Genomic DNA, 57,514 nt, shown 5'->3' with positions numbered 1-57,514 from the left:
TGTCTGCCGCTTTGAAGGCTTGCCCCGCGCACTGATTCATCGTCGCCTGATCGTTGGCGTTGGCGCAATCAACCGTGGCATGGGCGTAAGGGAAAAACAAAAACGGCGCAAAGGCCAGAAGCAGGCGCACTGACATAAGATTCTCGTAGTATCCAGTGGAAAGAGTGTATCGATTGTTATGTACGTAGCCGGGAGGCCTCAAGCAAGCGATCCGCAGTGGCGGTGATTTCCTCGCCTTCATGCAACTGCTCCAGCCAGTGCTCGGGAATTGCCCGAGCGCCGTAGTAAGTACCGGCCAACTGACCCACGATAGCAGCTGTGGTATCCGCATCATCACCGAGATTGGCTGCTTTCAGTATCGCGTCCGCGTACGTTTGCGTGTGATGGAAGCACCACAAAGCGGCTTCCAATGATTGCACGCTATAGCCGCTGCCCTTGATTTCGTTTTCTTTTTTGCCGAGATACTCACCCCGCGCGATCGCAACCACCTTGGGTTGGGAATACTCTGCAAGTAGCGATTGGCGCAGTTGCGTTTTGTCGGCTCCCTCAAGCGCTCGTGCAATCAGATCAGCCAGCAATTGGCAGCACTCGATTGCCTCCGGCGCCGCATGGGTTGTGCGCGAACTGTCGGCAGCGTGGATCTGGATCTGTCCAGCGTCGGGAAAATAAAACAGCACGACTGGTGCCAACCGCATCAGCGACCCGTTACCAGCTGTCAACGGATCAGTCGACCCTGCGAAAGGCTCGCCGGTTCGCTGATACTGTTCCAGCGCCTGGCTGACGGTCATGCCGATGTCGAAACATTCACCGGTGGAGCTCAGGTATCCCCATTTCCACCAATTGAGATAGCGGCCCATCTGATCAGCCGCGTCGAAACCGTTTTTGCGCAGCAGGCTCTCGGCCAGGCAGAGTGCCATTGAGGTGTCATCGGTCCATTGCCCGGGCTTGAGCTGGAACGGCCCGCCGCCGACCATATCTCTCAGCGGCTGGAATGATCCTCGCGGCTGGAACTCAACTGTTGTGCCGACCGCATCGCCGCAAGCCAGGCCGAGGAGGGCGCCGCGATACCGATCGGCAAGAGAGGGCTGCATGATTCGTCCTTGTTTCTGCGGATTCGTTGGAAAGATAACAGGTCAAGCGGCGCCGATCACAGAGCGGAAACTACCGCAGGATGTGTCCGCTCGAACCGATGCCAGCAGCGCCTGGATACAACTTCGCATTGGACATGTGGTCATACAAGCCTAGTGTTCAGAACAGGAGGTGACGTATGAAACCAGTACCTAACAGTTTCGAACGCAAGATCACGCTCAAGGCGTCGCGTTCCCATGTCTGGCGCGCATTGGTCGATGCCGAAGCGTTTGGCCAGTGGTTTGGCGTGGCACTTGAGGGCCGGCGCTTCATTGCCGGTGAGTGGACGCAGGGCCAGGTCACGTACCCCGGTTATGAACACGTATTGTGGAATGTGCTGATCGAGCGGGTCGAGCCGCAGCAGTTGTTTTCTTTCCGCTGGCACCCGTATGCGGTCAACCCGAAGATCGACTACTCACAAGAGCCGACCACGCTGGTCAAATTCGAATTGCAGGACTTCGAGGACGGCACTCTACTCAAGGTCTCGGAGTCCGGCTTCGCGCACATCCCTGATATCCGTCAGAAAGAGGCGTATTACATGGACAGTCGCGGCTGGGAGGAGCAGTTGAGCAGGCTTGAACAGTTTCTCGCCGAAAGCGCCAGAGCTCGTGAAAGCGGCGGTGCCTGACAGGTCTAAGGGTTTTCGGAAGTGTTTGTATGGCGAATGTCTTACACGCGTTGGTAGCTTTTACGACTATTGCTGATTGGATCCACTGGGTAATCTACACACATCAACTGAGACACAGGGAGTGTTTCAGGATCATGGACGATCGACCATCGCAAGGATCGCTGCCGACAGGGAGTCGATAATGGTCTTGGGAAAAACCCGCTTCGGCGGGTTTTTTTTCGCCTGAATGCAGGAGCCGCCGAAGGCTGCGATTTCTTGATCCTGCTTTTAGAAGCCAAGTCAAAAAGATCACAGCCTGGGCGAATGTCACCCCGTCACGAAGCAATCAACTGCCGCAACACATAATGCAAAATCCCCCCGGATTTGAAGTACTCGACCTCATTCAGCGTATCAATCCGGCACAAGACTTCGATTCTTTCCTGACGCCCATCCTCGCGAGTGATAACCAGCGGCAGGTTCATCCGCGGCCTTAGCTCGACGCCGGTCAATCCCAGAATCTCGAACGTCTCTTTGCCGGTCAGATTGAGACTCTTGCGGTTCTGATCAAGCTTGAACTGCAACGGCAGCACACCCATGCCGACCAGATTCGAGCGGTGAATGCGTTCGAAGCTCTCCGCAATCACCGCTTTGACGCCCAGCAGATTGGTGCCTTTCGCCGCCCAGTCACGGCTCGACCCGGTGCCGTACTCCTGACCGGCAATCACCACCAACGGCGTCCCCGAAGCCTGATATTTCATCGCTGCGTCATAGATCGCCATTTTTTCCCCGGTGGGAATGTAAATGGTGTTCCCGCCTTCCTCGCCACCCAGCATCTCGTTGCGAATGCGGATGTTGGCAAACGTGCCGCGCATCATCACTTCATGATTGCCGCGACGGGAACCGTAGGAGTTGAAGTCGCGCGGTTCGACGCCTTTTTCCTGCAGATAACGCCCGGCCGGGCTGTCGATCTTGATGTTGCCGGCGGGGGAGATGTGGTCGGTGGTCACTGAGTCGCCGAGCAAAGCCAAGACTCGCGCACCTTTGACGTCTTTGACTTCCGGCAGAGGGCCGGAAATGTCGTCGAAGAAAGGTGGATGCTGAATGTAGGTCGAATCGTCCTGCCACACGTAAGTCGCCGCTTGCGGCACCTCGATGGCCTGCCATTGCTCATCACCGGCAAACACTTCGGCGTATTCCTTGTGGAACATCGCCGTGTTGACCTGATTCACCGCCTCGGCGATTTCCCGGCTGCTCGGCCAGATATCGCGCAGATACACCGGATTGCCCTGCTGATCCTCGCCCAGCGGTTCGCTGCTGATATCGGTGCGCACACTGCCGGCCAATGCGTAGGCGACAACCAGTGGTGGAGAAGCCAGCCAGTTGGTTTTCACCAGCGGGTGTACGCGACCTTCGAAGTTGCGGTTGCCGGACAGGACTGATGCGACGGTCAGATCGGCTTTCTGAATGGCTTTCTCGATCGGCTCCGGCAGTGGCCCGGAGTTGCCGATGCAGGTGGTGCAACCGTAGCCGACCAACGAAAACCCGAGCTGGTCGAGGTACTGTGTCAGTCCGGCAGCCTTGTAATAATCGGTGACGACTTTCGAACCCGGCGCCAATGAACTCTTCACCCAAGGTTTGCGCGTCAGGCCTTTCTCTACAGCTTTCTTCGCCAGCAACCCGGCCGCCATCATCACGCTCGGGTTGGAAGTGTTGGTGCAGGAAGTGATCGCGGCGATGACCACGGCACCGTTTTTCAGGCGATAGGTCTTGCCCTCGTATTCGTAGTCCGCTTCGCCGACCAGATCGGCGTTGCCCACCGCCACGCCGCCACCGCCCTCGCTTTCCAGGCGTCCTTCTTCCTTGCTGGTCGGTTTGAATTGCAGGTCGATGAAATCACTGAAGGCCTGTGCGACGTTCGGCAGCGAGACGCGATCCTGCGGCCGTTTCGGCCCGGCCAGACTGGCTTCGACGCTGCCCATGTCCAGCGCCAGGCTGTCGGTGAACACCGGCTCCTGACCAGGCAGACGCCACAGGCCTTGAGCCTTGGTGTAGGCCTCGACCAGCTTCACCACTTCCGGCGGCCGGCCGGACAAGCGCAGGTATTCCAGCGTGACATCGTCGACCGGGAAGAAGCCGCATGTCGCACCGTATTCCGGGGCCATATTGGCGATGGTCGCGCGGTCGGCCAGTGGCAGGTCGGCGAGACCGTCGCCATAGAATTCGACGAATTTGCCGACCACGCCTTTCTTGCGCAGCATCTGCGTCACGGTCAGCACCAGATCGGTCGCGGTGATGCCTTCCTTGAGCTTGCCGGTGAGTTTGAAGCCGATCACTTCCGGGATCAGCATTGACACCGGTTGCCCGAGCATCGCCGCTTCCGCTTCGATCCCGCCAACGCCCCAGCCGAGTACGCCGAGGCCGTTGATCATGGTGGTGTGGGAGTCGGTGCCGACCAGCGTATCGGGGAACGCGTAGGTGCGGCCATTCTCGTCTTTGGTCCAGACGGTGCGGCCGAGGTACTCAAGGTTGACCTGGTGGCAGATGCCGGTACCCGGCGGGACCACGCTGAAGTTATCGAACGCACTCTGGCCCCAGCGCAGGAAGGCATAGCGCTCGCCGTTGCGTTGCATTTCGATGTCGACGTTCTGTTCAAACGCACTGGCGCTGCCAAACTTGTCGACCATCACCGAGTGGTCGATCACCAGATCCACCGGCGACAACGGATTGATCCGCTGCGGATCACCGCCGGCCTTGGCCATCGCCGCACGCATGGCGGCGAGGTCGACCACGGCGGGCACACCGGTAAAATCCTGCATCAATACCCGGGCGGGACGGTATTGGATTTCCCGATCAGAGCGGCGCTCCTTGAGCCAGGCGGCGATGGCCTTGAGGTCAGCGCCGGTGACGGTTTTTTCGTCTTCCCAGCGCAGCAGATTTTCCAGCAGGACCTTCAACGACATCGGCAGCTTGTCGAGGTCGCCCAGGCTTTTGGCGGCTTCCGGCAGGCTGAAATAGTGGTAGGTCGTGGCGTCGATTTGTAGGGTTTTCAGTGACTTCAGACTATCGAGGGACGGCATTACGATCACTCCTTTGAGTCCGCACGGCTACGGACTGAGGGGACGGGCAGAGCATTAAACCTAGCCCTGTTTTGAGTAGCTGGCTAATAACTGGACTCTATCGGCGCAACCATGGTTCCGACTTCAGCTATCATGCGCCGGTTTTCGTGACAGGCATTGCGGCAACGCAAGGCTTGAGCATCGCGCAACGGTCGAATGATCGACCGTTGCCCAGGAGTAAGAATGAACACCCTATTCATGCATTGCCGGCCCGGCTTCGAAGGCGAAGTCTGTTCGGAGATTTCCGATCTCGCCGCTTGTCTCAATGTCGCCGGTTACGCCAAAGCCAAAACCGCCACGGCCTGCGCCGAGTTTGTCTGCACTGAAGCCGACGGCGCCGAACGCCTGATGCGCGGTCAGCGTTTCGCCGAATTGATCTTCCCGCGGCAGTGGGCGCGGGGCTTTTTCATTGATCTGCCGGAAAACGACCGGATCAGTGTGATTCTCGCGCACATGGCCGATTTTCCGGTGTTTGGCAGTCTGTGGCTGGAAGTGGTCGATACCAATGACGGCAAGGAACTGTCGAATTTCTGCAAAAAATTCGAAGGCCCGCTGCGCAAGGCGCTGACCGCCGCTGGCAAACTGGTGGAAGACGCCAGCAAGCCGCGTTTGTTGCTGACTTTCAAAAGTGGTCGCGAAGTGTTTCTCGGCATGGCCGATGCCGGCAATTCGGCGATGTGGCCGATGGGTATTCCGCGCCTGAAGTTTCCTCGCGAGGCGCCGAGCCGTTCGACCTTGAAGCTGGAGGAGGCGTGGCACCACTTCATTCCGCGCGACCAGTGGGAAGATCGCCTGCACAGCGACATGACCGGCGTTGACCTCGGCGCCGCGCCGGGCGGCTGGACCTGGCAACTGGTCAACCGTGGCATGCTGGTCACCGCCATCGACAACGGCCCGATGGCTGAAAGCCTGATGGAAACCGGGCTGGTCCAGCATCTGATGGCGGACGGTTTTACCTTCAAGCCGAAGCAGCCGGTGGACTGGATGGTTTGCGACATTGTCGAGAAACCGGCGCGTAACGCGGCGATGCTGGAAGAGTGGATCGGCGAAGGACATTGCCGCGAAGCAGTGGTCAACCTGAAGCTGCCGATGAAGCAGCGTTATGCCGAAGTGAAACGTCTGCTCGAGCGCATTGCCGACGGTTTCAAGGCACGTGGGATCAAGGTTGATATCGGCTGCAAGCAGTTGTATCACGACCGCGAGGAAGTGACTTGCCATCTGCGCCGGCACGACACCAGAAAACCCAAATCGCGCTGACACAACACTGAACCTGTGGGAGCGAGCCTGCTCGCGAAAGCGGTGGGGCAGCCAGCGATGTGTTGACTGACGGATTGCCTTCGCGAGCAGGCTCGCTCCCACATGGGTTGGACGATATCCCAAGCAGTGCGCGACAATGCCGGCCAGTTTCTGGAGTGAACCATGAGTGAAATGATCGATACCCCGGTCGACGGCACCCTCGACGCCACCGGCCTCAATTGCCCGGAGCCGGTGATGATGTTGCACCAGCACATTCGCGATCTGGTACCCGGCGGCCTGCTCAAGGTGATCGCCACCGATCCCTCGACCAAGCGCGATATCCCCAAGTTCTGCGTGTTTCTTGACCATGAACTGGTCAGCCAGCATGAAGAGGCCGGCACCTATCTGTACTGGATTCGCAAGAAGTCCTGACTCAGGGCAAAAAAAGACCTGCAAATGCAGGTCTTTTTTTATGGGTGATCAACCCATCGAACGACTGATTCGAATCCGCTTGCGCGCACTGCGTGTCAGACGAATCGACAGCATCAACGCTGCGCAGCTCAAGCCTACGATCAAACCCTGCCACAAACCGCTCGGACCGCGTGGCTCGCCGAGCCAATCGGTCAGGCCCAGCGCATAACCGACCGGCAGACCGATGCCCCAGTAGGCGAAGAGAGTCAGGATCATCGTCACCCGAGTGTCCTGATAGCCACGCAGTGCACCGGCCGCAGTCACCTGGATTGCATCTGAAAACTGGAACAGCGCCGAATAGACAATCAGCATCGCCGCAATATGAATCACCGTTGGATCAGCGGTATAGATCGCCGCAATCGGCTCGCGCAGCGCCAGCATCAGGCTCGCCGACAGGCAGGCGTAGGCCAGCGCCGTGCCCATGCCGACTCCGGCGGCAAAGCGCGCTTCACGCGGTTCTTCGCGCCCAAGCGCCTGACCGACACGCACGGTGACCGCCATGCCCAGCGAATAGGGAATCATGAATACCAGCGAGCTGACGTTCAGCGCGATCTGATGCCCGGCCACCACCGTTGCGCCGAGGCTGCCGATCAGCAGGGCGATCACGGCAAAAATGCTCGACTCGGCAAACACCGCGATGCCGATCGGTAAACCAATCGACAGCAGACGTTTGATCACCGCCCACTGCGGCCAGTCGAAGCGGCTGAACAGTTCGCTTGAGCGATAGGCCGGTGCCCAGCGTTCGTAGCCGGCCAGGCCCAGCGCCATCACCCACATCACGATCGCCGTGGCCCAGCCGCAGCCGACGCCGCCCATGGCCGGCACGCCGAAGTGGCCATAAATGAAGATGTAGTTCAGCGGGATGTTCAGCGCCAGACCACAGAGGCCCAGCACCATGGCCGGGCGGGTGCGGCCGATGCCATCGCTGGTGCAGCGCAGCACGTGATAGAAGGCCACCGCCGGCAAGCCGCTGGCGATGCCGTGCAGATATTGCATGCACGGGCCGATCAACTCGGGATCGACTTTCATCAGATGCAGCACCGGCTCGGCGGCGATCAGCATCGAGGTGGCGATCAATCCGACTACCAATGCCAGCCATAACGCCTGACGCACGATCGGGCCAATTTCGCTGTGCTTGCCGGCGCCGAAACGCTGCGCGACCTTTGGCGTGGTGGCCAGCAGGGTGCCGGTCATCAACAGAAATACCGGAACCCAGATCGAGTTGCCCAGCGCCACCGCCGCCAGATCCTTGGGCCCGACGCGCCCGGCCATCACCGCATCGACGAAGCCCATGGCCGTGGTCGCCAGTTGCGCGATGATGATCGGCAGGGCGAGGGCGAGCAGGTTTTTCAACTCCAGGCGAATCCGCGCAGGGCGGCTCAGCGAGACGGCGACAGGTTGGTCAGTTACAGGGTTCACAGGCAAAGCGTCCAGAAAGTATTGATGCGCAGAGCGGCGCATTCTACGCCGCTGACGCCTCGGTCAGGAAAAATCCTCTGTTGCGCATTTGTAAGCGCAAACCCTGCTGGCTGATCGACGCGTCAGCACCTAAACTGCCGATCCGCCCAAGGAGCCCGCCATGCTGATTGTTGCCGACGAAAATATCCCGCTGCTCGATGCTTTTTTTGCCGGTTTCGGCGACATCCGCCGAGTGCCGGGCCGCTCCATTGACCGCGCGACGGTCGAGCACGCCGATGTGTTGCTGGTGCGTTCGGTGACCAACGTCAATCGCGCGCTGCTCGAAGGCAGCAAGGTGCGCTTTGTCGGCACCTGCACCATCGGCACCGATCATCTGGATCTTGATTACTTCACCGAGGCCGGGATCTGCTGGTCGAGCGCGCCGGGTTGCAATGCCCGTGGCGTGGTCGATTACGTACTGGGCAGTCTGATGACGCTGGCCGAAATCGAAGGGGCTGATCCGACGCAACGTAGTTACGGCGTCGTCGGCGCCGGTGAAGTGGGGGGGCGCTTGATCAAGGTCCTCAAGGGCCTGGGCTGGAATGTGAAGGTTTGCGATCCGCCGCGTCAGGCTGCCGAGGGCGGCGAATATGTCAGCCTCGAGCAGATCATCGAGCAGTGCGACGTGATCAGTCTGCATACGCCATTGACCCGCAATGGCGACGACGCGACGTGGCACCTGTTCGATCAGCAGCGTTTGCAGCAACTCAAGCCGGGAACATGGCTGATCAACGCGGCGCGTGGCCCTGTGGTGGATAACGTTGCGCTACGTCAGGTGCTGCTGGAGCGCGAGGACCTGCAAGCGGTGCTCGACGTCTGGGAGAAGGAGCCGGAAGTTGATCCTGCGCTGGCCGAGCTCTGCGTATTGGCCACGCCCCATATTGCCGGTTACAGCCTCGATGGCAAGCAACGCGGGACCGCGCAGATTTATCAGGCCTACTGCGCTTTCAGCGGCCAACCTGCAGCTATCCAGCTCAGCGATCTGCTGCCAGCAACCTGGTTGTCGGAAGTTTCCCTGCACGGTGACAGCGATCCGGCGTGGGCGCTGGCGATGTTGTGCCGGGGCGTGTATGACCCGCGCCGCGATGATGCGGATTTCCGTCGTAGCCTGGTGGGAAATGTCGCTGAGCAGCGCGCGGCGTTTGACGCGTTGCGCAAGCAATATCCGGTGCGACGCGAGATCGAAGGGCTGAAGGTGCGAATTGAAGGAGATGCGCCGGGGTTGCGGCAGATTGTTGAGGCGCTGGGGGCGGTGGCTGTCTGAATCAGCGCTGGCCTTTTCGCGAGCAGGCTCGCTCCCACAGGGGATCTACAGTGCAGCAAAGTTAAAGGTGGGAGCGAGCCTGCTCGCGAAAGCCACACCACCAATCCCGAATTGCAGATATAAAAAACCCGGCCAATCAGGGCCGGGTCTGGAAGACGGTGGCTACATCACTCTTGTTCGGCAGGCTTGACCAATCGCTTCTCCAGTTCGCGGCAAGCGTCCTGGATCATGTCTTCAGTGATCGGTACTTCGCGGCCCTGCTCATCGATAATCGAGCAACCCAGAGACTGGTCGGGTTTGGTGCGGATCACTTCAATCTTGTCTTCGCTGCTGTGTTGCAAGGACATGGCCTGTCTCCTCATCAGGTTGTGTGCCTAAGTTAAAACCGCCACGTGACCAGGCTGTGACAACTCCCTGCGGTCTGTCGGCGGGCGGCATCTCTACTCAAACAGAAATGACCGCTCGTCTCAACCGCAACCTTAGACCAATCGTTTCTAGCATCCGGACATCCCTGGCATATTTAACCTGACTCATTGTGATTTACAGAGTTCCACCCCATCTGAGTCTGTAGGCTGGCCCGATCCATCTGCGCAGACGTGAACTCCATGATCTCCATGCTTTCTTCCCGACACCGGCGCGCCCTGCGCCTGACCAGTCATTTTCTCCTGCCGTACCGCTGGCATGCCTTCGGCGCTTTACTCGCGTTGATCGTCACCGCCGGCATTACCCTGTCGATGGGGCAGGGCATCAAGTTGTTGGTAGACCAGGGTTTCATGACCCGTTCGCCGCATCTGCTCAATCAGTCGATCGGGATTTTCATGTTGCTGGTGCTCGGGCTGGCGCTGGGCACCTTTGCCCGTTTCTATCTGGTGTCGTGGATAGGCGAGCGCGTGGTCGCCGACATTCGTCGCCAAGTGTTCAATCACTTGGTGTATCTGCATCCGGGCTTTTACGAGGACAACCGCAGCTCGGAAATCCAGTCGCGCCTGACCGCTGATACCACGCTGCTGCAATCGGTGATCGGCTCGTCGCTCTCGCTGTTCCTGCGCAATCTGCTGATGGTCATCGGTGGTGTGGTGCTGCTGTTCATCACCAATCCGAAGTTGACCAGCATTGTCGTGATTGCGCTGCCGCTGGTAATCGCGCCGATCCTGATTTTCGGCCGCCGCGTGCGCAATCTCTCGCGCCAGAGCCAGGATCGCATCGCCGACATTGGCAGCTATGTGTCGGAAACCCTCGGCCAGATCAAAACCGTGCAGGCCTACAACCACCAGGTCCAGGACGAGCAGCGTTTCGCCTCGACCGTCGAGCAGGCGTTCGAAACCGCGCGCAAACGGATTTTTCAGCGGGCGTGGTTGATTACCTTGGTGATCGTGCTGGTGCTTGGCGCGGTGGCTGTGATGTTGTGGGTCGGCGGCATGGACGTAATGGCCGGGCGTATCTCGGCCGGTGAGCTGGCGGCATTCGTTTTCTACAGCCTGATTGTCGGCAGCGCGTTCGGCACGCTGAGCGAAGTGATCGGCGAACTGCAACGCGCTGCTGGCGCAGCAGAACGCATCGCAGAATTGCTGCGTTCGGAAAACATCATTCAGCCACCGTTGACCGGACTGGTCACTCTGCCAGCGCGAGTCAAAGGTGAACTTGAGCTGCGCGACGTGCGCTTTTCCTACCCCTCGCGTCCGGAAAGCTACGCCGTCGATGGCTTGAATCTGACGGTGAGGGCGGGCGAAACCTTGGCATTAGTGGGTCCGTCGGGTGCGGGCAAGTCTACGGTTTACGACTTGTTGCTGCGCTTCTACGATCCACGCGAGGGGCAGATTTTCCTCGATGGCGTGCCGCTGACCAGCCTTGACCCGCTGGATCTGCGCCGCTGTTTCGCCCTGGTCTCGCAAACCCCCGCGTTGTTTTTCGGCAGTGTGGAGGAGAACATTCGCTATGGCTGCCCGACCGCCACGCTTGCGCAAGTCAAGGAAGCTGCGCGCATTGCTCACGCCCATGACTTCATCGAACAGATGCCTGATGGTTACCAGACTCATCTCGGCGACGGCGGCCTCGGGTTGTCAGGCGGTCAGCGCCAGCGTCTGGCCATCGCCCGCGCCTTGCTGGTGGACGCACCGATCCTGCTCCTGGACGAAGCCACCAGCGCCCTCGACGCACAGAGCGAGCATCTGATCCAGCAAGCTCTGCCAACGCTGATGGAAAACCGCACCACGCTGGTGATTGCCCACAGGCTGGCCACGGTAAAGAACGCTGACCGGATTGCGGTGATGGATCAAGGCAAGCTGGTAGCGGTGGGGACACATCAGGAGTTGATCGCCAGCAACCCCCTGTACGCGCGGCTGGCGGCGTTGCAGTTTAATGATGGCCAGCCTGATTAACCGACCCAGTAACCGACCCAGTAATCCGCCATAAAAAATGCCCGTATCTCACGATACGGGCATTTTTCATTATCCGGCGGTCGCTACCTGCTCATTGATCATCAAAATACCGCTCATGCCAATCCACCAGCGGTTGCGGCGAGTTGAGCTTTTGCCCGTAGATCACCGAGTAGGACAACACGTTCTGCACGTATTGACGGGTTTCGTCGAAAGGGATGCTTTCCACCCAGACGTCGAAACTCAGGTGATCAGCGCCGCGCAGCCACTGACGCACGCGGCCTGGCCCGGCGTTGTAAGCGGCGGAGGCGAGTACGCGGTTGCCGTTGAACTGGCTGTGCACCTGGCTGAGGTAAGCGGCGCCGAGCTGAATGTTCTTGTCTGGATTGAGCACCTGCTGCGGCGAAGCCAAGGGGATGCTGAATTTGCGTGCGGTTTCCTTGGCGGTGGCTGGCATCAGTTGCATCAGACCGCTGGCGCCGACGCCGGAGCGCGCGTCGTCCATGAAGGCGCTTTCCTGCCGGGTGATGGCGAACACCCAGCTCGAATGCAGGCCGCGAACCTTGGCTTCACGCACGAGGGTATCGCGGTGCGCCATCGGGAAGCGGATGTCCAGGTCGTCCCAGTACTGCGCCTGACTGATGGTGCGAATCGCCGGGAAGTACCATTTCAGGTCGTAGGCCAGTTTGGCCTGTGCGACCATTTCATCGCGATTGAAATGTCGGCTGACGTGATACCACTCGCGACGCCCGTCGACGATCTGCCCACGTGCATGAAACTCCAGCGCGCGACGTACGCCGGGGGTGTTACGGACTTTGTTGATCAACGCCTGGCTGAGCACCAGCGGCTTGTTGTTCAGCGAGTAAGGCGATTGTGAACGGTCTGCGGCGAGGAAGCCGTAGAAGTCTCGTTCCCGCGCCAGATTCTTGTACAGGGTCAGCGCTTGCGGGTTTTGTGGCTCGGCCAGTTCCAGGCTGCGCGCCTGCCAATAGCGCCAACGGTTGGTGGTGGCCAGGTCTTGCGGCAGACGCTTGGTCAATTCGTAGGCATCGTTCCAGCGTGCCAGACGCAGCAGCAGGCGCAGGCGCCATTCCGAGACGGTGTTGTCGCGCAGCTCCGGATCGTATTTGGTCATCACGTCCAGCGCGCGGCTGTCGAAGCGGCGCGCAAGGGTCAGGCCGATCTCGCGAGCAATCGCGACCTTCTCATCGCGAGAGAAATGCATGCTGCTGGCGTAACCGTCGAGCAAAGCCATGGCTTTGTCCGGATCCTGCCTGGCGAGGCGGCGCAAGCCGAGGCTGACGACGTCTGACATCGGCTCGTCGGCCGGGCTGAAGCGCGACGGCTGGTTGAGCAGTTCGGGTTTCTGCGCCACGTCGACCAGCAAGCGACCGCGCGGGGCGAGGGTGGTCAGGCCGTTGATCAGACTGTTGGCCAGCGGATAGTTGCGGGCCTGCGCGGCAAGTTTGGTGCGCTCCCAACGTTTCTGCTCGGTAAGCTGGCCGTCGGCAGCCCAGATGCCGAACAGCGCGTCACAGGCGGCCGGTTGCGATTTGCCGGTCAGCCAGAGTTTTTCCGCACTGGCATACCCTTCGGCTTTCTTGTCGTGGCTGATCTGGTACTGCGCGTTGAGGCAGTCCAGTTCGGTGAAATTCAGCTTCGGATCGTAATACTTGACGAAGGTCGCCCAGTCGCCACGGTCGGCGAGCCAGCGTAACCAGCGCAGCTTCATCCAATTGGCCTGCGGCAAATCACCGTGTTCGGCGAGGAATTTCTCGATTTCTGCGTTGCTCGCCGTCTTCAGACGCGCGGTCAATTCGTCGTAAGCCAGGTACGGTTCCAGCGGATAATCGGCCAGCGCCTGGCTGTAACGGAAATACGGGCCGGTATCACCCTTGGCCAAGGCGCGCTTGGCTTCATCGTAATACTGGCGTTGGGTGGACAAGTCCACCGCCTGGACGGATTGAGCGGCAGCGGCGGTAAGAAACAAGCAGGACAAAACACTGAAAAGGCGACTGCGCATGAGACATCCGGGCAGAGAAATCATGACAAGTGCCGATCGAAATCCGCACTGAATTGACTGTAGCTTAGCCTTTTGCCAGCAAGCGGCGAAAGCTTTGCGAGCCTCGCTGCACAAGTTCGCAACAAATGTTGTGCAGAGTGCTTCGACAGACAAATTGCCGGCCTGCTGAAGCCTCAAGTCAGGTAGAATGCGCGCCCGGTTTTTGGAGAAGCTCATGACCCTGCTCAAATTCAGCGATGTGTCCCTTGCGTTCGGCGCTATGCCGTTGTTGGACAAGGTGTCCTGGCAGATCGCCCGTGGTGAGCGGGTGTGCATCATCGGCCGCAATGGCACTGGCAAGTCCAGCATGATGAAACTGGTCAAGGGCGACCAGAAGCCCGATGACGGCTCGGTGTGGCGTGCCCCCGGTCTGAAAATCGGCGAATTGCCGCAAGAATTGCCGGTTGCCGACGATCGGACGGTATTCGACGTGGTGGCTGAAGGCCTCGATGGTGTTGGCGCCTTGCTCGCCGAATACCATCACCTGAGCCAGAACATCGTCACCGACGCCGATCTGGACAAGCTGATGCACGTTCAGCACGACCTCGAAGCCCGTGACGGCTGGCGCCTGCAGACGCTGGTCGACAGCACCCTCAGCCGCCTGCAACTGCCGGCCGACAAGACCCTCGCCGAGTTGTCCGGCGGCTGGCGTCGTCGCGTGCTGCTGGCGCAGGCGCTGGTATCCGAACCGGACCTGCTGCTGCTCGACGAACCGACCAACCACCTGGACATCGGTGCGATTGCCTGGCTCGAAGAGGCGCTGAAAGATTTCCAGGGCGCCGTGCTGTTCATCACGCACGACCGTTCCTTTTTGCAAAACCTCGCCACGCGCATCCTCGAACTGGATCGCGGTGGGCTGATCGACTGGAACGGCGACTACGCCAGTTTCCTCGTGCACAAAGAAGCCGCGCTGGCCGCTGAAGAAACCGCCAACGCGCTGTTCGACAAGCGTCTGGCTCAGGAAGAAGTGTGGATCCGTCAGGGCATCAAGGCCCGCCGCACTCGTAACGAAGGTCGTGTGCGCGCTCTGAAAGCCCTGCGCGTTGAGCGCAGTGAGCGTCGCGAGCGTACCGGCAAGGCCAACATCCAGCTGGAAACCGCCGACAAATCCGGCAAGCAGGTGATGGTCCTCGAGAACGTGAGCTTCGCGCATCCGGGCGGGCCGTTCCTGATCAAGGATTTCTCCATGGTCCTGCAGCGCGGCGACCGTATCGGTCTGCTCGGCGCCAACGGTACTGGCAAGACCACCCTGTTGAAACTGATGCTCAGCGGTCTGCAACCGACCAGCGGCAAAGTGGAAGAGGGCACGCGCATCGACGTGGCGTACTTCGACCAGTTGCGCCATCAGCTGGATCTGGAAAAAACCGTGATCGACAACGTCGCCGAAGGTCGCGACTTCATCGACATCGACGGGCAGAGCCGCCATGTGCTGAGCTATCTCGGCGACTTCCTGTTCAGCCCGCAGCGTGCACGCACGCCGGTCAAGGCGTTGTCCGGTGGCGAGCGTGCGCGTCTGTTGCTGGCGAAGCTGTTCAGCAAACCGGCCAACCTGCTGGTGCTCGACGAACCGACCAACGACCTCGATGTGGAAACCCTCGAGCTGCTCGAAGAAGTGCTGCTGACTTTCAACGGCACCGTGCTGATGGTCAGCCACGACCGGGCATTCCTCGATAACGTGGTGACCAGCACCCTGGTCTTCGAAGGCGAAGGCAAGGTTCGTGAATATGTCGGTGGCTATCAGGACTGGATCCGTCAGGGCGGCTCGCCGCGTCTGCTGGGTGTGACTGAAAGCAAGTCGGGCAAGGCTGACCTGAATTCGGCGGTGGTTACCGCTGAGCCGGCTCCGGTGGCTGCGCCTGCGGCGGCTGCTCCGGTTGCCAAGAAGAAACTGAGCTACAAGCTGCAGCGCGAGCTGGAAGCCTTGCCGGGCGACATCGACGCCAAGGAGCAGCAGATCGCCGCGGTTGAAGCGGAAATGGCTGAAGCCGGTTTCTACCAGCGTCCGCCGGCGGAAACGGCCAAAGTGATTGCTTCGCTGGAGCAATTGCAGGCCGAGCTGGATGCGTTGGTGGAGCGTTGGGCCGAGCTGGATGCCTGATTGCTCCTGATGTGAAAAAGCCCGGCGCTCAGTGATGAGCGCCGGGCTTTTCATATGTAGCGCGATCTACAGGCGGGAGCAGGTCACCTGTGGGAGCGAGCCTGCTCGCGAAAGCGGTGTGTCAGGCAGCACTCATATTGAATGTGCCGACGTATTCGCGAGCAGGCTCGCTCCCACAAAGAGCAAGACAGATCAACGTTTGACCAGGTGCACCGCCAGTACATCGCAAGGTGCGCCGTGCAGCACGTCATTCGCGGTCGAGCCGAGCAGCAGTGCCAGGCCATGACGGCCATGACTGCCGACTACGATCAGATCGCACGCTTGTTCCTTGGCGAAATGATGGATTTCCTGGCGTGGCTGGCCGTAGGTCAGATGGCAATTGGCGCCTTCGAGCTCGGGGTATTTCGATTTGAGTTTTTCAAGACGCTCCTTGGCCTGATCGAACTGCTGTTGTTGCAGTTGTGACAGGTCCATTGGCACGTCGCCACCGAAGGCCATGGCCATAGGTTCAACGATATGCACCAGCGACAACTTGGCAGCGTTGCTCACCGACAGCTCGCGGGCGCGGTGGATCACAGGGTCGCACTCTTCGGTCAGATCTACGGCGACCAGTATGTGGTGGTAGGGCATGAGGTGCTCCTCCTGAGGGTTCGATATTGGTAAGTATGGCTGGTTTCAAGCGCATTGGTTCGCAAGTGACACAATGGGCTCATCAAAAATCGGGAGTACAGATATGACGGTCTGGCTGGTGGTGTCAATCCTGCTGGTAGTTTTAAGTCCACTCGCATGGTTGCGCCCATCGCGAACGCAGAGCGGGCGCATGGCCCTGCGCATGGAGGCTCGACGCATCGGCCTGGCCATGCAGCTGGCGCCGCAGGAGTGGCCGCACTGGCTGCTGCCGGAGCCGCCGAATCCCTGCGCCCAGTACCATCGGCCGCGGCGTGGCAGTCAACCGGCGTGCTGGACGTACTGGCAGAAAACCCCGGGCGTGTGGGTCAATCAATGGCAAGAAGTCTGCGATGACCGGACCCTGCTCGATTATTTCGAAAAATTGCCGGGCAATGTTTTCAAGATCGAAGCGGACAAGCAGATGATCGCCTTGTATTGGGGCGAGAAGGGCGAGGCGACGGTTCTGCAGGATATCGACGCGACCTTGAAAGCGCTGGCGTGATGCGCGGACTTTTCTCACTGCAACGGTGTGAAACGTCCGGCAGACGCGCAATAAAAAGCCCGACATGATTCGTCGGGCGGGTTGGCCAGGCAGGCCGGTAATCCTTTTCTACAGGGGGCGCTCTGATCGCCTCGGCAAATTCCCCGCAGTCCGCCCAGCGTAGCCTTCTGGACAGGGCTCGGCGGAAATTAGGGCGACTTTTCTAACTATTGATTCTATGAATGGCTGAACATCGGGGCGGGTGTTGCTGCTCATCATGGTGCAGAAATGACCGCAAAGTCGCATTTCAGCCCGAATTTAGGGCGATTGACAATTGTCTGAAATTCCGTGAAGGTGACGTACCCGAATCAAACGGGCGTATGAATTGAGCGTTTGTCTTACAGACTGCTCCTACAGAATCCCGACTATCGCGTTGGCGGGTGTGCCAGGCGGACGGTGTCAGTATCGACGAGCAAAGCGTCCTTCTGAGCCTTAAACCTGCGTCCGACGTGTACTGTTCAGCTTCCATATCGTGGAGATCAGTTGATGATTTACGAAGGTAAAGCCATCACGGTTAAAGCTCTTGAAAGTGGCATCGTCGAATTGAAATTCGACCTCAAGGGTGAGTCCGTCAACAAGTTCAACCGTCTAACCCTGAACGAACTGCGTCAGGCCGTAGACACCATCAAGGCAGATGCTTCGATCAAGGGCGTGATCGTCAGCAGCGGCAAGGACGTATTCATCGTCGGCGCCGACATCACCGAATTTGTCGACAACTTCAAGCTGCCGGATGCCGAGCTGGTTGCAGGCAATCTCGAAGCCAACAAGATCTTCAGCGATTTCGAAGACCTCAACGTGCCAACCGTCGCGGCCATCAACGGCATCGCCCTCGGTGGCGGTCTGGAAATGTGCCTGGCGGCCGATTATCGCGTCATGTCCACCAAGGCCAAGATCGGTCTGCCGGAAGTCAAACTGGGCATCTACCCGGGCTTCGGCGGTACCGTACGTCTGCCACGCCTGATCGGTGTCGACAACGCCATCGAGTGGATTGCTGCCGGCAAGGAAAACCGCCCTGAAGACGCCCTGAAAGTCAGCGCCGTCGACGCCGTAGTCGCCCCTGAAAAATTGCAGGAAGCTGCCCTCGAGCTGATCAAGCGCGCCATCTCCGGCGAGTTCGATTACAAGGCCAAGCGTCAGCCGAAACTTGAAAAACTCAAGTTGAATGCCATTGAGCAAATGATGGCTTTCGAAACCGCCAAAGGTTTCGTGGCTGGCCAGGCCGGCCCGAATTACCCGGCGCCGGTTGAAGCGATCAAGACCATCCAGAAAGCCGCGAACTTCGGTCGCGACAAGGCACTGGAAGTGGAGGCTGCAGGCTTCGTCAAACTGGCCAAGACCTCTGCTGCGCAGAGCCTGATCGGCCTGTTCCTGAACGATCAGGAACTGAAGAAAAAGGCCAAGGCCTACGACGAAATCGCCAAGGACGTGAAGCAGGCTGCCGTACTCGGCGCCGGCATCATGGGTGGCGGTATCGCTTATCAGTCGGCCTCCAAAGGCACGCCGATCCTGATGAAGGACATCAACGAGCACGGTATCGAGCAGGGTCTGGCCGAAGCCGCCAAGCTGCTGGTCGGCCGCGTCGACAAGGGTCGCATGACCGCTGCGAAGATGGCTGAAGTGCTCAACGGCATTCGTCCGACGCTGTCGTACGGCGACTTCGGTCACGTCGATCTGGTCGTCGAAGCTGTGGTCGAGAATCCGAAGGTCAAGCAAGCGGTGCTGGCTGAAGTCGAAGACAAGGTCAAAGAGGACACCATCCTCGCGTCGAACACCTCGACCATTTCCATCAGCCTGCTGGCCAAGGCCCTCAAACGTCCGGAAAACTTCGTCGGCATGCACTTCTTCAATCCGGTGCACATGATGCCGCTGGTGGAAGTGATCCGTGGCGAGAAGTCCAGTGAACTGGCCATCGCCACTACCGTTGCCTACGCGAAGAAAATGGGCAAGAACCCGATCGTCGTCAACGACTGCCCGGGCTTTTTGGTCAACCGCGTGCTGTTCCCGTACTTCGGCGGTTTCGCCAAGCTGGTCAGCGCCGGTGTCGACTTCGTGCGTATCGACAAGGTCATGGAAAAATTCGGCTGGCCGATGGGCCCTGCGTACCTGATGGACGTGGTCGGCATTGACACCGGTCACCACGGTCGCGACGTCATGGCTGAAGGTTTCCCGGATCGCATGAAGGATGACCTTCGTTCGGCCATCGACGTGCTGTACGAAGCCAAACGCCTGGGCCAGAAGAACGGCAAGGGCTTCTACGCCTACGAGGCTGACAAGAAAGGCAAGCAGAAGAAAGTCGCCGATCCGTCGGTACTCGAAGTGCTCAAGCCGATCGTTTACGAGCAGCGCGAAGTCACTGACGAAGACATCATCAACTGGATGATGATCCCGCTGTGCCTGGAAACCGTGCGCTGCCTGGAAGACGGCATCGTTGAAACCGCCGCCGAAGCCGACATGGGTCTGGTCTACGGTATCGGTTTCCCTCCATTCCGTGGCGGTGCGCTGCGCTACATCGATTCGATCGGTGTTGCCGAGTTCGTTGCCCTGGCTGACCAGTACGCTGATTTGGGCGCGCTGTACCACCCGACCGCGAAGCTGCGCGAAATGGCCAAGAACGGCCAGAGCTTCTTCGGTTAAGCGCCCCCAACTAGAGTGAGAGTGAACTTATGAGCTTGAATCCTAGAGACGTCGTGATTGTCGACTTCGGTCGTACTCCGATGGGCCGCTCCAAGGGCGGCATGCACCGCAACACCCGCGCTGAAGACATGTCGGCGCACCTGATCAGCAAACTGCTGGAACGCAACAGCAAGGTCGACCCGGCGGAAGTCGAGGACGTGATCTGGGGCTGCGTCAACCAGACCCTGGAGCAGGGCTGGAACATCGCGCGCATGGCGTCGCTGATGACCCAGATTCCGCACACTTCGGCCGGCCAGACCGTCAGCCGTCTGTGCGGTTCGTCGATGAGCGCGCTGCACACTGCTGCGCAAGCGATCATGACCGGCAACGGTGACGTGTTCGTGGTCGGCGGCGTCGAGCACATGGGCCATGTGAGCATGATGCACGGTGTCGATCCGAACCCGCACATGTCGCTGTATGCGGCAAAAGCCTCGGGCATGATGGGCCTGACCGCGGAAATGCTCGGCAAGATGCACGGCATCACCCGTGAGCAGCAGGATGCCTTTGGCGTGCGTTCCCATCAGTTGGCCCACAAGGCAACCGTGGAAGGCAAGTTCAAGGACGAAATCATCCCGATGCAGGGTTACGACGAGAACGGTTTCCTGAAACTGTACGACTACGACGAAACCATTCGTCCGGAAACCACCCTGGAAAGTCTGGCGGCGCTCAAGCCGGCATTCAATCCGAAGGGCGGCACCGTGACTGCCGGTACTTCGTCGCAGATCACTGACGGTGCTTCGTGCATGATCGTGATGTCGGCGCAGCGTGCACAGGACCTCGGCATCCAGCCAATGGCGGTAATCCGTTCGATGGCAGTGGCGGGTGTGGACCCGGCAATCATGGGCTATGGTCCAGTGCCGGCAACACAAAAGGCCCTGAAGCGCGCAGGCCTTGGCATCAACGATATCGACTTCTTCGAGCTCAACGAAGCTTTCGCCGCACAGGCTCTGCCAGTGCTGAAAGATCTGAAAGTGCTCGACAAGATGAACGAGAAGGTTAACCTGCACGGCGGCGCGATCGCCCTGGGTCACCCGTTCGGTTGCTCCGGTGCACGTATTTCCGGCACCCTGTTGAACGTGATGAAGCAGAATAGCGGCACCTTCGGGGTGGCCACTATGTGCATTGGTCTCGGCCAAGGCATCTCCACCGTCTTCGAACGCGTTTAAGCGTCTCGTCGATGGAAGCCGGGGCCCAGTGCCCCGGTTTTTGTTTTTGGGTTTTTTATTTATTTTTGAAAAGATTTCAGTGAGGGCCGAAGCATGCCGATACAACCTGGGCTCTACCAACATTACAAAGGTCCGCAATACCGTGTATTCAGTGTTGCGCGGCATTCCGAAACCGAAGAAGAAGTGGTCTTTTACCAAGCCCTGTATGGCGATTACGGCTTTTGGGTGCGCCCGCTGAGCATGTTCGTCGAGTCGGTCGAGGTTGACGGCGAGCAGGTGCCGCGCTTTGCTTTGGTGCAAGCCGAACCGAGCCTTTTTGACAAGCCATGAGGCGACTGCGCAGACAACCCTGCGCTTGACCTCACCTTGTATCAACTATATATAGCGGTGCCGCGTCAGGCGCCAACCGCCTTTCACTTCTAGAATTCAGGAATTTTCTGATCCATGGGCAAATCGCTGGTCATTGTGGAATCCCCGGCTAAGGCCAAGACCATCAACAAGTATCTGGGTAACCAATACGTGGTGAAGTCGAGTATCGGCCATATCCGAGACCTGCCCACCAGCGGTTCGGCTAGCGCCAGCAAAGAGCCAGCCGCCAAGCGTGGCAAGGCTGCTGCGGGTGAAGGTCCGGTGCTCTCGCCGAAAGAGAAAGCGCGCAAGCAGCTGGTCTCGCGCATGGGCGTCGATCCCGAACACGGCTGGAAAGCCCAGTACGAGATCCTCCCGGGCAAAGAAAAGGTCATCGAAGAGCTGCGCCGGCTCGCCAAGGATGCTGACACCATCTATCTCGCAACCGACTTGGATCGCGAGGGGGAAGCCATTGCCTGGCACCTGCGCGAAGCCATCGGTGGTGATGACAGCCGTTACAAGCGCGTGGTGTTCAACGAAATCACCAAGAAGGCGATCCAGGAAGCCTTCTCCGAGCCGGGCGAGCTGGACATTGATCGTGTCAACGCCCAGCAGGCGCGTCGCTTCCTTGACCGCGTCGTCGGCTACATGGTCTCGCCGCTGCTGTGGGCCAAGATCGCCCGTGGTCTGTCCGCCGGTCGCGTGCAATCGGTTGCGGTGAAGCTGGTAGTCGAGCGTGAGCGTGAAATCCGTGCTTTCAATCCCGAAGAATACTGGGAAGTGCACGCTGATCTCGGCACCACCAAAGGCTCGACCGTGCGTTTCGAAGTGGCTCGCGAAAAAGGCGAAGCCTTCAAGCCGCTGAACGAAGCCCAGGCCATGGCTGCGCTGGAGAAGCTCAAGTCCTCCAGCTACAGCATCGTCAAGCGCGAAGACAAACCGACCAGCAGCAAGCCGTCGGCGCCGTTCATCACGTCGACCTTGCAGCAGGCCGCAAGCAACCGCCTCGGTTTCGGCGTGAAGAAAACCATGATGATGGCCCAGCGTCTGTACGAAGCCGGCTACATCACTTACATGCGTACCGACTCGACCAATCTCTCGGCCGACGCCGTGGCGATGGCGCGCACTTACATCGAGGACGAATTCGGCAAGAAATACCTGCCGGAAACGCCGAACGTTTACAGCAGCAAGGAAGGCGCGCAAGAGGCTCACGAAGCGATTCGTCCGTCCGACGCCAATACCACGCCGAGCAAGCTGGCGGGTATGGAGCGCGATGCCGAGCGTCTGTACGAGCTGATCTGGCGCCAGTTCCTAGCCTGCCAGATGCTGCCGGCGCAATACCTGTCGACCACCGTCAGCGTCGGCGCTGGCGACTTCGAGCTGCGTGCCAAGGGCCGTATCCTCAAGTTCGACGGTTACACCCGGGTGATGCCGCAGATTGCCAAGCCTGGCGATGACGACGTGCTGCCTGACATGGCGCAGGGCGATGTGATGAAGCTGATCAAGCTCGATCCGTCGCAGCATTTCACCAAGCCACCGGCGCGTTATTCCGAAGCCAGTCTGGTCAAGGAGATGGAAAAACGCGGCATCGGTCGTCCTTCGACTTACGCTGCGATCATTTCGACCATTCAGGATCGCGGTTATGTGACCCTGCACAACCGTCGTTTCTACTCGGAAAAGATGGGCGACATCGTCACCGAACGTCTGTCCGAGAGCTTCTCCAATCTCATGGACTACGGCTTCACCGCCGGCATGGAAGAGAACCTCGATGACGTGGCGCAGGGCGAGCGCGACTGGAAAAACGTGCTGGACGAGTTCTACGGCGACTTCAAGAAGAAACTCGAAGTAGCGGAAAACCCGGACAGCGGCATGCGCGCCAACCAGCCGGTCATGACTGACATTCCGTGCACCACGTGCGGTCGTCCGATGCAAATTCGTACCGCATCGACTGGCGTGTTCCTCGGCTGCTCGGGCTACAGCCTGCCGCCGAAAGAGCGCTGCAAGGCCACCGTCAATTTGGTGCCGGGCGATGAAATCGCAGCGGACGACGAGGGCGAATCGGAATCGCTGGTCCTGCGTGGCAAGCATCGCTGCCCGATCTGCAGTACGGCGATGGACGCCTACCTGCTGGACGAAAAGCGCAAGTTGCACATCTGCGGCAATAACCCGGATTGCGCCGGTTACGAAATCGAAGAGGGCAGCTATCGCATCAAGGGCTATGAAGGTCCGAGTCTGGAATGCGATAAGTGCGGCAGCGAGATGCAGCTCAAGACCGGCCGTTTCGGCAAGTTCTTCGGATGCACGAACCCTGAGTGCAAGAACACCCGCAAGCTGCTGAAGAGCGGTGACGCGGCGCCGCCGAAGATGGATCCGGTGAAGATGCCTGAGCTGAAATGCGAAAAGGTCAACGACACCTACATCTTGCGCGACGGTGCGTCCGGTCTGTTCCTGGCCGCCAGTCAGTTCCCGAAAAACCGCGAGACCCGCGCTCCGCTGGTGATCGAGATTCTGCCGCACAAGGACGAGATCGATCCGAAGTACCACTTCCTGTGCGAGGCTCCGCAAAAGGATCCTGACGGTCTGCCAGCGGTCATCCGCTACAGCCGCAAGACCAAGGAGCAATACGTACAGACCGAAGTCGACGGCAAGCCGACAGGCTGGAAGGCGTATTACGACGGTGGCAAGTGGACTGTTGAAGACAAGCGCAGCGCAAAGGCCAAGGCTGAGTAAGCGTTAGTCTGAACAGCGAAAAGGCCGCATGAAACCTTCGGGGTTTCATGCGGCCTTTTTGTTTTTTGCTTGCGCTGGCATTGATTGATCCATGACACTGCCGGGTCTGTGTGAAGCAATTATTTCGTTGTGGAGGCTGCCGTCATGGCCCACGAACTCTATACCCGCACCAACCAGAAGATCTATTTCGCCGGCCTGTCACTCGAAGCTCTGGCTCGTGCTGAAGAGGGGCGGGCGATGAATTCTCTGGCGCTGATCCAGGCCGGGCGTGAGTCGGCGTTGTTCCACCTCTACGGCGCACTGCTGGGCTTGTGTCACGAGATCGCCGGCTTTTATCGTCTGCCGCAGGCCAATTCGCCGAGGGCGGAGGAGTTGCTGAGGCGCGACGTGCTGGAATCGATAGCGATCCCGGAGTTGGCGGAAATGGTCGAGTTGGCCGGTAATCCGGAAACCTGGCTGGCGAAACTGCTGGCGGCGCACGCAGCACTGTTTCAGCCACCGAGGGCGCCACGCAAGCCGAAAGGCGACGTGACGCAGCCGCTGATCCAAGCGATTAATCTTGATGAAGAAGAGGCGCCAGAAGAGCTCAGTCGAGATGAGCTGGAGAGCTGGCGGCAGAACCTCAAAGGTCTGGCCCTGCGTTTCCGTGAAGGTTTGAATGAGTGCTGAGGTAGTTTGGCGCAGTGGCAATCTGAAACATGCTGCTGGTCAAGATCCTGAGCGAAGCTCGAATGATGTCTATATAATCGCTGCCTTTCGTGGAGAACAGACTTATATGCCAACGTCCTTTCTAGAAATTGTCGAGTTACCAGACGGCCGAATCGAACTGCGCAGGGCCGAGGACGAAGGTTCTCTGGTGACGCTGGATTTCTCCGAGGATGCCAAGGCGTTCCTGCAAGGCCAGCACGTTGAAATTGCCAAAGCGATGTTGAGCGTCGGCGTGCAGATGGCAGGTCGTATGGTTGAAGGCGAGTTTGATAAGGAAGAGGGGCCGCGGGTTCTTCATTGATCCACGCTTTGGCCTTTTCTCGGTCGCTTGCGCTTCAGATCGGCTTCTCTGTCCCTGGAGAAGCCCTGCGCTTCACACAGCGCGCATTACTCAACAATCAACCCAAACGAATGTTCAGGCTCTGAGCTTCGCCCGTACGCGCGGCGCTGATCAGTTGTTGTCGCGAATTGGCATTCAACGGGTTTAGCCAGGTCACCACGGTGTGGCTGCGACCCAGCCGCAACGCTTCGCACGCCAGTTGCTGAGCGCTTTGAGTGCCGCGCGGTTGCAACAGTAGAATGCGTTCGCGGTTCAGGCCGGCATCGCGCAGCCAGGTTTGCGTCAGGCTGGCGGGTGGGGCGATCAGCGTCAGCCAGCGCGCATCCTGATCCTCGCTCAATTCACGCAGGATCGGCGCTAGCAGGTTCAGGCAGTTCCCGGCCGCACCACGCAGTGATAGCTCACTGAAGGCGTCAGGTTTGGCATTCCAGTCACGCTCGACCACGTCTTTGAGGATCGGCGCAATCGGTTGCGCCAGAAACGCTTCAAATAAAGGCAGTTGTGTTTGCTGAGGTGTGTGTGGGAACTGCATGGAGCCTCCTTTAGCGGCGAATGACGCCGACACTCAAGCCTTCGATCACCAGTTCCTGATCTTTCAGGTCGACTTCGATAGGGGCGAACTCGGGGTTTTCAGCGATCAGCCAGACTTTGCTGCCTTCACGCTTGAAGCGTTTGACCGTCACTTCGTCGCCGATACGGGCAACCACAACCTGACCGTTACGCGCTTCGCGGGTGGTATGCACTGCCAGCAGGTCACCATCGAAAATACCGATGTCCTTCATGCTCATGCCGTGCACACGCAACAGGTAATCGGCGCGAGGATGGAAGAAGGTCGGATTGATATTGCAGGATTCTTCGATGTGCTGTTCAGCGAGGATCGGCGCGCCGGCAGCCACTCGGCCGATGATTGGCAGGGTGGAGTCGTCGGCCTTGGCTTCGAAGCCGGGAATACGGATGCCGCGGGAAGCACCCGGGGTCATCTCGATCGCGCCTTTGCGGGCCAGGGCCTTGAGATGTTCTTCCGCCGCGTTGGGCGATTTGAAACCCAATTCCTGAGCAATTTCCGCACGGGTGGGCGGATAGCCGTTGTCTTCGAGGCAACGTTTGATGAAGGCCAGAATCTCGGCTTGGCGTGGCGTCAGCTTTAGCATAATGATCGCTCTGTCTTTTTATACAGTGACTGGGATTATATACAGTGAAGCGGTCTTGGCAATGGGCGTTTTTTGCCGCCCGCCGAGCGGTCGCGAAGGGCGCTTATTAATGCTGGTGCCTTGTGTGGTTAAATAGCTGACCGACCATTCCCAAAACGAACCGGCAGGCTTGACAAGGCACAGGCTGAAACGTATGTTTCAAACAAGTGTTTGTCAGGCGGAGTAGCCATGGCCCAGTCGGAAACCGTTGAACGCATTCTTGATGCTGCCGAGCAGTTGTTCGCGGAGAAAGGATTCGCTGAAACCTCATTGCGTTTGATCACCAGCAAGGCTGGCGTCAATCTGGCTGCGGTGAATTATCACTTCGGCTCGAAAAAGGCGCTGATTCAAGCTGTGTTCTCGCGCTTCCTCGGTCCGTTCTGCGTGAGCCTCGATAAAGAGCTGGAGCGCCGTCAGGCCAAGCCTGAGAACAAGCCGACCCTCGAAGAATTGCTGGAAATCCTCGTCGAGCAAGCGCTCGTCGTGCAGCCTCGCAGCGGTAACGATCTGTCGATCTTCATGCGTTTGCTCGGCCTCGCGTTCAGCCAGAGTCAGGGCCACTTGCGGCGTTATCTGGAAGACATGTACGGCAAGGTCTTCCGCCGCTACATGCTGCTGGTCAATGAAGCGGCGCCACGCATTCCACCGATCGAGCTGTTCTGGCGCGTGCACTTCATGCTTGGCGCCGCAGCGTTCAGCATGTCCGGGATCAAGGCCTTGCGCGCGATCGCCGAGACCGATTTCGGCGTCAATACCTCCATCGAACAAGTGATGCGCCTGATGGTGCCGTTCCTCGCTGCCGGCATGCGCGCCGAAACCGGCGTCACTGATACAGCCATGGCCAGCGCGCAATTGCGTCCGCGCAGCAAATCCATGCCGGTCGCCGCCAAGGTTTGACCGCGCACGGGTGGGCGCGGCAGTTGGTATCCGCTAAGCTAGCCGGCCATGCCGACTCTCGTACTGAACCCGATCTGCATGAATTCTGTTGACCGTCCGGGCAATGCCCGCGGTAGCGAATGCAAGCAGATCGGGTTTTTTGTTTTCAAGGAATCTCTATGACTGCTGGCCTGCAAGGCTCGTTGATGGTGGACGTCGCCGGTACCTGGCTGACGGCTGAAGATCGCCAATTGTTGCGTCAGCCCGAAGTGGGCGGCCTGATCATTTTCGCCCGCAATATCGAGCATCCTCGCCAAGTGCGCGAACTGAGCGCTGCGATCCGCGCGATTCGCCCGGATCTGCTGCTGGCGGTGGATCAAGAGGGCGGGCGTGTGCAGCGTCTGCGTCAGGGTTTCGTCCGTCTGCCAGCGATGCGCGCCATCGCCGATAACCCGAATGCAGAGTATCTCGCCGAGCAATGCGGCTGGATCATGGCCACCGAAGTGCTGGCGGTCGGGCTCGACCTGAGTTTCGCCCCGGTGCTGGATCTGGACTATCAGCGCAGCGCTGTGGTCGGCACTCGTTCCTTCGAAGGGGATCCCGAGCGCGCCGCCTTGCTCGCCGGTGCATTCATTCGCGGCATGAACAGCGCCGGCATGGCCGCCACCGGCAAACATTTCCCGGGCCACGGCTGGGCCGAAGCCGACTCCCACGTAGCGATCCCGAACGACGAGCGCAGCCTCGACGAGATCCGCGCCAATGATCTGGTGCCCTTCGCCAAACTCAGCAAACAACTGGCCGCCGTCATGCCGGCCCACGTCATCTATCCGCAAGTCGACTCGCAGCCGGCCGGTTTCTCCCGACGCTGGCTGCAGGACATTCTGCGGGGCGAGTTGCAGTTCGATGGCGTGATCTTCAGCGACGATCTGTCGATGGCCGGCGCCCACGTGGTCGGCGACGCTGCCAGCCGCATCGAAGCCGCACTCACTGCTGGCTGCGACATGGGTCTGGTGTGCAACGACCGCGCGGCAGCCGAGCTGGCCCTGAGCGCCGCCCAGCGTATGAAGGTCAAGCCTTCCGCGCGCATCGCCAGGATGCGCGGGCAGGCCTTCGCCAGCACCGATTATCGTCAGGCTCCGCGTTGGCTCACCGCCCTCGGCGCGCTCAAAGACGCTCAACTGATCGATTAAGGATTTTTTCGTTATGACCGTTTACGCAATCATCGGTGGCACTGGCCTGACTCAGCTCGAAGGCCTGAGCATTCGCCAGTCGCTGGCAGTCGACACCCCTTACGGCGCGCCTTCGGCCGAGGTGCAGATTGGTGAGTACGCCGGCAAGGAAGTGCTGTTCCTCGCCCGTCACGGTCACCCGCATCGTTTCCCGCCGCACAAGGTCAACTACCGCGCCAACCTGTGGGCGTTGAAGCAGGCGGGTGCCGAAGCGATCATCGCCGTTAACGCGGTGGGCGGTATTCATCCGGCCATGGGCACCGGGCATTTCTGCGTGCCGCACCAGATCGTCGACTACACCAGTGGGCGCGAGCACACCTATTTCGCCGATGATCTGGAGCACGTCACCCACATCGATTTCAGCTTTCCCTACAGCGAGCCGTTGCGTCAGCAACTGATTGCCGCGGTCGCCGCCGAAGGCTGCGAATACAGCGATCAAGGCGTGTACGCCTGCACCCAGGGTCCGCGTCTGGAAACGGTCGCCGAGATCGTACGACTGGAGCGTGACGGTTGCGACATCGTCGGTATGACCGGCATGCCGGAAGCGGCGCTGGCGCGTGAGCTGGATCTGGATTACGCCTGTCTGGCGCTCGTCGTGAATCCTGCAGCCGGCAAGACCACCGAAGTGATCACCATGGCCGAAATCGAGCAGGCCCTGCACGATGGCATGGGCAAGGTGAAATCGACGCTGGCCCGGGTGCTGGCCAGCTAAGGACTGTCCATGAGCATTTTCATCGAGCGGCTTAAAGGGCTGACATGGACCCACGCATTCAGTAGCAAGGCGTTGGCCAAGGCCCGGGCTTATGCCGCCGATGACCGGGTAGAGATCCTCGAGATCGATGACAGGAAGATTGAGGCGTTCTGCGTCGGATCGCAACTTCAGGCGTATGAGCAAACCATTTACCTGTCAGAAGATCGGTTGGGATCGGTTAGCTTGCGATGCCTGTGCAGCTGTCCGGTTGCACTGGACTGCAAGCACAGCGCGGCGGTGATCTATCACCTGCTGGGCACGGGTGAGGATGCGTCTGACAATGATGCACAGATCCCGTTGGGGCGAGCGCTGGAGCATTGGCTTTCGACAATTCCCGTGCCGGCCAAGCCTGCTGACGAAAGTGCGCAAACCGCAGGTACGCGGCTGTTTTACAAGCTCAAACCGACGTCTGCGAACGGCAAGTGGCTGCTCGATATTTTCAAGGTCTACCAGCTCAAGAGCGGCGAGTTACGCGAAGTCAAACCGATGTACTCGCTCGCGGAAATGCTCATGCGCCAGCCGGGCTACCTGTCCGAACTGGATCTGCGCATCGCCCGGCTGTTGGTCGCCATGCATTCCCATCACGCCTATTACAGCGGCTATCCGCTGGAAGGCAGCAGTGGCGCCGAACTGCTGGAAATGCTCCTGCGCACCTCGCGGCTGTTCCTCGATTTCGAAGACCTGCGAGCGCTGACACCGGGGGCGAAACGCGTGGGTCAGTTCTCTTGGGCTGAGCAGGCCGATGGCGGATTCCGCGCGCAATGGAGCAGTGCCGAAGCCGCTCAGGAAACCGTGCTGGCGCTGGAGCCGCTTTATTATCTTGATCGCGAGCAGCGCCAGGTTGGCCCGCTGTTCACTGAGCTGGAAGAAAAACTCGCCTGCCATTTGACCCAGGCGCCAGATATTCCGGCGCGTCAGGCCATGCAGTTCAGCCATCGCATGAGCGCGGCGACCCAAATTGCGCCACCGCACAAACTCACCGAACGGATCATCGATGACGTGCTGCCGCAGCCGCAACTGACCCTGGTCAGCGGCCGAGAACGCTCGCGCTGGGAATATGTGCTGGAGCACCGCGCCGCTCTGCTGTTTACCTACAACGGTCATCCGGCGGTGGATCGCAACCCGGAAGTGATGATCCTCAGCGGCACAGAGACCCAGCGTATTCAGCGTCAGCCTGCGCTGGAAAAGAAGCTGCGCCAGAACCTGCAAAAACATGGCTTCAAAAAAGCCACGCGCAAGAGTGCAATGGATCGTCCTGGCGAGATGTTTACCCTGCCGGATGATTCCGCCTGGCTCGGGTTCATGCACGAAGGCCTGGCCACGCTGTGCGCCGCAGATTGGAAGATCGAGATCAGTCCCGGTTTCCATTTCGATGTACAACCGGTTGAACAGTGGTACGCCGAGGTTGAAGAAGAGGCTCCGCATCAGTGGTTTGATTTGCAGTTGGGTATCGTCGTCAACGGCGAGCGCTACAGCTTGCTGCCGATTCTTCTACACCTGTTGCGGACCCAGCCGCGCTTGCTCGACCCGGTCAATCTGGCGCAGCGCAGCGATGATGAAAAACTCCTGATCGAGCTCAAGCCCAGCGGTTTTGGCGACCCGGCCGGCGCCAAGGTCGCGTTGCCGCTGAGTCGGGTCAAACCGCTGATGGCGACGCTGGGCGAGCTGTACCTGGGCGGACACCAAGGCGATGCGCTGCGTTTGACCGCTCCAGACGCCGCACGCTTGAGTATGCTCGATGGCGTACCGCTGGACTGGCAGGGCGGCGAACGCCTGCGCACTTTTGCCAAGCGTCTGCAGAATTCCAGTCACGCCCAGGTTGCTGCGCCGGCCGGCCTCAATGCGCAACTGCGCCCGTATCAGCTCGAAGGCCTGAACTGGATGCAGACCCTGCGCGAGCTGGAGGTCGGCGGCATTTTGGGCGATGACATGGGCCTGGGCAAAACCCTGCAGACACTGGCGCATCTGCTTACCGAAAAACACGCCGGGCGCCTGGACTGTCCGGCACTGGCGGTGATGCCGACCAGCCTGATTCCCAACTGGATCGACGAGGCCGAGCGCTTCACGCCGCAGTTGAAAGTCCTGGCGCTCCACGGCACCGGGCGGCAGAAGGACTTTGCCAATCTCGCCGAATACGACTTGGTGCTCACCACTTACGCATTGCTGCCCAGGGATCTGGAGATCTTGCAGCCGCAGCCGTGGAGCGTGCTGATTCTCGACGAAGCGCAGAATATCAAGAACCCGCTGAGCAAAGCCGCGCAGGCCGCCCGTGACTTGCAGGCCCGTCAGCGCTTGTGTCTGAGCGGTACGCCACTGGAAAACCACCTCGGCGAGCTGTGGTCGCAGTTCCATTTCCTCATGCCCGGCTGGCTCGGCGACAGCAAATCCTTCAATCGCGATTACCGCACGCCGATCGAGAAGCACGGCAATGTCCAGCGCATGCAGCACCTGACCGCACGCATCAAGCCGTTTTTGCTGCGGCGCAAGAAGGATCAGGTCGCCACCGAGTTGCCGCCGAAAACCGAGATCATCCACTGGGTCGAACTCAGCGATGGTCAGCGCGACGTCTATGAGACGGTGCGTGTGGCGATGGACAAAAAGGTCCGCGATGAAATCGCCCGCAGTGGCGTGGCGCGCAGTCAGATCATCATCCTCGATGCGCTGCTCAAGCTGCGTCAGGTCTGCTGCGATCTGCGCCTGGTCAATATGCCGCTCACGGCGAAGGCGTTGCGCTCGGGCAGCGGCAAGCTGATCAGCCTGATGGAGATGCTCGAAGAGTTGCTCGGCGAAGGTCGGCGCATTCTGCTGTTTTCCCAATTCACCTCGATGCTGGCGCTGATCGAGCAGGAGTTGCAACAGCGCGGGCTTGGCTACTCGTTGCTGACCGGCGACACCATCGACCGGCGCACGCCGGTGAGGGATTTCCAGGGCGGCAAGGTGCCGTTGTTCCTGATCAGCCTCAAGGCCGGCGGTACCGGTCTGAACCTGACGGCGGCAGACACGGTGATTCACTTCGATCCTTGGTGGAACCCGGCGGTGGAGAACCAAGCGACCGATCGGGCGTATCGCATCGGGCAGAACAATCCGGTGTTCGTCTACAAGTTGATTGCCAAAGGCACCGTCGAAGAGAAGATCCAGGCGTTGCAGCAGGAGAAAGCGGCGCTGGCCGGGGCGGTGCTTGAGGGTGGCACGACGGGCGGATTCAAACTGGAACAGAGTGATATCGAGGCGTTGTTTGCGCCGTTGCCGGTTTCCAGAGATTGAAGGGTTTGAATCGCGGTGGGGCCATTCGCGAGCAGGCTCGCTCCCACATTGGATCTCGAGCGAATCTGGATTAATTGTGGGAGCGAGCCTGCTCGCGAAAAGCTATCTAACCAGCGACGCCGATTTCAGCGCTTGTCGATCTTGTCCGGCAACGGCGCAAACAGCGCTTCAATATCATCACTCTGCAACTTCCAGTCACCGGCCTTGCGCCCATCGAGCACGCCCGCTGCCAGGTCAGACTTTTCCTTCTGCAGGTGCTGAATTTTCTCTTCCACTGTGCCCCGGGCAATCATCTTGTAGACGAACACCGGTTTTTCCTGGCCAATGCGATAGGCCCGGTCGGTGGCCTGATTCTCGGTTGCCGGGTTCCACCACGGGTCGTAGTGAATCACCGTGTCGGCTTCGGTCAGGTTCAAACCGACGCCACCGGCCTTCAGGCTGATCAGAAAAATCTGACGCGTGCCGCTCTGGAATTCCTTCACCGGTGTGCGCCGGTCGCGGGTCTGGCCAGTGAGGAGGGCGTAAGCGATCTTGCGTTTTTTCAATTCCTCTTCGATCAATGTCAGCATCGAAGTGAATTGCGAGAACAGCAGGATTCGCCGGCCTTCTTCGAACAGTTCCTCAAGCATTTCCATCAGGCTGTCGAGCTTGCCCGAAGTGCTGCCGCGCGCGGGCAGGGTGGCGTCGTTGACCAAGCGCAGATCGCAGCAGACCTGGCGCAGCTTGAGCAATGCTTCGAGAATGATGATCTGGCTTCGCGCCACGCCTTTGCGGGTGATCTCGTCACGGACTTTCTTGTCCATCGCCAGGCGCATGGTCTCGTACACGTCGCGCTGCGCTTCGTTGAGTTCGACCCAGTGGATGATTTCGGTTTTCGGCGGCAGCTCCGTGGCGACCTGCTCTTTGGTGCGGCGCAGCAGAAACGGTTTTATCCGACCGTTGAGGTGCTGCAGTCTGACTTCGCTACCGCGCTTTTCGATCGGCACACGGTAATCGGCATTAAAGCTTTTCACGTCGCCGAGCCAGCCCGGCAACAGGAAGTGGAACAGCGACCAGAGTTCGCCCAAGTGGTTTTCCAGCGGCGTGCCGCTGAGGCACAGGCGCTGGCGCGCGTTCAGCTCGCGCGCGGCCTGAGCGGCTTTGCTGTTGGGGTTCTTGATGTATTGCGCTTCGTCCAGCACCAGCACGTGCAGCGGCTGTTTGGCCAGGCGCTCGAGGTCCTTGGGCAGCAGGGCGTAAGTGGTGAGGATCAGGTCGAAGTCGGCCAGATTGTCGAAGTGCTTTTTGCGCGTGGCGCCGTACAGCGCGAGGACTTTCAGCTGCGGGGTGAAGTGCGCCGCTTCATCGAGCCAGTTCGGAATCAGGCTGGTCGGCATCACTACCATGCACGGACGATCGAGGCGTCCGGCGTTCTTCTCGCTGAGAATATGCGCCAGGGTCTGTAGGGTTTTGCCCAGGCCCATGTCGTCCGCGAGAATGCCGCCGACCTCCAGTTGCCGCAGCGATTGCATCCAGCTCAAACCTTCGAGCTGATACGGGCGCAGCGTTGCATTCAGACCTTGCGGCGCTTCGGCAGTGAAATCGCGGATGTCGCGCAGGCGCTGGGCGAAGGTGCGCATCTGCTCGCCGCCTTCCCACAACAGCGGCAGGCCTTCCAGCGAATTGAGCCGGGTGGCGTCAGCCTTGCTCAGGCGCAGGGTGGTTTCGCCCGGCTCCTGCAAATAGAACTCGCCCAGCGTCATCAATACCGGCTTCAGGCGACCGAGCGGCAGCGCCACTTGCAACGGCCCATGCTCGCTGGTGCGTTGCGGAATGTTCACCAGAATCAGCTCGTCATCGCGACGGCGGGCGAGGCGTTCCGGGTTGAGGATCTCGGTGTGCGAGCGCATCAGATTCAGCAGAATCGGCAGCAGGCTCAGGCGCTCGCCGTTGACGATGATGCCCAGCTCCAGATCGAACCAGTCGCGTTCCGGCGCCTGTTCGACGGTGGCGTACCAGTCGTCGACGGCGGTCAGGTCGAAACCGAATTCCTCATCGATCTGCAACTCCCAGCCTTGGCTGCGCAACTTCGGCAAGTCATTGAGGGTGAAGGTCAGCCAGGCGCTGTCGTTGACCATCTCGTAGAGTTCGCCGGCGCTTTCCGGCAGGGCTTTGCTCTGCCGGGTGGCGATGCGGAAACCGAGGATGCGTAACTGTTCGCGGTAGGACTGTTCGACGTCCGGGTGACGTTTTATCCGCAGGGTCTGGGCTTCCTGACGGATCAGGATATCGCTGTGTTTTTGCCCGCTGACGTATTCGTCCAAATAGCTGAACGACAGCGCCGCGCGGTGCTGAATGTAGCGCTGCATCTTGCCGTTGCGCGGCTCGAAGGCGCTGAACTCGACGCTCGCCAGCCACAGGCGCGGCACCGGCTGCACGTTGTCCACCAGCACTTGCGGCGGCGCTTTCGGGCTACGGTTTTCCAGCACGGCCTGGAGCTTCTCCAGCAGTTCGGCATCTTTCGCGGCGGCGGGGTAGTCGAGGGTTTCCTGGATTTTCAGCAGCACCGCCGCGCAGTGTTTGCAGTTGCTGCGCACCGGACAGGTGCAGGTGGCGTCGACCAGCAACAGCGTCGCTTTGGCTGACTCGCGCAGATGGATGGTCTGCCGGTAGACACTGCCGCCAGAACCTTCGCAACTGGCGGTGATGGTCGCATCGCCGACCTGGGCGATGCGCACTCGATTCTCCAAAGCGTAGCGGCGGCCGCGCTCCAGACTCTGCTCTTTGAATCGGCTGACCCACGACGGGGCCAGCGGTTTGCTCAGGGGCGGCGGCATAAGGACTTCGATCAGTCCGGCACGACTTCAGGCGCTTCGCGAGGCGCTGGCGCGGTCAGGGAAGTGATCTTGATCAGCAGGGCCAGATGACCGTTGTCGAGGTAATTGAGCTGGCCGTTCTTGGTGTGGCTGTCCTGACGCAGGCGCTCACTGGCGGTGACCAGGCCATTGGCGTCGATCTGATTGACCCAGAAATCGGCGGTCACGTCGGTGAAGCGGCCGAGTTTCATTTCCAGCGTGCCCTCGATCGGGAACTGGCCGAACTGCTCCTGACCTTCGCTGACTGCGACTTTCGCCGGCGCTTCGCCGAGGCTCTGCTGCCAGGCTTTGTGCATCAGCACGGTGTACTCGCCGCTGGCGGTGAGTTTGTTCACTACATCATTCAGCGCTGGGGTGCGCTGGCTGTCGCTGCCCAGACGCTGGGCGCCTGCGGCCCAGTCTTCCGGGGCGGCGCGGCTGACGATGGCCGGGACGGCATTCTGGCGCACCAGGATCATTTCGACCTGATACGTGTCATCGGCAAACGCCGTCGGTGCTGCAAGTGCAAGCAACAAAGTCAGAGAGCGGAACAGGCGCATCGGGCGTCCTTCAAGCGGATTTCGGGATGAGACGCTCAAACAGCGCCTCGACAGTATTGAAACGTTCTTCCGGGCGCTCCATTGGCACCTGGAATTTAAACATCGTCGCGCCTTCGAACTTGTAGCGCTTGGGCTGCGTCTGGATCAGCTTGATCAGGGTCATCGGGTCAACCGGCGTCTGCGCTTCGAACTCGATACGTCCGCCTTGCGGCCCGCCGTCGACTTTCTTGATGCCAAGCTTTTCCGCCTGCAATTTCAGCGCGGTGATCCGCACCAGGTTCTTGGTCGGCTCCGGCAACAGGCCGAAGCGGTCGATCATCTCCACCTGCAGGTCCTTGAGGCCTTCCTCGTCGGTGGCCGAGGCGATGCGTTTATACAGAATCAACCGCGCATGCACATCCGGCAGATAATCTTCCGGAATCAGCGCCGGCACCCGCAGATTGACTTCCGGGCCGCCACCCAGCGGTTGATCGAGGTTCGGCTGCTCGCCCTTGCGGATCGACTTCACCGCGCGCTCGAGCATTTCCATGTACAGGGTGAAACCGACGGCCTGAATCTGCCCGCTCTGACCATCGCCCAGCAGTTCGCCGGCGCCACGGATTTCCAGGTCGTTGGTGGCCAGGACGAAACCGGCGCCGAGGTCCTGGGTATTGGCGATCGCTTCCAGACGTTTTTCCGCGTCCGAAGTGATTTGCTGGCGTGGCGGTGTCAGCAGGTAGGCGTAAGCCTGGTGGTGACTGCGGCCGACGCGGCCACGCAATTGGTGCAACTGGGCCAGACCGAACTTGTCGGCGCGTTCGATAATGATGGTGTTGGCGCTCGGCACGTCGATGCCGGTCTCGATGATGGTCGAGGCGATCAGCACGTTGAAGCGCTTGTGGTAGAAGTCGCTCATCACCTGTTCGAGTTCACGTTCGCGCATCTGCCCGTGGCCGATACCGATGCGCGCTTCCGGCACCAATTCCGCGAGGTCGGCGGCGCACTTCTCGATGGTCTTCACATCGTTGTGCAGGTAATAAACCTGACCGCCACGCAGCAGTTCACGCAGCAGAGCCTCTTTGACCGTGCTCTTGTTCTGCTCCATGACAAAAGTGCGCACCGACAGGCGTCGCGCTGGCGGCGTGGCGATGATCGACAGGTCGCGCATGCCCGACACCGCCATGTTCAGCGTCCGCGGAATCGGCGTCGCGGTCAGGGTCAGAATGTCGACCTCGCTGCGCAGGGCCTTGAGCTGTTCTTTCTGGCGTACGCCAAAACGGTGTTCTTCGTCGATGATCACCAGCCCGAGGTTTTTGATCTTCACATCATCGGACAGCAGCTTGTGCGTGCCGATGACGATGTCGATCTTGCCTTCCGCCAGATCGGCGATCGCCGCGTTGACTTCCTTGGCCGATTTGAAGCGACTCATCACTTCGACCGTCACCGGCCAGTCGGCGAAGCGGTCGCGGAAACTGTTGTAGTGCTGCTGGGCGAGCAGGGTGGTCGGTACCAGAATCGCCACCTGACGACCGCCGTGCACGGCGATGAACGCGGCGCGCATGGCCACTTCGGTCTTGCCGAAGCCGACGTCGCCGCAGACCAGGCGATCCATCGGTTTCGGCGCGAGCATGTCTTCGCGCACGGCCTCGATGGTGGCTTGCTGATCGGGTGTTTCCTCGAACGGGAAACCGGCGCTGAAGGTGGCGTAATCGGCTTTCGGATCGGCGAAGGCATAACCTTCACGGGCGGCGCGACGGGCATAAATGTCGAGCAATTCGGCGGCGACGTCACGCACCTGCTCGGCGGCCTTACGCTTGGCTTTCTGCCAGGTTTCCGAGCCGAGGCGGTGCAGCGGCGCGAGCGAGTCGTCGCTGCCGGTGTAGCGCGCGATCAGGTGCAGGTTGGCTACCGGCACGTACAGCTTGGCGTTCTCGGCGTATTCGAGGGTGAGGAATTCGGCGGCCTGATTGTCGATTTCCAGAATCGTCAGGCCCAGGTAGCGGCCGACACCATGGTCAATATGCACCACCGGCGCGCCTTCGCGCAGTTCGGTGAGGTTCTTGATTACCGCATCGTTGCTGACGTCGCTGCGCTTCTCGCGGCGACGACGTTGCATCACTCGTTGCCCGAACAGCGGACTTTCCGCCACCAGCGCCAGCGCCGGGTCGTCGAGCAGCAGGCCCTCGTCGAGCGGGGCGATGGTGATCGCCAGACGATCCTTGCTGGCAACGAAGTCTGGCCAGCTGTCGACGGTTTTCGGCCGCAGCTTCAGGCGTTCCAGCAGTTCCAGCAGGACTTCGCGACGACCCGCCGATTCGGCGGTGAACAGCACGCGACCGGGGAATTCTTCGAGGAAACCGGCCAGCGCCGCCAGTGGTTGCGTGGCTTTGGCTTCGATGGCCAGATCCGGCAGCGCGTGCGCCGGGAAGCGTTCACGGCCGACGCCGGTTTCGACGTCCTGCTGACTGGCGACGACTCGCGGCCAGTTCTTCAGGCGCGCGAAGCAGTCTTCCACCGGCAGGAACAGTTCGGCCGGTGGCAATAAAGGACGCGATGGATCGACGCGGCGTTCTTCGTAACGATTGCGCACGTCGTTCCAGAAGTTTTCCGCCGCCTGCTCGATGCCCGGCAGCGAGAACACTTGCGTGTCCTGAGGCAGGTAATCGAACAGCGTCGAAGTTTCGTCGAAGAATAGCGGCAGGTAGTACTCGATGCCGGCCGGAGTGATACCGCTGCTCAAATCCTGAAAGATCGGGCAGCGGCGGAAGTCGACGTCGAAGCGCTCGCGAAAGCGCGCCTTGAAGCGGGTGACTGCGTCTTTCTGCAACGGGAACTCGCGGGCCGGCAGCAGCTTGACCGACTCGACCTTGTCGATTGAACGCTGGGTTTCCGGATCGAAGGTGCGCAGGGTTTCGATTTCGTCGTCGAACAGGTCGATGCGATAGGGCAGCTTGCTGCCCATCGGGAACAGGTCGATCAGCGCGCCGCGTACGGTGAACTCGCCGTGCTCATACACCGTGTCGACATAGCGATAGCCGCTGGCTTCGAGCCGCGCACGCATCTGTTCGACGTCGAGCTTCTGGCCGATATCCAGCACCAGGCTGCTGCCGAGGAGGAATTTGGTCGGCGCCAAGCGATGCAGGGCGGTGGTTATCGGAACCACCAGCACGCCGTGGGCCAGTTCCGGCAGGCGATACAGGCTGGCGATGCGCTGGGAGATGATGTCCTGGTGCGGCGAGAACAGGTCGTAGGGCAGGGTTTCCCAGTCGGGGAAATGCAGTACGGGCAAATCCGGGGCGAAGAAACTCAGCTCCTGTTCCAGCCGTTCGGCACTTTGGCTGTCGGCGGTCAGCAGCAGGGTAAAGCGCTTGGCAGCGCTGGCAGCCTCGGCAATCGCCAGGCTGAGGGCGGCACCGGGCAGATTGCCCCAGTGCTGTTTACCTGCTTCGGCAGGGAGTAGCGGTAGACGCAGAACAGGCACGGAAGGTTGAGCTCCAGGCGTTGCGACAAAGTCGGTAATTGTAGCGGCCTCCGGTGCCGCCTGTCAGTTGTAGACTGCGTCTATCTTCACGGTTTGGACGAAATGTAGTGGTAACCATAAAAACGAGCACTTTTTTCATGGTTATGTAGTGCCGAAACCGGGTGGTGTTACGGAGGGTTACAGACATCGTCTAACAGTCGTCGAAAAATTGACTGCGCTGAAAGCCCCGGTTTTATTGGGCTGGAGAAGGGCGTAAATTTTTTGAACGGGATTTTGTTACCGATTGCGCGACAAGCGCGCATTGCTGAAAGGGCTTGTCGGCGGCATAATGTAGCCCCTTTTTTCTGCCCCTACATGTGGAAGGTTACCGTGACTCAGAAGCCCGACCAGTGTCTTGGTGAATGGATCGACCGTGAAGCACTCGCAGAAGCGATGATCCCGCTTATCGGTCAGCTCTACCGCAATAACAACGTGGTTAGCTCGATCTATGGCCGCAGCCTGATCAACCAGTCTGTCATCGCGATTCTCAAAGCTCACCGCTTTGCTCGCCACCGTTCTTCCGACGACAGCGAACTCTCCGTCCACGAAACATTCCCACTGCTCAAGGCCATGAGCGAGCTCAAGCTCGGCGCGGCGTCGGTGGATCTGGGCAAGCTGGCGTTCAAATTCCGTAACGAAGGCAACGGCCGCAGCGCCGAGCAGTTCGTGCGTGAAGAGATGGCTGACGTGGTTGGCCAGCAGAACGCCTCGGCCCGCAAAGGCACCGACGTTGTTCTTTACGGCTTCGGTCGTATCGGCCGTCTGCTGGCGCGCATCCTGATCGAGAAAACCGGTGGTGGCGACGGCCTGCGTCTGCGCGCCATCGTCGTGCGCAAAGGCGCCGAAAACGACCTGACCAAACGCGCCAGCCTGCTGCGTCGCGATTCGGTACACGGTTCGTTCAACGGCACCATTACCATCGATGAAGAAAACAACACCATCACCGCCAACGGTAACCTGATCCAGGTGATCTACGCGAAGAACCCGACCGAGGTGGATTACACCCAGTACGGCATCAAAGACGCGCTGCTGGTGGACAACACCGGTGTATGGCGTGACGCCGATGGCCTGGGTCAGCACCTGGCCTGCCCGGGCATTGATCGCGTTGTTCTGACCGCGCCTGGCAAGGGCAAGCTGAAGAACATCGTTCACGGCATCAACCACGGTGAAATCACCGCTGACGACAAAATCGTCTCGGCTGCTTCCTGCACCACCAACGCCATCGTGCCGGTGCTCAAAGCGGTCAACGACAAGTTCGGCATCATCAACGGTCACGTCGAAACCGTTCACTCGTACACCAACGACCAGAACCTGATCGACAACTTCCACAAGGGCGATCGCCGTGGTCGTAGCGCCGCGCTGAACATGGTAATCACCGAGACCGGCGCCGCCACCGCTGCTGCCAAGGCTCTGCCTGAGCTGGCCGGCAAGCTGACCGGTAACGCGATCCGCGTTCCGACGCCGAACGTGTCGATGGCCATTCTCAACCTCAACCTTGAGAAAGCCGCCACCCGTGAAGAGATGAACGAGTACCTGCGCTACATGGCGCTGCACTCCGAGCTGCACAAGCAGATCGACTTCGTCAATTCGCAGGAAGTGGTGTCGACCGACTTCGTCGGCTCGCGTCACGCTGGTGTGGTTGATGCTGAAGCGACCATCGTGCAGGACAACCGCGTCGTTCTGTACGTTTGGTACGACAACGAGTTCGGCTACAGCTGCCAAGTGGTTCGCGTAATGGAAGACATGGCTGATGTGAATCCGCCAGCGTTCCCGCGCTAAGCCTCAGGCTTGAATGAAAACGCCCCGGCATTTTGTCGGGGCGTTTTTGTTTGTGGGCCTGTTGGATCTTCGGCGTCCTTGCCGGCCTCTTCGCGAGCAGGCTCGCTCTCACACTGGATCAGTGTCGTTCACAATCTTCTGTGGGAGCGAGCCTGCTCGCGAAAGCATTCTGTCAGGCGCCGCTGGCTACCGAGGCCTGCGCCGTGCGCAACTCATGCCGGTTGCCACGGAACAGCACCAGTGTCGCAATCAAGCCCAACACCGCCGCGCCACTGAGCCAGATGCCCGGTGCTGCCTTGTTGTCCAGCACATGAATCAGATAGGTACACGCCGCCGGGGTAAAGCCGCCGAACGTCGCCGTCGCGAGGCTGTACGCCAGCGAGAAGCCGGTCGTGCGCACTTCCACCGGCATGATCTCGGTCAGTGCCACCACCATCGCGCCGTTGTACGAGCCGTACAGAAACGACAGCCACAATTCGACAATCAGCAAATGGCTGAAGCTCGGGTTCGCCACCAGCCACGACAGTGCCGGATACGCCGTGAGGATCGCCAGAATCGTCGCCGCCAGCAGTAGGGGTTTTCGGCCGATCTTGTCGGATACTGCGCCCATCACCGGTAGCCAGAAGAAGTTCGACAAGCCGATGCACACCGTCACCAGCAAGGCGTCGAGATCAGACAGATGCAGCTCAGCCTTGCCAAACGTCGGCGTGTAGGCAGTGATCAGGTAGAACGAAACTGTGGTCATCACCACCAGCGCCATGCCGGCAATAACGATGCCGAAGTTCTGCCCGATCGAGCGGACGATTTCGCCGAGGGTAGGGCGGTGGGTGCGCGCCTGGAACTCCGGGGTTTCTTCCAGCGAGCGTCGGATGAAAAAAATCACCGGCACGATCATGCAGCCAATCAGAAACGGTACGCGCCAGCCCCATTCGCCCATCTGCTCAGGGCTCAGCCAGTGGTTGAGACCGACACCGAGCAGACCGGCGAAGACTACCGCAGCCTGTTGGCTGGCCGACTGCCAACTGACGAAAAAGCCTTTACGCCCCGGCGTTGAAATTTCCGCCAGATACACCGACACGCCGCCCAGTTCCACGCCCGCCGAGAAGCCTTGCAGCAAACGGCCGAACAACACCAGCAGCGGCGCGGCGACACCGAGCGTCGCGTAGCCGGGTACGCAGGCAATCAGCACTGTACCGGCGGCCATCATCGCCAAGGTGATGATCAGCCCTTTGCGCCGTCCGTGACGGTCGATATAGGCACCGAGGAAAATCGCCCCGAGCGGGCGCATCAGGAAGCCGGCGCCGAAGGTCGCCAGCGACAGCATCAGCGAAGCGAAGGCGCTGTCGGTGGGGAAGAAGGTTTTGGCGATGGCCGTGGCATAGAAGCCGTAGACCATGAAGTCGAACATTTCGAGGAAGTTGCCGCTGACAACGCGAAAGATCGCTTTGCCTTTGCCCGTGGTGGAGGACATGGGAGGTACTCACTGTTCAATTTTGTATAAAGGCGTTGCAGCCATGGGGAAGCGAGCGGGCGCTTGTAGTTCATAATGGCCGCCGTGGTTTTGCGGGGAGATGAAGAATTGTTAACTGGACGCTGGTGGGGGCTTGTGGTCTTGGCGGCGGCTTTGGTCGGCTGCGGCAACGGCGATTCCCTGGAACAGGTCGGTGGCTCGACCATGGGCAGCACCTGGTCGGTCAAGTATGTGCGCCACGCCGGGGTCGCCGATCCTGCGCAAGTGCGCGGTGAAGTGGAGCGCATCCTCGGCGACGTCGATCAACAGCTGTCGACTTACCGAAGTGACTCCGCCATCCAGCGTTTCAACGCCTTGCCCGCCGATAGCTGCCAAGCCATGCCGGCAGCAGTGCTCGAATTGGTCCGCATCGGCGAACAGCTTTCAACGCAAAGCGAAGGCTCCTACGACCTGACCGTGGAGCCGCTGCTGGACCTCTGGGGATTCGGCCCGCAAGGACGCGGAGAAAAGATCCCTGATGCGGCCGCTGTGGCCGAGGTCATGCAGCGGGTCGGCCATCAGCACCTGCGCATCGATGGCGAACGGTTGTGCAAGGACACCGCCGTCGAAGTCGACTTCAACAGCATTGCCGCCGGTTATGCCGTGGATGCCATCGCCGCCAGATTGCAGGTCATGGGCATCGATAATTACTTGGTCGAAGCAACGGGCGAACTCAAGGCCCGGGGCAAGAAGCCGAATGGTTCAGCGTGGCGCATCGCTCTCGAAGAGCCTCGCGATGACCAGCAAGTGGCCGAGCGGATTATCGATGTCGACGGCTATGGCGTATCCACCTCCGGCGACTACCGCCACTATTTTCTGCAGGACGGTCGGCGTTATTCCCACACCTTCGATGCACGCAGCGGAAGACCGGTCCTACATGATCTGGCGTCAGTCACGGTGATTCATCCTTCAGCGTTGATGGCCGATGGACTATCGACGCTGTTGCTGATTCTCGGGCCGGAAAGGGCGCGGGACTATGCCCAAAAACATGACATTGCTGCATTCTTTGTCTTGCGTGCCGATACAGGTTTCGTCACCCGCAGCAGTCAGGCATTTGCGCAGCTTGTCGGTGAAAAAAACTGACTGAAGACAAGACGAAAGCTGGCGTTGTAGTGCAGGCAAAAGTAGCCTACGACGCGACCAAGGGTTAATGTGCGCGGCGTTGACGCTTCTATAGACTGTGTCCGGGTTCTTCACTGGCCCCCAATTGTTCCTTCGCGCCGCCGTTCGGCGTGATTTAGCCGCCGGTGCTGCTGGCACCGCGGCCTGTTCTGAGGAGTACGCATGGCTGTCTACAACTACGACGTGGTGGTACTGGGTTCCGGCCCGGCGGGAGAAGGCGCGGCAATGAACGCCGCCAAAGCGGGGCGCAAGGTCGCGATGGTCGACAGCCGTCGTCAGGTTGGCGGCAACTGCACCCACCTCGGCACCATCCCGTCCAAGGCACTGCGTCACTCGGTGCGGCAGATCATGCAGTTCAACACCAACCCGATGTTCCGCGCCATCGGCGAGCCACGCTGGTTCTCCTTCCCGGACGTGTTGAAAAGCGCCGAAAAAGTCATTTCCAAACAAGTCGCATCGCGCACCGGCTACTACGCCCGTAATCGTGTCGACGTGTTCTTCGGCACCGGCAGCTTCGCCGACGAGCAAACCATCGAAGTGGTCTGTGGCAACGGCGTGGTCGAAAAACTGGTCGCCAAGCACATCATCATCGCTACCGGTTCGCGCCCGTATCGCCCGGCGGACATCGATTTCCACCACCCGCGCATCTACGATAGCGACACCATCCTCAGCCTCGGTCACACCCCGCGCAAACTGATCGTTTACGGCGCTGGTGTGATCGGTTGCGAATACGCATCGATCTTCAGTGGTCTGGGTGTGCTGGTCGAACTGGTCGACAACCGTGGCCAGTTGCTGAGCTTCCTTGACTCGGAAATTTCCCAGGCGCTGAGCTACCACTTCAGCAACAACAACATCACCGTGCGTCACAACGAAGAGTACGACCGCGTCGAAGGCGTGGACAACGGCGTGATCCTGCACCTGAAATCCGGCAAGAAGATCAAGGCCGACGCCTTGCTCTGGTGCAACGGCCGTACCGGCAACACCGACACGCTGGGTCTGGAAAACATCGGGGTCAAGGTCAACAGCCGTGGCCAGATCGAGGTCGACCAGAACTACCGCACCTGCATAGAGAACATCTACGGCGCCGGTGACGTGATCGGCTGGCCAAGCTTGGCCAGTGCCGCCCACGACCAGGGTCGTTCGGCCGCTGGCAGCATCGTCGACAATGGCAGCTGGCGCTTCGTCAATGACGTGCCGACCGGCATCTACACCATTCCGGAGATCAGCTCGATCGGCAAGAACGAGCAGGAGCTGACCCAGGCGAAAGTGCCGTACGAAGTCGGCAAGGCCTTCTTCAAGAGCATGGCGCGGGCGCAGATTGCCGGTGAGCCGCAAGGCATGCTGAAGATCCTCTTCCACCGCGAAACGCTGGAAGTGCTCGGCGTGCATTGCTTCGGTTATCAGGCGTCGGAGATCGTGCACATCGGTCAGGCGATCATGAACCAGCCGGGCGAGCTGAACACCCTGAAGTATTTCGTCAACACCACGTTCAACTACCCGACCATGGCCGAAGCCTATCGGGTAGCGGCGTACGACGGCCTCAACCGGCTTTTTTGACGGGCTCCGGCCGGTGGCCTGAGCCGGCCGGGGAGACCGATTTCAGCAATTCTCAAGGGTGGCAGTGGCCAAACCGGGAAAGTCTGTAATCAGGCTGTCAACGCCGAAGTCGGCGAGTCTGCGCATCAGTGCAGGCTCGTTGACGGTCCACACCGACACATGCAGGCCCTGACGCTGCGCCTTCTGCAGGCGTTCCGGCGTACACAGCGTCCAGTTCAACGCGAGAATTTCGCAACCGTAGCTGGCCGCCACCTTCAGCGGATCGAGCCAGGCGTATTCGGCCACCAGGCCACGGGATACGTCCGGTACCAGGTCCAGCGCTGCCTTCAAGACTTCCCGTGAGCTCGAGGTGATCGTCACCTTGTCGAGCAGGCCATGCCGTTGAGCCATTTCCCGAATCGCCAGCACGGTAGTCGCCGCGCGGGTGCGTGAAGCGCTTTTGACTTCCAGTTGCCAGTGCTCGAAATCACATTGCTCGAACAACTCTTCCAGCGTTGGAATCGGGCACGGCTTGATCCAGCCCGGGCCGCCCTTGCGTGCGTCGTAGGTCACCAGTTCGGCGGCGGTGTGCTCGACGACTTTGCCGCGACGGTCGGTGGTGCGCTTGAGGGTCGGGTCATGGATGACCATCAGCTCGCCGTCCTTGGACAGGTGCAGATCCAGTTCGCAGCGGCGCACGCCGTGCTTGAGGCATTCCTGAAAGCTGCTCAGGGTGTTTTCCGGTGCTTCGCCCTTGGCGCCGCGGTGGCCGTAGATGAGGGTCACGGTGCTTCCTTAAGTTAAATGCCAGATTCGTTCTGTTCGCGGGCCAGACGGCGTTCCTGAGCCTGCTTCTGCAAAATGTAGCGCGCGAGCAATTGGCGCTGGGCATCGGTCGGGCGCTCGAACTCGGTGCCGACGTCATAGCCATCGCCCTTGGGATCGCAATGGGTGACCCGGGCACGCAGCAGCAGGCCAAGCGCCTGCGGCATCAGTACCAGTTTCACCGACAGGTGTGCGCCGGTGGCAATCGGGGTCGGGTGCTGAAAGTCGATCCCGCCCTCGGAGATGATCACCGGCTGCGGCTCGCCGATGTGTCCGAGCACCGTCAGGGCGATTACCTGGCTGAGCAGGTCGATGCGTTTGTTCTGCGATTTGAGGAACGCGGCGATGGCGCGGTCGCGCTCGCTGATCTGTCGCAGCAGGTGCTGCGACTCGAATTCGCTCAGGTGCAGTTCGCTGAGCAGGTTGAAGAGTGGGGAAGCATCCTGCAACACTTCCTGGCCTGCGGCTTCGGGAGCGGACAGGGGCCGAATTTCCAGTGCGATCGTGTCCTCGATACGGTAGTATTCGCGGCGATCTTCTTCATCTAATGTCGACATGGCGAACCCATGGTAGCGGCGGTGGTCTGAGTGTAAAGCTGGTTTTCGACCCCCGCCACAAGGACGTTCCTTTTCCCTCCGAACAAGCCCCGACATGTTCAGACCTCTCTTCGTATTTATCGGCACGCGTTATACCCGTGCAAAGCGTCGCAATCATTTTGTGTCATTCATTTCCCTGACTTCGATGATCGGGCTCGCCCTTGGCGTGGTCGTGATGATCGTCGTGCTGTCGGTGATGAACGGCTTCGATCATGAGATGCGCACCCGCGTGCTGGGCATGGTGCCCCACGCCACTCTCGAGACCGGCGAGCCGATCAATGACTGGCAGAGCCTGGCCGACAAGGTCAAGCAGAACCGGCAGGTGACGGCGGTGGCGCCGTTTACCCAGATGCAGGGCCTGCTGACCAACAACGGTCAGGTTTCCAAGGTGTTGCTCAATGCCATTGATCCTGCGCTCGAGCGCAATGTGTCGATCATCGACAACTTCATGAAGCAGGGCAAACTCGACGACCTGACGCCCGGCAGCTTCGGCATCGTCATCGGCGACAAGGCGGCGACCAAGCTCGGCGTCGGCATCGGTGACAAGGTCACCTTCGTCGCACCGGAGGTCAGCGTGACCCCGGCCGGGATGTTCCCGCGCATGAAGCGCTTCACCGTGGTCGGCATTTTCCATGTCGGCGCCGGTGAGCTCGACGGCTACCTCGGCGTGACCAATCTGCAGGATCTGGCGAAAATGCACCGCTGGAAAGCCGATCAGGTGCAGGGCCTGCGGCTGAAGTTCGACGACCTGTTCCAAGCCCCGCGCGAGGCGTGGAACATCGCCCAGCAGCTCGGCGAAGATCGTTACTACGCCCGCGACTGGACGCGCACCCACGGCAACCTGTATCAAGCGATCCGCATGGAAAAAGCCATGATCGGTCTGCTGTTGCTGCTGATCGTTGCCGTTGCCGCGTTCAACATCATTTCCACGCTGGTGATGGTGGTGAACGACAAGAAGGGCGACATCGCCATTCTGCGCACCCTCGGCGCCACTCCGGGCACGATCATGCGCACGTTCATGGTTCAGGGCACGGTGATCGGCGTGGTCGGCACGGCCATCGGCGCGGTGGTCGGGATCCTCGCGGCACTGAATGTCAGTGCGGCCATTTCGGCGCTCGAAGGGCTGATCGGCCACAAGTTCCTTAATGCTGACGTGTATTTCATTGATTATCTTCCTTCGCAGGTACAGAGCCAGGACGTCGTCATGGTCTGCGCCGCTGCGTTGGTCCTGAGTTTCCTCGCCACCCTGTATCCCGCCTGGCGTGCCGCGCGCACCCAGCCGGCGGAGGCGTTACGTTATGAGTGAGTCGGGCATGAGTGAACAAGCAATTCTGAGCTGCCGTAACCTGGGCAAATCCTACGAGGAGGGTCCGGAGTCGGTACAAGTGCTGGCCGGCCTGCAACTGGAGTTGCACCCGGGCGAACGTGTAGCGATCGTGGGCAAATCCGGTTCCGGCAAAAGTACCTTGCTCAACCTGCTCGGCGGCCTCGATACGCCGAGCAAGGGCAGCGTCTGGCTCGACGGTGAAGAACTGTCGGCGTTGAGCGAGAAGAAGCGGGGCCTGCTGCGCAATCGCGCGCTTGGTTTCGTTTACCAGTTTCACCACCTGCTGCCGGAATTCACCGCGCTGGAAAACGTCTGCATGCCGCTGTTGATCGGCAAGACCGCCATCCCGGAGGCGCGCCAGCGTGCCACGGCATTGCTGGAGCGCGTCGGTCTGGGCCATCGTCTGGAACACAAACCGGCCGAGCTGTCCGGCGGCGAACGTCAGCGCGTGGCCATCGCCCGTGCTCTGGTCAACAATCCGGGGCTGGTGATGCTCGATGAGCCAACCGGTAACCTCGACCTGCACACCGCCGAAGGCATTCAGGATCTGATGCTGGAGCTGAGCACTTCGATGCGCACGGCGTTCCTGGTGGTGACGCACGACATGAACCTGGCTCGCCAGATGGACCGCGTCCTGCAGTTGCAGGAAGGTTGCCTGACCCCCATCTGACTGGCTGAAACCCGGCGCCCGTAACGGCGCCGGGTCTTTTATTTCTATACGGTGCCCCAGCGAATGTTCAGACCGTTATCGATCTTTATCGGCACGCGCTATACCCGCGCCAAGCGCCGCAATCGCTTTGTTTCGTTCATTTCGATGACCTCGATGATCGGCCTCGCCCTCGGCGTGCTGGCGATGATCGTGGTGCTGTCGGTGATGAACGGCTTCCAGCGCGAAATGAGCTCGCGCATCCTCGGCATGGTGCCCCATGCGACCATCGTTGGCGTCAAACCGATCGACGACTGGCAGCCAGTGGCCGCCGCTGCGATGAAAAATCCCGAAGTGACGGCCGCCGTGCCGTTCACCGAGATGGAAGGCATGCTTTCCTACAAGGGTTCGATGCAGCCGATTCAGATCAGCGGCGTTGATCCGGCCCAGGAAGGCAAGGTGTCGATCGTTGCCCAGCACATCGTCCAGGGTCGTCTGGATGCCTTGAAGCCGGGCGAATTCGGTGTGGTGATCGGTGAAATCACCGCGCGGCGTTTCCGCCTCAATGTCGGCGACAAGATCACCTTGATCGTTCCGGAAGTCAGCACCGCGCCGGGCGGTATCACCCCGCGCATGCAGCGCCTGAATGTGGTTGGCGTGTTCAAGGTCGGCGCCGAGCTGGACGGTTCGATGGGCCTGATCCACGTCGCCGATGCCGCGACCATGCAGCACTGGCAGCCGAATCAGGTGCAGAGCGTGCGGCTGGCGGTCAAGGATCTGTACGCTGCGCCGAAGGTGTCTGCAGACATTGCCGGTGGCCTCGGCGCTGACTTCAAGGCTGACGACTGGACCCACACCCAGGGCAGCCTGTTCAGCGCGATGAAGATGGAAAAAACCATGATCGGCCTGCTTTTGCTAATGATCGTCGCGGTGGCGGCGTTCAACATCATCGCGACGCTGATCATGGTGGTGAACGACAAGGGCGCCGACATCGCGATCCTGCGCACGATCGGCGCCACACCGCGACAGATCATGGCGATCTTCATGGTCCAGGGCACGGTGATCGGTATTGTCGGCACCATTATTGGCGGCGTGCTGGGCGTGATTGCGGCGCTCAATGTCAGCGAACTGGTCGGCTGGGTCGAGCGTGTGACCGGTCAGCATATCTTCAGTTCGGATGTGTATTTCGTCAGCAACCTGCCCTCGGAACTGCAGGGTGGAGATGTGCTGTTGATCTGCTCGGCGGGGTTCATTCTGAGCTTTCTGGCGACGGTGTATCCGGCGTGGCGGGCGGCGAAGATCGAACCGGCGCATGCGCTGAGATACTCGTAACCTTTAGACCGCCTTCGCGAGCAGGCTCGCTCCCACGGTTGGAATGCATTTCCCTGTGGGAGCGAGCCTGCTCGCGAAGGGGCCGGACCTGCTGGCCTCAGTTCTGCTTCGGTAACTGGATCACAAACCGCGTAAACCCCACCTCCGATTCGCAATGAATCGTCCCACCATGCGCCCGCACGATCGACTGAGTAATCGCCAGCCCCAACCCCGCATGCTCACTGCTGCCTTCCTGCCGCGCCGGATCCGCTCGATAGAAGCGGTCGAACAGACGTGGCAGTAATTGCGCGGAAATACCCTCGCCACTGTTCTCGACGCAGACGCGCACGATCTCCCCCTCGTCGACGATGCTCAAGCGCACATAACCCTCGGTCGGGGTAAACCGCAGTGCGTTATCCAGCAGATTCGACAAGGCCCGGCGCAACATGCCGCGATCACCTTCGATTCGCGCCTCGCCTTCACGGCTCAAACTCACGCCGGCGTCTTCCGCCAATGGCGCAAAAAACTCCAGCAGCATGTCGGCCTCATCCGCCAGCTCCAGTGGTTCGCGCTTGGGCATCAGCAAGCCGTGGTCAGCCTTGGCCAGGTAGAGCATGTCGTTGACCAGTTGCGCCATCCATTGCAGTTCTTCGAGGTTGCTGTGCAGCGCTTCGCGGTAATCCTCCAGTGCGCGTGGGCGAGTGAGGGTGACCTGTGTGTGGGTCAGCAGATTCGACAACGGTGTGCGCAGTTCATGGGCGATGTCGGCGGAGAATGCCGAGAGGCGCTGAAACGAATCGTCGAGGCGTGCGAGCATGGCGTTGAAGCTGTAGGCCATTTCCGCAAGCTCTGGCGGCATCTTCTCCTCAGGCAGTCGGGCATTCAGCGATTGCGCAGAAATCCCACGGGCCACTGCGCTCATCCGTCGCAACGGGCGCAGACCGCTGCGCGCGGCCCAGGCCCCGAGCACGGCAGTGGCCAGCGCCGACAGGCCGACGGTCAGCCAGATCAGATGCTGCATGCGCGTAAGAAAATGCTGGTGATGGGTGATGTCCAGCAGCAGCGTCAGTTGTGGCGAATCCGCTGTGTCCGGGTAGAGCGGGGCGCGCAGCACGCGGTAATCGGTGCCGTCATGGCTGATGGTAGACAGGCCGGTTTGCAGGGGCAGATTCTTCGGAATCTGCACCGAGCTGTCATACCAGTGCTGACCGTCGCCACTGGTAATGCGCAACGACAGATCCGCCTGACGGCTGAGTTCATCGGCCAGCCGCGCCTCGCGCTGGGCAGGTTGGAGATCCTGCAAGGCGCGGCGCAGGCCGATCAGTTTCGTCTCCAGTTGTTGCTGGTCAAGCTCGATGAAGTGCGCCTCGCTGGCGCGGTCGAACAGCACCCCGGCGAACAGCGAGACCACCGCAGTGCAGGCGGCAAACAACAGCGCCAGGCGCGTGCTCAAGGACAGGCTACGCATCACAGCGAACGCTCTTCGAGCACGTAACCCATGCCGCGCACGGTGTGGATCAACTTGTTGGGGAAGTCATCGTCGATCTTAAGGCGCAAGCGGCGGATCGCCACTTCGATGACGTTGGTGTCGCTGTCGAAATTCATGTCCCAAACCTGCGAGGCGATCAGCGATTTGGGCAGGACTTCACCCTGACGGCGCAGGAGCATTTCCAGCAGGGCGAATTCCTTGGCGGTCAGGTCGATGCGCTGGCCGCTGCGTTCGACCCGGCGGCGGATCAGATCCAGGCGCAGATCGGCCAGTTGCAGGCTGGTTTCCTGGGCGATCGCGTTGCCGCGCCGCAACAGGCTGCGCACCCGCGCGAGCAGCTCGGAAAAGGCGAATGGCTTGACCAGATAATCGTCCGCGCCCAGTTCGAGGCCGTGAACCCTGTCCTCCACGGCGTCTTTGGCGGTGAGAAACAGTACCGGCGTGTCGAGGCCAGCGCTGCGCACCGCTTGCAGAATCTGCCAGCCACTGCGCCCGGGCAGCATTACATCGAGGATCAACAGCGCGTAGTCACCGCTCAAGGCCAATTGCTGGCCGCTGATGCCGTCGGCCACCAGCTCGGTATTGAATCCGGCCTCGGTCAAGCCCTGACGCAGGTACTGGCCGGTTTTCGCTTGGTCTTCGACGATCAACAGTTTCATGGGCGACTCGGGCTGGTTCGGGATGAAAAAGGGCGAAGGCGTTATACCGTGAGATCCGGCGATAAGCGCCAAGCTGACAAAGTTGTAATCTGCCTGTCAGGTCGATGCCAGCCCTGGGTGGCTAGAGTTTCCCACAGGCTGAACCTTCTCTTGTTGGAGTACGACCATGTTTTTGCGCACCTCCCTGAAAATAGCCGCCTGTCTGCTGGCATTGAGTACGCCAGCCTGGGCGACACCGGTGCACACCTTCGCCTTCGGCCAGCCGGCAGCGGCGAGCCAGGCCACGCGGACTATCGAAATCGTCATGGGCGACATGAACTTCGACCCGAAAGCCATACAGGTCAAGGCCGGTGAGACCATTCGCTTTGTGCTGGTGAATAAAGGCCAGTTACTGCACGAATTCAACCTCGGTGATGCGGCGATGCATGCCAGTCACCAGCAGGAAATGTTGCAGATGCAGCAAAGCGGCATGCTCACGCCTACCGCTATGAAAGAAATGTCCCACGATATGGCGGGTATGGATCACGCGGCGATGGGGCATGGCATGCAGCATGACGACCCCAACAGCGTGCTGGTCGAGCCGGGCAAAACCGCCGAGTTGACCTGGACCTTCAGCAAGGCCACGGTGCTCGAGTTTGCCTGCAATATCCCCGGGCATTATCAGGCCGGCATGGTCGGCAAACTGACAGTCAGTCAGTAAGCACTCAAAGGCGCGGGCAAAGGCTGGTAGAATCCGCTGATTCTTCAGTCAGGTTTCCGCCATGCATCCCGCAGCCGAACATTCGCCGCTGGGCAAATCCAGCGAATACATTGCCACGTACACGCCGTCCCTGTTGTTCCCTATTCCGCGCACCGCGAAATGGGCCGAGCTGGGCCTGACCGCCGAAACCCTGCCGTATAAAGGCGTGGATTTCTGGAACTGCTTCGAGCTGTCGTGGCTGCTGCCCTCGGGCAAACCGGTGGTGGCGATCGCTGAATTCAGCATCCCGGCGGACTCGCCGAACATCATCGAATCGAAGTCGTTCAAGCTTTACCTCAACTCGCTGAACCAGACGCCGTTCGCCGACGTTGCCACATTGCAAGCGACACTGGTCAAGGATCTGTCCGCCGCTGCCGGCAAACCGGTGGGCGTGCGGGTGCGCAGTCTGAAAGACGTGGAAGCTGAAGGCGTGGTGGCGTTGCCGGGCGTGTGCATCGACGATCTGGATATCAGCGTGAGCAATTATGAGCACCCGCGTCCGGAGCTGCTGCGTTGCGACAATTCCCGCGTGGTCGAGGAGAGCGTGCACAGCCATCTGCTCAAATCCAACTGCCCGGTGACCAGCCAGCCGGACTGGGGCAGCGTCGTGGTGGAATATCGCGGCGCGGCGCTGGATCACGCCAGCCTGCTGGAGTACATCGTCAGCTTCCGCCAGCATTCGGACTTCCATGAGCAATGCGTGGAGCGGATTTTCCTCGATCTGCAGCGGTTGTTGAAACCTGAAAAGCTCACCGTGTTTGCACGTTACGTTCGCCGGGGTGGGCTGGATATCAATCCGTATCGCAGTACCGAAAGCGTACAGCTGCCGAATCATCGGCTCGTACGTCAATAAAGATCCTGAATGTGCGATCTCCAAAGTGGGAGCGAGCCTGCTCGCGAATGCGGTGTGTCATTCAACGATGATGTCGACTGACACGACGCCTTCGCGAGCAGGCTCGCTCCCACAAGGGCTTGCAGGCACATTTCGGAAATGAAAAAGCCCTGCCATCGCTGGCAGGGCTTTTTTGTGCGGCGGGGCGTCAGATGCCCATGCTGCCCAGCGTATTCATGATATTGCGCAGGGTGCCGGCGATGGTAGGGTGTTCCACTTCAAAGCGCTCCACGGCAAGGTTCACCCCGTCCACCAGGTTGTTGTCCTGTAGCTGATTTTCCAATTGAATTTCTGCTTCGATCTGCGCCATCAACTGGTGTAAGTTTTCACGTTCAGACTCGGACAGAGGCGGGTTCTGCTCCAATTGATCACGCAAGGTGTTGAGCTGATCCTGCAGTTCTCGTCGGGCGGGCATGGTGGTTTCCTTTTATCAATAGGCACTGGCATTGACCGCAGCCACGCGCCAAAGGTCTATGGCTGACCTTTAGATTAATCCACTCTCGGTAAACCTGCATGACGCCGATCAGGGCTTTTCGCCTTTGGCGCGGCGCAGGCTGATGTCCGCGAGACAGGCGTCCAGCTCGCCGAGATGATCGATCACCGAATGCACACCCAGGCCGAACAACTGCACGGTTGCCTTGCCGCGCAACTTTTCGCGTTCCTTTTGCGACAGAACCTGCCACTCGCTCGGGCTGAGGCCGCACAGCGAGCCGCAGGACGCCAGGCCAATCGTCCATAACCCGGCATTCAGACCGGCCTGTAACAGGCGCGGCTCACCGCTGACCAGCACGCAACCGTCGAGGCGGTCGATGTTCAAACTCATCAACGCTTGCCAGCAGGCGTTAGGGGCGGGCCACGGATTCATTGTTGCTGAATGTTGCGTCGGTGTGATCCAGTCTGGCAGCGAGGCGGCCAGTGGCTGAGCGAGGGCAGCGGGCAATTCGTCGAGCCACGCGCAGGGAATTCCCTGGCGCTGCAAACTTTTCAGGCTATCGAGTGCGCCGGGTGTAGTTTTGGCATGTTCCGGCTGGGCGTTGAGCTCTTGCGCGGCGCGGGCACCGAAATCCACCAGGCAACCGCTCAGGCCGAACAGCACGGCAGTCAGGCCGGGCGCGGCGACGGGCAAGGTTTCGGCGTGAGTCATGGCAACGTCCCTGAAATAACGCTCAAGACTAGGGCGCTGGGGTGACAGTTGCATGACAGGCGGGTGAAAGCCTGCGTAGGAAACTTCCTGCATATCCTTGCAGCGGCGCACTGCCCAAATCGCCGTTTACGCTTATACTAGCGGCCTTAATGCCCGGGCCGAGAGGACCGCGCCAGTATCGAATCCAAGGAGTTTTTCTATGCGCTGGAGCCCTTCGCTCACTCAGCTAAGTGTATGTGCCAGCCTGTTGCTGGCGCCGTTCGCCACCCAGGCGGCCACCGAAGAAGACCCTTGGGAACGCGTCAACCGGCCGATTTTCCAGTTCAACGACTTCGTTGACACTTACGCGCTGAAGCCACTGGCCCAGGGTTATGAGTTCATCACCCCGCAGTTCGTTGAAGACGGCATTCACAACATGTTCCGCAACGTCGGTGACGTCACCAACCTGGCGAACAACATCCTCCAGGCCAAACCGGCTGCAGCGGGCGTTGATACTGCCCGACTGATTTTCAACACCACCTTCGGTCTGCTCGGTTTCTTCGACGTCGGCACCAAGATGGGCTTGAACCGCAGCGACGAAGACTTCGGTCAGACCCTCGGTTACTGGGGCGTGGGCAGCGGCCCGTACGTGATGCTGCCGCTGATGGGGCCGAGCACCCTGCGTGACGCACCGTCGAAATACGTCGACAGCTTCACCGGCGCGTACCGCTACATCGACCACGTGCCGACGCGTAACTCGATCTTCGGCCTGAACATCGTCGACACCCGCGCCAGCCTGCTGTCGAGCGAGAAGCTGATCAGCGGCGACAAATACACCTTCATCCGCAATGCTTACCTGCAAAACCGCGAGTTCAAGGTGAAGGACGGTCAGGTCGAAGACGATTTCTGATTTCGACCGGTAATGAAAAAGGCGGCCCTCGGGTCGCCTTTTTTGTCCGCGCCAGAGCGTCGCCTGCGACTGCCACTACCTTCCATCGGGTTACCGTTGGAGCGGTTCTTATAACTCCCGGTGATTTGACAAACAAAGTCGTCAAGCGACAATCGGCGCATGCTTGAAACGCTCTGCGGATGGGAGTACCGTCTGCGCCTTAGAAGGGCACCTCTGTTTAAAACCGCGCGCCAGGCGAATGCTTGAAAGCGCTGCAACAGAGAGGCTAGAAAGCGAATCCAGTAGTCTGCGCAGGGCCGTTGCCCCGCTCACTACGCCAACCTAATTCTGGCGCCGTTTGCCCACATGCCAAAAACCAGTGCCACGCTGCTGATAATCGATGATGACGAGGTAGTGCGCGCGAGCCTCGCGGCCTATCTGGAAGACAGTGGTTTCAGCGTCCTGCAGGCCGGCAACGGTCAACAGGGTCTTCAGGTATTCGAGCAAGACGAGCCCGATCTGGTCATCTGCGATCTGCGCATGCCGCAGATGGGCGGTCTCGAACTGATCCGTCAGGTCACCGAGCGCTCACCGGAGACGCCGGTGATCGTGGTCTCGGGTGCCGGGGTGATGAACGACGCGGTCGAGGCCCTGCGCCTGGGCGCGGCGGATTACCTGATCAAGCCTCTCGAAGATCTGGCTGTGCTCGAGCACTCCGTGCGCCGGGCCCTGGATCGTGCGCGGCTGCTGCTGGAAAACCAGCGCTACAGCGAGAAGCTGGAGAAGGCCAACCGCGAGCTTGAAGCCAGCCTGAACCTGCTCCAGGAAGACCAGAACGCCGGTCGCCAGGTGCAGATGAACATGCTGCCGGAAAGCCCGTGGAGCATCGACGAGTTCAATTTTGCCCACCAGATCATCCCGTCACTGTACCTGTCGGGTGATTTTGTCGACTATTTCCGCGTTGACGAGCGCCGGGTCGCGTTTTATCTGGCGGATGTTTCCGGGCATGGCGCGTCATCAGCCTTCGTCACCGTGCTGTTGAAGTTCATGACCACGCGTTTGCTCTTCGAATCGAAACGCAGCGGTACCTTGCCGGAGTTCAAGCCTTCGGAAGTGCTCGGTCATATCAACCGGGGACTGATCAGTTGTAAGCTGGGTAAACACGTGACAATGGTCGGTGGAGTCATCGACGAGGAGACCGGTTTGTTGACCTATAGCATTGGCGGCCATCTGCCTTTGCCTGTGTTGTACACGCCTGACAGTGTTCGTTATCTCGAAGGCCGTGGTTTGCCGGTGGGGCTTTTCAACGAAGCCACCTACGAAGACCACGTGCTTGAGCTGCCGCCGACGTTCAGCCTGACGCTGATGTCTGATGGCATTCTGGACCTTTTGCCGGAAGCAACGCTCAAAGAAAAAGAGGCTGCTTTGCCCGAACGGGTGAAGTCAGCGGGCGGCAGCCTGGATGGTCTGCGGCAAGTGTTTGGTTTGGCCACGCTAGGGGAGATGCCGGATGATATCGCCCTGTTGGTGTTGAGCAGGAATCTTTAATGAGTACCGGTAGAATCCAGTTCGCCGAGCAGGACGGCACCTTCGTCCTGAAGTTCGTCGGTGAAGTTCGCCTGACCCTGTGTTCGGCGTTGGATGCGACTATTGAGAAAATCTTCACCGCGCTGAATTTCAACGCGATCGTGATCGATTTGACCGAAACCCGCAGCATCGACAGCACCACCCTGGGCCTGCTGGCCAAACTGTCGATCCTGTCGCGGCAGAAGGTCGGCCTGTTGCCGACGGTTGTCACCACCCACGAAGACATCACTCGGCTTTTGCAGTCGATGGGCTTCGAGCAGGTGTTCAACATCGTCAACCACCCGGTGCCGT

At 60.0% G+C, this 57,514-nt stretch carries 47 protein-coding genes and 1 pseudogene (2 of these 48 cut by a window edge); 28 read left to right on the top strand and 20 right to left on the bottom strand.

The genetic code is table 11. The features are described from left to right. A protein-coding gene (locus KVG87_RS19560; protein WP_217852166.1) for a lysozyme inhibitor LprI family protein crosses the window boundary here: on the bottom strand, window positions 1-136 show its beginning. It extends 269 nt beyond the left edge of the window; the window shows 136 of its 405 coding nt (coding positions 1-136); it begins with the start codon at window positions 134-136; its stop codon lies beyond the left edge, outside the window. A 40-nt stretch (window positions 137-176) separates the two neighbouring features. Continuing rightward, window positions 177-1,091 (bottom strand): ADP-ribosylglycohydrolase family protein, encoded by a 915-nt coding sequence (locus KVG87_RS19555; RefSeq protein WP_217852164.1) that lies wholly within the window; start codon window positions 1,089-1,091, stop codon window positions 177-179. A 176-nt stretch (window positions 1,092-1,267) separates the two neighbouring features. Here KVG87_RS19555 and KVG87_RS19550 point away from each other — a divergent pair, with 176 nt between their 5' ends. Beyond that, the gene (locus KVG87_RS19550) at window positions 1,268-1,756 is read left to right on the top strand and encodes an SRPBCC family protein (RefSeq protein WP_016775506.1); all 489 of its coding nucleotides are present in this window, start codon (window positions 1,268-1,270) and stop codon (window positions 1,754-1,756) included. Between the two features lie 314 nt (window positions 1,757-2,070). Here the strand turns inward: KVG87_RS19550 and acnA are convergent, their stop codons facing one another. Beyond that, window positions 2,071-4,812: an aconitate hydratase AcnA gene (gene acnA, locus KVG87_RS19545; RefSeq protein WP_217852162.1), complete on the bottom strand. Its 2,742-nt coding sequence runs from the start codon at window positions 4,810-4,812 to the stop codon at window positions 2,071-2,073. A 222-nt stretch (window positions 4,813-5,034) separates the two neighbouring features. Between acnA and rlmM the strand changes: the two genes are divergently transcribed. Together rlmM and tusA are read left to right on the top strand one after the other, a co-directional pair. After that, entirely contained in the window at window positions 5,035-6,108 is a 1,074-nt protein-coding gene (gene rlmM / locus KVG87_RS19540; protein ID WP_217852159.1) for a 23S rRNA (cytidine(2498)-2'-O)-methyltransferase RlmM, read from the top strand. Window positions 6,109-6,270: 162 nt separating this feature from the next. After that, window positions 6,271-6,519 carry a sulfurtransferase TusA gene (gene tusA / locus KVG87_RS19535; RefSeq protein ID WP_016775503.1) on the top strand — a complete coding sequence of 83 codons (249 nt, stop codon included), beginning with the start codon at window positions 6,271-6,273 and terminating at the stop codon, window positions 6,517-6,519. A gap of 48 nt (window positions 6,520-6,567) precedes the next feature. Here the strand turns inward: tusA and KVG87_RS19530 are convergent, their stop codons facing one another. Beyond that, window positions 6,568-7,977: an MATE family efflux transporter gene (locus KVG87_RS19530; RefSeq protein WP_367616689.1), complete on the bottom strand. Its 1,410-nt coding sequence runs from the start codon at window positions 7,975-7,977 to the stop codon at window positions 6,568-6,570. Between the two features lie 160 nt (window positions 7,978-8,137). On the opposite strand from KVG87_RS19530, the gene pdxB reads away from it, so the two are divergent. Then, window positions 8,138-9,280 carry a 4-phosphoerythronate dehydrogenase PdxB gene (gene pdxB, locus KVG87_RS19525; RefSeq protein ID WP_217852155.1) on the top strand — a complete coding sequence of 381 codons (1,143 nt, stop codon included), beginning with the start codon at window positions 8,138-8,140 and terminating at the stop codon, window positions 9,278-9,280. Between the two features lie 167 nt (window positions 9,281-9,447). Here the strand turns inward: pdxB and KVG87_RS19520 are convergent, their stop codons facing one another. Then, window positions 9,448-9,627: a PA1571 family protein gene (locus tag KVG87_RS19520; RefSeq protein WP_024013646.1), complete on the bottom strand. Its 180-nt coding sequence runs from the start codon at window positions 9,625-9,627 to the stop codon at window positions 9,448-9,450. Window positions 9,628-9,885: 258 nt separating this feature from the next. Here KVG87_RS19520 and KVG87_RS19515 point away from each other — a divergent pair, with 258 nt between their 5' ends. Then, window positions 9,886-11,658 (top strand): ABC transporter transmembrane domain-containing protein, encoded by a 1,773-nt coding sequence (locus tag KVG87_RS19515; protein WP_217852153.1) that lies wholly within the window; start codon window positions 9,886-9,888, stop codon window positions 11,656-11,658. Between the two features lie 91 nt (window positions 11,659-11,749). On the opposite strand, the gene KVG87_RS19510 is transcribed toward KVG87_RS19515, so the two are convergent. Beyond that, window positions 11,750-13,678 carry a transglycosylase SLT domain-containing protein gene (locus KVG87_RS19510; RefSeq protein WP_217852151.1) on the bottom strand — a complete coding sequence of 643 codons (1,929 nt, stop codon included), beginning with the start codon at window positions 13,676-13,678 and terminating at the stop codon, window positions 11,750-11,752. 214 nt (window positions 13,679-13,892) lie between these two features. Here KVG87_RS19510 and KVG87_RS19505 point away from each other — a divergent pair, with 214 nt between their 5' ends. Beyond that, the gene (locus tag KVG87_RS19505; protein ID WP_039760799.1) at window positions 13,893-15,815 is read left to right on the top strand and encodes an ATP-binding cassette domain-containing protein; all 1,923 of its coding nucleotides are present in this window, start codon (window positions 13,893-13,895) and stop codon (window positions 15,813-15,815) included. Window positions 15,816-16,007: 192 nt separating this feature from the next. Here the strand turns inward: KVG87_RS19505 and KVG87_RS19500 are convergent, their stop codons facing one another. Further along, entirely contained in the window at window positions 16,008-16,445 is a 438-nt protein-coding gene (locus KVG87_RS19500) for a universal stress protein (RefSeq protein ID WP_016775498.1), read from the bottom strand. A gap of 103 nt (window positions 16,446-16,548) precedes the next feature. Between KVG87_RS19500 and KVG87_RS19495 the strand changes: the two genes are divergently transcribed. The 7 genes from KVG87_RS19495 to KVG87_RS19465 all read left to right on the top strand — a co-directional run bounded on the left by KVG87_RS19495 (window position 16,549) and on the right by KVG87_RS19465 (window position 24,951). Beyond that, window positions 16,549-16,986, top strand: coding sequence for a hypothetical protein (locus tag KVG87_RS19495; RefSeq protein WP_071173062.1), 438 nt, complete (start codon window positions 16,549-16,551; stop codon window positions 16,984-16,986). A 525-nt stretch (window positions 16,987-17,511) separates the two neighbouring features. Next, the gene (gene fadB, locus KVG87_RS19490; protein ID WP_217852149.1) at window positions 17,512-19,659 is read left to right on the top strand and encodes a fatty acid oxidation complex subunit alpha FadB; all 2,148 of its coding nucleotides are present in this window, start codon (window positions 17,512-17,514) and stop codon (window positions 19,657-19,659) included. 29 nt (window positions 19,660-19,688) lie between these two features. Next, window positions 19,689-20,864 (top strand): acetyl-CoA C-acyltransferase FadA, encoded by a 1,176-nt coding sequence (gene fadA / locus KVG87_RS19485; RefSeq protein ID WP_016775495.1) that lies wholly within the window; start codon window positions 19,689-19,691, stop codon window positions 20,862-20,864. Window positions 20,865-20,957: 93 nt separating this feature from the next. Continuing rightward, entirely contained in the window at window positions 20,958-21,194 is a 237-nt protein-coding gene (locus KVG87_RS19480) for a DUF1653 domain-containing protein (protein ID WP_217852146.1), read from the top strand. Window positions 21,195-21,308: 114 nt separating this feature from the next. Next, on the top strand, window positions 21,309-23,942 hold the full coding sequence (gene topA, locus KVG87_RS19475) for a type I DNA topoisomerase (RefSeq protein ID WP_041477349.1): 2,634 nt from the start codon (window positions 21,309-21,311) through the stop codon (window positions 23,940-23,942). Between the two features lie 144 nt (window positions 23,943-24,086). Further along, on the top strand, window positions 24,087-24,611 hold the full coding sequence (locus KVG87_RS19470) for a DUF6586 family protein (protein ID WP_217852144.1): 525 nt from the start codon (window positions 24,087-24,089) through the stop codon (window positions 24,609-24,611). Window positions 24,612-24,717: 106 nt separating this feature from the next. After that, entirely contained in the window at window positions 24,718-24,951 is a 234-nt protein-coding gene (locus tag KVG87_RS19465; protein ID WP_003226592.1) for a hypothetical protein, read from the top strand. A 97-nt stretch (window positions 24,952-25,048) separates the two neighbouring features. On the opposite strand, the gene sulA is transcribed toward KVG87_RS19465, so the two are convergent. Beyond that, on the bottom strand, window positions 25,049-25,522 hold the full coding sequence (gene sulA / locus KVG87_RS19460) for an SOS-induced cell division inhibitor SulA (protein ID WP_041477346.1): 474 nt from the start codon (window positions 25,520-25,522) through the stop codon (window positions 25,049-25,051). Window positions 25,523-25,532: 10 nt separating this feature from the next. Beyond that, window positions 25,533-26,141: a transcriptional repressor LexA gene (gene lexA, locus KVG87_RS19455; RefSeq protein ID WP_217852142.1), complete on the bottom strand. Its 609-nt coding sequence runs from the start codon at window positions 26,139-26,141 to the stop codon at window positions 25,533-25,535. Between the two features lie 228 nt (window positions 26,142-26,369). Between lexA and KVG87_RS19450 the strand changes: the two genes are divergently transcribed. The 4 genes from KVG87_RS19450 (at window position 26,370) to KVG87_RS19435 (ending at window position 32,300) form a co-directional block, all read left to right on the top strand. Beyond that, window positions 26,370-27,077 (top strand): TetR/AcrR family transcriptional regulator, encoded by a 708-nt coding sequence (locus tag KVG87_RS19450; RefSeq protein ID WP_016775489.1) that lies wholly within the window; start codon window positions 26,370-26,372, stop codon window positions 27,075-27,077. 158 nt (window positions 27,078-27,235) lie between these two features. Further along, window positions 27,236-28,246: a beta-N-acetylhexosaminidase gene (gene nagZ / locus KVG87_RS19445; protein ID WP_217852139.1), complete on the top strand. Its 1,011-nt coding sequence runs from the start codon at window positions 27,236-27,238 to the stop codon at window positions 28,244-28,246. 13 nt (window positions 28,247-28,259) lie between these two features. Further along, complete coding sequence (locus KVG87_RS19440; protein WP_016775487.1) at window positions 28,260-28,997, top strand: S-methyl-5'-thioinosine phosphorylase; 738 nt, start codon at window positions 28,260-28,262, stop codon at window positions 28,995-28,997. Window positions 28,998-29,006: 9 nt separating this feature from the next. Beyond that, window positions 29,007-32,300: a DEAD/DEAH box helicase gene (locus KVG87_RS19435; RefSeq protein ID WP_217852137.1), complete on the top strand. Its 3,294-nt coding sequence runs from the start codon at window positions 29,007-29,009 to the stop codon at window positions 32,298-32,300. Window positions 32,301-32,425: 125 nt separating this feature from the next. Here the strand turns inward: KVG87_RS19435 and KVG87_RS19430 are convergent, their stop codons facing one another. The 3 genes from KVG87_RS19430 to mfd are packed head-to-tail and all read right to left on the bottom strand — an operon-like array spanning window position 32,426 to window position 39,154. Continuing rightward, window positions 32,426-35,116 carry a DEAD/DEAH box helicase gene (locus KVG87_RS19430; protein WP_041477338.1) on the bottom strand — a complete coding sequence of 897 codons (2,691 nt, stop codon included), beginning with the start codon at window positions 35,114-35,116 and terminating at the stop codon, window positions 32,426-32,428. A gap of 11 nt (window positions 35,117-35,127) precedes the next feature. After that, window positions 35,128-35,694 carry a CsiV family protein gene (locus KVG87_RS19425; RefSeq protein ID WP_056791507.1) on the bottom strand — a complete coding sequence of 189 codons (567 nt, stop codon included), beginning with the start codon at window positions 35,692-35,694 and terminating at the stop codon, window positions 35,128-35,130. A gap of 10 nt (window positions 35,695-35,704) precedes the next feature. Continuing rightward, on the bottom strand, window positions 35,705-39,154 hold the full coding sequence (gene mfd, locus KVG87_RS19420) for a transcription-repair coupling factor (protein ID WP_076563659.1): 3,450 nt from the start codon (window positions 39,152-39,154) through the stop codon (window positions 35,705-35,707). A gap of 354 nt (window positions 39,155-39,508) precedes the next feature. On the opposite strand from mfd, the gene KVG87_RS19415 reads away from it, so the two are divergent. Next, entirely contained in the window at window positions 39,509-40,972 is a 1,464-nt protein-coding gene (locus KVG87_RS19415; RefSeq protein ID WP_016775482.1) for a glyceraldehyde-3-phosphate dehydrogenase, read from the top strand. Between the two features lie 172 nt (window positions 40,973-41,144). On the opposite strand, the gene KVG87_RS19410 is transcribed toward KVG87_RS19415, so the two are convergent. Further along, window positions 41,145-42,443: an MFS transporter gene (locus KVG87_RS19410; protein ID WP_041477332.1), complete on the bottom strand. Its 1,299-nt coding sequence runs from the start codon at window positions 42,441-42,443 to the stop codon at window positions 41,145-41,147. Window positions 42,444-42,518: 75 nt separating this feature from the next. Here KVG87_RS19410 and KVG87_RS19405 point away from each other — a divergent pair, with 75 nt between their 5' ends. Both KVG87_RS19405 and sthA read left to right on the top strand, forming a co-directional pair. Then, entirely contained in the window at window positions 42,519-43,565 is a 1,047-nt protein-coding gene (locus tag KVG87_RS19405; RefSeq protein ID WP_217852135.1) for an FAD:protein FMN transferase, read from the top strand. Window positions 43,566-43,766: 201 nt separating this feature from the next. Continuing rightward, the gene (gene sthA / locus KVG87_RS19400; protein WP_039760770.1) at window positions 43,767-45,161 is read left to right on the top strand and encodes a Si-specific NAD(P)(+) transhydrogenase; all 1,395 of its coding nucleotides are present in this window, start codon (window positions 43,767-43,769) and stop codon (window positions 45,159-45,161) included. A 42-nt stretch (window positions 45,162-45,203) separates the two neighbouring features. On the opposite strand, the gene KVG87_RS19395 is transcribed toward sthA, so the two are convergent. Together KVG87_RS19395 and KVG87_RS19390 are read right to left on the bottom strand one after the other, a co-directional pair. Beyond that, window positions 45,204-45,926, bottom strand: a complete 723-nt coding sequence (locus KVG87_RS19395; RefSeq protein ID WP_008087738.1) for a glycerophosphodiester phosphodiesterase — start codon at window positions 45,924-45,926, stop codon at window positions 45,204-45,206. Window positions 45,927-45,940: 14 nt separating this feature from the next. Continuing rightward, window positions 45,941-46,522 (bottom strand): PilZ domain-containing protein, encoded by a 582-nt coding sequence (locus KVG87_RS19390; protein WP_217852133.1) that lies wholly within the window; start codon window positions 46,520-46,522, stop codon window positions 45,941-45,943. A 94-nt stretch (window positions 46,523-46,616) separates the two neighbouring features. Here KVG87_RS19390 and KVG87_RS19385 point away from each other — a divergent pair, with 94 nt between their 5' ends. The 3 genes from KVG87_RS19385 to KVG87_RS19375 all read left to right on the top strand — a co-directional run bounded on the left by KVG87_RS19385 (window position 46,617) and on the right by KVG87_RS19375 (window position 49,866). Further along, window positions 46,617-47,867, top strand: a complete 1,251-nt coding sequence (locus KVG87_RS19385) for a lipoprotein-releasing ABC transporter permease subunit (protein WP_024013629.1) — start codon at window positions 46,617-46,619, stop codon at window positions 47,865-47,867. Beyond that, window positions 47,860-48,558 (top strand): lipoprotein-releasing ABC transporter ATP-binding protein LolD, encoded by a 699-nt coding sequence (gene lolD, locus KVG87_RS19380; protein ID WP_024013628.1) that lies wholly within the window; start codon window positions 47,860-47,862, stop codon window positions 48,556-48,558. Before KVG87_RS19385 ends, lolD begins: the two co-directional genes overlap by 8 nt. Before the next feature lie 63 nt (window positions 48,559-48,621). Beyond that, window positions 48,622-49,866, top strand: coding sequence for a lipoprotein-releasing ABC transporter permease subunit (locus tag KVG87_RS19375; protein ID WP_024013627.1), 1,245 nt, complete (start codon window positions 48,622-48,624; stop codon window positions 49,864-49,866). Window positions 49,867-49,963: 97 nt separating this feature from the next. Here KVG87_RS19375 and KVG87_RS19370 read toward each other — a convergent pair whose 3' ends face one another. Together KVG87_RS19370 and KVG87_RS19365 are read right to left on the bottom strand one after the other, a co-directional pair. Next, window positions 49,964-51,313: a heavy metal sensor histidine kinase gene (locus KVG87_RS19370; protein ID WP_217852131.1), complete on the bottom strand. Its 1,350-nt coding sequence runs from the start codon at window positions 51,311-51,313 to the stop codon at window positions 49,964-49,966. After that, a complete protein-coding gene (locus KVG87_RS19365) occupies window positions 51,313-51,993 on the bottom strand; it encodes a heavy metal response regulator transcription factor (RefSeq protein ID WP_076563655.1) in 681 nt (226 codons plus the stop codon). Before KVG87_RS19365 ends, KVG87_RS19370 begins: the two co-directional genes overlap by 1 nt. 166 nt (window positions 51,994-52,159) lie before the next feature. Between KVG87_RS19365 and copI the strand changes: the two genes are divergently transcribed. Together copI and queF are read left to right on the top strand one after the other, a co-directional pair. Then, a complete protein-coding gene (gene copI / locus KVG87_RS19360) occupies window positions 52,160-52,693 on the top strand; it encodes a copper-resistant cuproprotein CopI (RefSeq protein WP_217852129.1) in 534 nt (177 codons plus the stop codon). A 61-nt stretch (window positions 52,694-52,754) separates the two neighbouring features. Continuing rightward, window positions 52,755-53,585, top strand: a complete 831-nt coding sequence (gene queF, locus KVG87_RS19355) for an NADPH-dependent 7-cyano-7-deazaguanine reductase QueF (RefSeq protein ID WP_150634831.1) — start codon at window positions 52,755-52,757, stop codon at window positions 53,583-53,585. A 26-nt stretch (window positions 53,586-53,611) separates the two neighbouring features. On the opposite strand, the pseudogene KVG87_RS25925 reads toward queF, so the two are convergent. From KVG87_RS25925 to pcrP, 3 genes and pseudogenes are all read right to left on the bottom strand, one after another. After that, window positions 53,612-53,716 (bottom strand): annotated as a pseudogene (locus KVG87_RS25925) (metal ABC transporter ATP-binding protein); the annotation flags it as partial. 56 nt (window positions 53,717-53,772) lie between these two features. After that, a complete protein-coding gene (locus tag KVG87_RS19350) occupies window positions 53,773-54,039 on the bottom strand; it encodes a DUF4404 family protein (RefSeq protein ID WP_076563651.1) in 267 nt (88 codons plus the stop codon). Between the two features lie 108 nt (window positions 54,040-54,147). Continuing rightward, window positions 54,148-54,768 (bottom strand): HAD superfamily inactivated hydrolase PcrP, encoded by a 621-nt coding sequence (gene pcrP / locus KVG87_RS19345; RefSeq protein ID WP_076563650.1) that lies wholly within the window; start codon window positions 54,766-54,768, stop codon window positions 54,148-54,150. A gap of 199 nt (window positions 54,769-54,967) precedes the next feature. On the opposite strand from pcrP, the gene KVG87_RS19340 reads away from it, so the two are divergent. From KVG87_RS19340 to rssC, 3 genes are all read left to right on the top strand, one after another. Further along, window positions 54,968-55,657 carry an MlaA family lipoprotein gene (locus KVG87_RS19340; RefSeq protein ID WP_217852127.1) on the top strand — a complete coding sequence of 230 codons (690 nt, stop codon included), beginning with the start codon at window positions 54,968-54,970 and terminating at the stop codon, window positions 55,655-55,657. A gap of 345 nt (window positions 55,658-56,002) precedes the next feature. Next, window positions 56,003-57,184 carry a two-component system response regulator RssB gene (gene rssB / locus KVG87_RS19335; RefSeq protein WP_041477317.1) on the top strand — a complete coding sequence of 394 codons (1,182 nt, stop codon included), beginning with the start codon at window positions 56,003-56,005 and terminating at the stop codon, window positions 57,182-57,184. After that, window positions 57,184-57,514, top strand: the 5' portion of a protein-coding gene (gene rssC, locus KVG87_RS19330) for an anti-sigma factor antagonist RssC (RefSeq protein ID WP_003226553.1). 152 nt of this gene lie beyond the right edge of the window; the window shows 331 of its 483 coding nt (coding positions 1-331); the start codon lies at window positions 57,184-57,186; its stop codon lies off the right edge, out of view. Before rssB ends, rssC begins: the two co-directional genes overlap by 1 nt.

The sequence above is a fragment of the Pseudomonas siliginis genome (genome assembly GCF_019145195.1).
Classification (GTDB): domain Bacteria; phylum Pseudomonadota; class Gammaproteobacteria; order Pseudomonadales; family Pseudomonadaceae; genus Aquipseudomonas; species Aquipseudomonas siliginis.
Note: the sequence above shows the minus strand (reverse complement) of the source record. Positions and strands in the feature narration are given on the sequence as shown.

Bases quoted from the DNA above. Each gene is read 5' to 3' on its own strand.
- KVG87_RS19555 (WP_217852164.1), bottom strand. From the start codon at position 1,091: ATGCAGCCCTCTCTTGCCGATCGGTATCGCGGCGCCCTCCTCGGCCTG.
- KVG87_RS19550 (WP_016775506.1), top strand. From the start codon at position 1,268: ATGAAACCAGTACCTAACAGTTTCGAACGCAAGATCACGCTCAAGGCG.
- acnA (WP_217852162.1), bottom strand. From the start codon at position 4,812: ATGCCGTCCCTCGATAGTCTGAAGTCACTGAAAACCCTACAAATCGAC.
- rlmM (WP_217852159.1), top strand. From the start codon at position 5,035: ATGAACACCCTATTCATGCATTGCCGGCCCGGCTTCGAAGGCGAAGTC.
- tusA (WP_016775503.1), top strand. From the start codon at position 6,271: ATGAGTGAAATGATCGATACCCCGGTCGACGGCACCCTCGACGCCACC.
- pdxB (WP_217852155.1), top strand. From the start codon at position 8,138: ATGCTGATTGTTGCCGACGAAAATATCCCGCTGCTCGATGCTTTTTTT.
- KVG87_RS19520 (WP_024013646.1), bottom strand. From the start codon at position 9,627: ATGTCCTTGCAACACAGCAGCGAAGACAAGATTGAAGTGATCCGCACC.
- KVG87_RS19515 (WP_217852153.1), top strand. From the start codon at position 9,886: ATGATCTCCATGCTTTCTTCCCGACACCGGCGCGCCCTGCGCCTGACC.
- KVG87_RS19510 (WP_217852151.1), bottom strand. From the start codon at position 13,678: ATGCGCAGTCGCCTTTTCAGTGTTTTGTCCTGCTTGTTTCTTACCGCC.
- KVG87_RS19505 (WP_039760799.1), top strand. From the start codon at position 13,893: ATGACCCTGCTCAAATTCAGCGATGTGTCCCTTGCGTTCGGCGCTATG.
- KVG87_RS19500 (WP_016775498.1), bottom strand. From the start codon at position 16,445: ATGCCCTACCACCACATACTGGTCGCCGTAGATCTGACCGAAGAGTGC.
- KVG87_RS19495 (WP_071173062.1), top strand. From the start codon at position 16,549: ATGACGGTCTGGCTGGTGGTGTCAATCCTGCTGGTAGTTTTAAGTCCA.
- fadB (WP_217852149.1), top strand. From the start codon at position 17,512: ATGATTTACGAAGGTAAAGCCATCACGGTTAAAGCTCTTGAAAGTGGC.
- fadA (WP_016775495.1), top strand. From the start codon at position 19,689: ATGAGCTTGAATCCTAGAGACGTCGTGATTGTCGACTTCGGTCGTACT.
- KVG87_RS19480 (WP_217852146.1), top strand. From the start codon at position 20,958: ATGCCGATACAACCTGGGCTCTACCAACATTACAAAGGTCCGCAATAC.
- topA (WP_041477349.1), top strand. From the start codon at position 21,309: ATGGGCAAATCGCTGGTCATTGTGGAATCCCCGGCTAAGGCCAAGACC.
- KVG87_RS19470 (WP_217852144.1), top strand. From the start codon at position 24,087: ATGGCCCACGAACTCTATACCCGCACCAACCAGAAGATCTATTTCGCC.
- KVG87_RS19465 (WP_003226592.1), top strand. From the start codon at position 24,718: ATGCCAACGTCCTTTCTAGAAATTGTCGAGTTACCAGACGGCCGAATC.
- sulA (WP_041477346.1), bottom strand. From the start codon at position 25,522: ATGCAGTTCCCACACACACCTCAGCAAACACAACTGCCTTTATTTGAA.
- lexA (WP_217852142.1), bottom strand. From the start codon at position 26,141: ATGCTAAAGCTGACGCCACGCCAAGCCGAGATTCTGGCCTTCATCAAA.
- KVG87_RS19450 (WP_016775489.1), top strand. From the start codon at position 26,370: ATGGCCCAGTCGGAAACCGTTGAACGCATTCTTGATGCTGCCGAGCAG.
- nagZ (WP_217852139.1), top strand. From the start codon at position 27,236: ATGACTGCTGGCCTGCAAGGCTCGTTGATGGTGGACGTCGCCGGTACC.
- KVG87_RS19440 (WP_016775487.1), top strand. From the start codon at position 28,260: ATGACCGTTTACGCAATCATCGGTGGCACTGGCCTGACTCAGCTCGAA.
- KVG87_RS19435 (WP_217852137.1), top strand. From the start codon at position 29,007: ATGAGCATTTTCATCGAGCGGCTTAAAGGGCTGACATGGACCCACGCA.
- KVG87_RS19430 (WP_041477338.1), bottom strand. From the start codon at position 35,116: ATGCCGCCGCCCCTGAGCAAACCGCTGGCCCCGTCGTGGGTCAGCCGA.
- KVG87_RS19425 (WP_056791507.1), bottom strand. From the start codon at position 35,694: ATGCGCCTGTTCCGCTCTCTGACTTTGTTGCTTGCACTTGCAGCACCG.
- KVG87_RS19415 (WP_016775482.1), top strand. From the start codon at position 39,509: ATGTGGAAGGTTACCGTGACTCAGAAGCCCGACCAGTGTCTTGGTGAA.
- KVG87_RS19410 (WP_041477332.1), bottom strand. From the start codon at position 42,443: ATGTCCTCCACCACGGGCAAAGGCAAAGCGATCTTTCGCGTTGTCAGC.
- KVG87_RS19405 (WP_217852135.1), top strand. From the start codon at position 42,519: ATGGCCGCCGTGGTTTTGCGGGGAGATGAAGAATTGTTAACTGGACGC.
- sthA (WP_039760770.1), top strand. From the start codon at position 43,767: ATGGCTGTCTACAACTACGACGTGGTGGTACTGGGTTCCGGCCCGGCG.
- KVG87_RS19390 (WP_217852133.1), bottom strand. From the start codon at position 46,522: ATGTCGACATTAGATGAAGAAGATCGCCGCGAATACTACCGTATCGAG.
- KVG87_RS19385 (WP_024013629.1), top strand. From the start codon at position 46,617: ATGTTCAGACCTCTCTTCGTATTTATCGGCACGCGTTATACCCGTGCA.
- lolD (WP_024013628.1), top strand. From the start codon at position 47,860: ATGAGTGAGTCGGGCATGAGTGAACAAGCAATTCTGAGCTGCCGTAAC.
- KVG87_RS19375 (WP_024013627.1), top strand. From the start codon at position 48,622: ATGTTCAGACCGTTATCGATCTTTATCGGCACGCGCTATACCCGCGCC.
- KVG87_RS19370 (WP_217852131.1), bottom strand. From the start codon at position 51,313: ATGCGTAGCCTGTCCTTGAGCACGCGCCTGGCGCTGTTGTTTGCCGCC.
- KVG87_RS19365 (WP_076563655.1), bottom strand. From the start codon at position 51,993: ATGAAACTGTTGATCGTCGAAGACCAAGCGAAAACCGGCCAGTACCTG.
- copI (WP_217852129.1), top strand. From the start codon at position 52,160: ATGTTTTTGCGCACCTCCCTGAAAATAGCCGCCTGTCTGCTGGCATTG.
- queF (WP_150634831.1), top strand. From the start codon at position 52,755: ATGCATCCCGCAGCCGAACATTCGCCGCTGGGCAAATCCAGCGAATAC.
- KVG87_RS19350 (WP_076563651.1), bottom strand. From the start codon at position 54,039: ATGCCCGCCCGACGAGAACTGCAGGATCAGCTCAACACCTTGCGTGAT.
- pcrP (WP_076563650.1), bottom strand. From the start codon at position 54,768: ATGACTCACGCCGAAACCTTGCCCGTCGCCGCGCCCGGCCTGACTGCC.
- KVG87_RS19340 (WP_217852127.1), top strand. From the start codon at position 54,968: ATGCGCTGGAGCCCTTCGCTCACTCAGCTAAGTGTATGTGCCAGCCTG.
- rssB (WP_041477317.1), top strand. From the start codon at position 56,003: ATGCCAAAAACCAGTGCCACGCTGCTGATAATCGATGATGACGAGGTA.